The sequence below is a fragment of the Devosia sp. LC5 genome (assembly GCF_000735585.1).
In the GTDB taxonomy this organism is placed as follows: Bacteria; Pseudomonadota; Alphaproteobacteria; order Rhizobiales; family Devosiaceae; genus Devosia.
On record NZ_JNNO01000034.1, the window covers coordinates 225,385 to 276,012 of the forward strand.

Annotated in this window: 45 protein-coding genes (1 of these 45 only partly in view); 27 read left to right on the top strand and 18 right to left on the bottom strand. The window is 61.6% G+C overall.

Annotated elements, in window-relative coordinates; all coding sequences use genetic code 11:
• From FF80_RS15710 to FF80_RS15730, 5 genes are all read left to right on the top strand, one after another.
• A protein-coding gene (locus tag FF80_RS15710) for an ABC transporter substrate-binding protein (protein WP_052153642.1) crosses the window boundary here: on the top strand, positions 1-702 show its 3' portion. 165 nt of this gene lie to the left of the window's left edge; the window shows 702 of its 867 coding nt (coding positions 166-867); the start codon falls outside the window, past its left edge; its stop codon occupies positions 700-702.
• 62 nt (positions 703-764) lie between these two features.
• Positions 765-1,499, top strand: a complete 735-nt coding sequence (locus tag FF80_RS15715) for an amino acid ABC transporter permease (RefSeq protein WP_052153643.1) — start codon at positions 765-767, stop codon at positions 1,497-1,499.
• Positions 1,496-2,284 carry an amino acid ABC transporter ATP-binding protein gene (locus FF80_RS15720; RefSeq protein WP_035102256.1) on the top strand — a complete coding sequence of 263 codons (789 nt, stop codon included), beginning with the start codon at positions 1,496-1,498 and terminating at the stop codon, positions 2,282-2,284. Before FF80_RS15715 ends, FF80_RS15720 begins: the two co-directional genes overlap by 4 nt.
• 81 nt (positions 2,285-2,365) lie before the next feature.
• Positions 2,366-3,265 carry a dihydrodipicolinate synthase family protein gene (locus FF80_RS15725; RefSeq protein ID WP_035102258.1) on the top strand — a complete coding sequence of 300 codons (900 nt, stop codon included), beginning with the start codon at positions 2,366-2,368 and terminating at the stop codon, positions 3,263-3,265.
• Entirely contained in the window at positions 3,262-6,177 is a 2,916-nt protein-coding gene (locus FF80_RS15730; protein ID WP_035102260.1) for an FAD-dependent oxidoreductase, read from the top strand. Before FF80_RS15725 ends, FF80_RS15730 begins: the two co-directional genes overlap by 4 nt.
• Here FF80_RS15730 and FF80_RS15735 read toward each other — a convergent pair whose 3' ends face one another.
• The 5 genes from FF80_RS15735 to FF80_RS22425 all read right to left on the bottom strand — a co-directional run bounded on the left by FF80_RS15735 (position 6,178) and on the right by FF80_RS22425 (position 9,587).
• Positions 6,178-6,822, bottom strand: a complete 645-nt coding sequence (locus FF80_RS15735) for a GntR family transcriptional regulator (RefSeq protein WP_035102262.1) — start codon at positions 6,820-6,822, stop codon at positions 6,178-6,180.
• Positions 6,823-6,917: 95 nt separating this feature from the next.
• Positions 6,918-7,478: a hypothetical protein gene (locus FF80_RS15740; protein WP_035102264.1), complete on the bottom strand. Its 561-nt coding sequence runs from the start codon at positions 7,476-7,478 to the stop codon at positions 6,918-6,920.
• 25 nt (positions 7,479-7,503) lie between these two features.
• Positions 7,504-7,998, bottom strand: coding sequence for an EAL domain-containing protein (locus FF80_RS22415; RefSeq protein ID WP_348270333.1), 495 nt, complete (start codon positions 7,996-7,998; stop codon positions 7,504-7,506).
• Positions 7,880-8,512 (bottom strand): EAL domain-containing protein, encoded by a 633-nt coding sequence (locus FF80_RS22420; RefSeq protein WP_052153646.1) that lies wholly within the window; start codon positions 8,510-8,512, stop codon positions 7,880-7,882. The genes FF80_RS22415 and FF80_RS22420 overlap by 119 nt, the downstream gene beginning before the upstream one ends.
• Positions 8,487-9,587 (bottom strand): MHYT domain-containing protein, encoded by a 1,101-nt coding sequence (locus FF80_RS22425; RefSeq protein WP_052153647.1) that lies wholly within the window; start codon positions 9,585-9,587, stop codon positions 8,487-8,489. Before FF80_RS22425 ends, FF80_RS22420 begins: the two co-directional genes overlap by 26 nt.
• A gap of 316 nt (positions 9,588-9,903) precedes the next feature.
• On the opposite strand from FF80_RS22425, the gene FF80_RS15750 reads away from it, so the two are divergent.
• The 9 genes from FF80_RS15750 to FF80_RS15790 all read left to right on the top strand — a co-directional run bounded on the left by FF80_RS15750 (position 9,904) and on the right by FF80_RS15790 (position 23,235).
• On the top strand, positions 9,904-11,319 hold the full coding sequence (locus tag FF80_RS15750; RefSeq protein ID WP_348270332.1) for a phosphomannomutase: 1,416 nt from the start codon (positions 9,904-9,906) through the stop codon (positions 11,317-11,319).
• Positions 11,320-11,367: 48 nt separating this feature from the next.
• Positions 11,368-12,795 (top strand): mannose-1-phosphate guanylyltransferase/mannose-6-phosphate isomerase, encoded by a 1,428-nt coding sequence (locus FF80_RS15755; protein WP_035102391.1) that lies wholly within the window; start codon positions 11,368-11,370, stop codon positions 12,793-12,795.
• Positions 12,796-13,113: 318 nt separating this feature from the next.
• Positions 13,114-14,100: a GDP-mannose 4,6-dehydratase gene (gene gmd, locus FF80_RS15760; protein WP_035102267.1), complete on the top strand. Its 987-nt coding sequence runs from the start codon at positions 13,114-13,116 to the stop codon at positions 14,098-14,100.
• 16 nt (positions 14,101-14,116) lie between these two features.
• Positions 14,117-15,088 carry a GDP-mannose 4,6-dehydratase gene (locus FF80_RS15765; RefSeq protein ID WP_035102269.1) on the top strand — a complete coding sequence of 324 codons (972 nt, stop codon included), beginning with the start codon at positions 14,117-14,119 and terminating at the stop codon, positions 15,086-15,088.
• A gap of 18 nt (positions 15,089-15,106) precedes the next feature.
• On the top strand, positions 15,107-15,886 hold the full coding sequence (locus tag FF80_RS15770) for an ABC transporter permease (protein WP_244445798.1): 780 nt from the start codon (positions 15,107-15,109) through the stop codon (positions 15,884-15,886).
• Positions 15,883-17,124: an ABC transporter ATP-binding protein gene (locus tag FF80_RS15775; protein WP_035102272.1), complete on the top strand. Its 1,242-nt coding sequence runs from the start codon at positions 15,883-15,885 to the stop codon at positions 17,122-17,124. Before FF80_RS15770 ends, FF80_RS15775 begins: the two co-directional genes overlap by 4 nt.
• On the top strand, positions 17,121-18,389 hold the full coding sequence (locus tag FF80_RS15780; RefSeq protein WP_081917483.1) for an FkbM family methyltransferase: 1,269 nt from the start codon (positions 17,121-17,123) through the stop codon (positions 18,387-18,389). Before FF80_RS15775 ends, FF80_RS15780 begins: the two co-directional genes overlap by 4 nt.
• Complete coding sequence (locus FF80_RS15785) at positions 18,389-22,114, top strand: glycosyltransferase (protein WP_035102273.1); 3,726 nt, start codon at positions 18,389-18,391, stop codon at positions 22,112-22,114. The genes FF80_RS15780 and FF80_RS15785 overlap by 1 nt, the downstream gene beginning before the upstream one ends.
• Positions 22,115-22,116: 2 nt before the next feature.
• Positions 22,117-23,235, top strand: a complete 1,119-nt coding sequence (locus tag FF80_RS15790) for a glycosyltransferase family 1 protein (protein ID WP_035102274.1) — start codon at positions 22,117-22,119, stop codon at positions 23,233-23,235.
• 9 nt (positions 23,236-23,244) lie between these two features.
• Here the strand turns inward: FF80_RS15790 and FF80_RS15795 are convergent, their stop codons facing one another.
• The gene (locus tag FF80_RS15795) at positions 23,245-24,531 is read right to left on the bottom strand and encodes a sugar transferase (RefSeq protein WP_081917484.1); all 1,287 of its coding nucleotides are present in this window, start codon (positions 24,529-24,531) and stop codon (positions 23,245-23,247) included.
• A gap of 210 nt (positions 24,532-24,741) precedes the next feature.
• Here FF80_RS15795 and FF80_RS15800 point away from each other — a divergent pair, with 210 nt between their 5' ends.
• Complete coding sequence (locus tag FF80_RS15800; protein WP_035102399.1) at positions 24,742-25,866, top strand: glycosyltransferase; 1,125 nt, start codon at positions 24,742-24,744, stop codon at positions 25,864-25,866.
• Between the two features lie 370 nt (positions 25,867-26,236).
• Here the strand turns inward: FF80_RS15800 and FF80_RS15805 are convergent, their stop codons facing one another.
• The 4 genes from FF80_RS15805 to FF80_RS15820 form a co-directional block, all read right to left on the bottom strand.
• Positions 26,237-27,178 (bottom strand): sugar-binding protein, encoded by a 942-nt coding sequence (locus tag FF80_RS15805; RefSeq protein WP_035102275.1) that lies wholly within the window; start codon positions 27,176-27,178, stop codon positions 26,237-26,239.
• Between the two features lie 105 nt (positions 27,179-27,283).
• Complete coding sequence (locus FF80_RS15810) at positions 27,284-28,318, bottom strand: ABC transporter permease (protein WP_035102276.1); 1,035 nt, start codon at positions 28,316-28,318, stop codon at positions 27,284-27,286.
• Complete coding sequence (locus tag FF80_RS15815; protein ID WP_035102277.1) at positions 28,315-29,055, bottom strand: ATP-binding cassette domain-containing protein; 741 nt, start codon at positions 29,053-29,055, stop codon at positions 28,315-28,317. Before FF80_RS15815 ends, FF80_RS15810 begins: the two co-directional genes overlap by 4 nt.
• Before the next feature lie 264 nt (positions 29,056-29,319).
• Entirely contained in the window at positions 29,320-29,850 is a 531-nt protein-coding gene (locus FF80_RS15820; RefSeq protein ID WP_035102279.1) for a TetR/AcrR family transcriptional regulator, read from the bottom strand.
• Between the two features lie 106 nt (positions 29,851-29,956).
• Here FF80_RS15820 and FF80_RS15825 point away from each other — a divergent pair, with 106 nt between their 5' ends.
• Positions 29,957-30,733 carry an SDR family oxidoreductase gene (locus FF80_RS15825; protein ID WP_035102281.1) on the top strand — a complete coding sequence of 259 codons (777 nt, stop codon included), beginning with the start codon at positions 29,957-29,959 and terminating at the stop codon, positions 30,731-30,733.
• A gap of 28 nt (positions 30,734-30,761) precedes the next feature.
• On the opposite strand, the gene FF80_RS15830 is transcribed toward FF80_RS15825, so the two are convergent.
• The 6 genes from FF80_RS15830 to FF80_RS15855 all read right to left on the bottom strand — a co-directional run bounded on the left by FF80_RS15830 (position 30,762) and on the right by FF80_RS15855 (position 37,481).
• Positions 30,762-31,469: a FadR/GntR family transcriptional regulator gene (locus FF80_RS15830; RefSeq protein ID WP_152558403.1), complete on the bottom strand. Its 708-nt coding sequence runs from the start codon at positions 31,467-31,469 to the stop codon at positions 30,762-30,764.
• An 11-nt stretch (positions 31,470-31,480) separates the two neighbouring features.
• On the bottom strand, positions 31,481-32,503 hold the full coding sequence (locus FF80_RS15835; protein ID WP_035102285.1) for a four-carbon acid sugar kinase family protein: 1,023 nt from the start codon (positions 32,501-32,503) through the stop codon (positions 31,481-31,483).
• The gene (locus FF80_RS15840) at positions 32,500-34,116 is read right to left on the bottom strand and encodes an ABC transporter ATP-binding protein (RefSeq protein ID WP_035102287.1); all 1,617 of its coding nucleotides are present in this window, start codon (positions 34,114-34,116) and stop codon (positions 32,500-32,502) included. The genes FF80_RS15835 and FF80_RS15840 overlap by 4 nt, the downstream gene beginning before the upstream one ends.
• Positions 34,109-35,032, bottom strand: a complete 924-nt coding sequence (locus tag FF80_RS15845) for an ABC transporter permease (RefSeq protein ID WP_035102289.1) — start codon at positions 35,030-35,032, stop codon at positions 34,109-34,111. Before FF80_RS15845 ends, FF80_RS15840 begins: the two co-directional genes overlap by 8 nt.
• A gap of 11 nt (positions 35,033-35,043) precedes the next feature.
• On the bottom strand, positions 35,044-35,958 hold the full coding sequence (locus FF80_RS15850) for an ABC transporter permease (RefSeq protein ID WP_035102291.1): 915 nt from the start codon (positions 35,956-35,958) through the stop codon (positions 35,044-35,046).
• Positions 35,959-36,035: 77 nt separating this feature from the next.
• Complete coding sequence (locus FF80_RS15855) at positions 36,036-37,481, bottom strand: ABC transporter substrate-binding protein (protein WP_052153659.1); 1,446 nt, start codon at positions 37,479-37,481, stop codon at positions 36,036-36,038.
• Between the two features lie 357 nt (positions 37,482-37,838).
• Between FF80_RS15855 and FF80_RS15860 the strand changes: the two genes are divergently transcribed.
• The 4 genes from FF80_RS15860 to FF80_RS15875 are packed head-to-tail and all read left to right on the top strand — an operon-like array spanning position 37,839 to position 42,016.
• The gene (locus FF80_RS15860; protein WP_035102292.1) at positions 37,839-39,011 is read left to right on the top strand and encodes an exo-alpha-sialidase; all 1,173 of its coding nucleotides are present in this window, start codon (positions 37,839-37,841) and stop codon (positions 39,009-39,011) included.
• Positions 39,008-39,955, top strand: coding sequence for a 4-hydroxythreonine-4-phosphate dehydrogenase PdxA (pdxA, locus tag FF80_RS15865; RefSeq protein ID WP_035102293.1), 948 nt, complete (start codon positions 39,008-39,010; stop codon positions 39,953-39,955). Before FF80_RS15860 ends, pdxA begins: the two co-directional genes overlap by 4 nt.
• On the top strand, positions 39,952-40,884 hold the full coding sequence (locus FF80_RS15870) for a dihydrodipicolinate synthase family protein (RefSeq protein WP_035102294.1): 933 nt from the start codon (positions 39,952-39,954) through the stop codon (positions 40,882-40,884). The genes pdxA and FF80_RS15870 overlap by 4 nt, the downstream gene beginning before the upstream one ends.
• Positions 40,877-42,016: an iron-containing alcohol dehydrogenase gene (locus FF80_RS15875; RefSeq protein ID WP_035102295.1), complete on the top strand. Its 1,140-nt coding sequence runs from the start codon at positions 40,877-40,879 to the stop codon at positions 42,014-42,016. Before FF80_RS15870 ends, FF80_RS15875 begins: the two co-directional genes overlap by 8 nt.
• A 13-nt stretch (positions 42,017-42,029) precedes the next feature.
• Here FF80_RS15875 and FF80_RS15880 read toward each other — a convergent pair whose 3' ends face one another.
• Complete coding sequence (locus FF80_RS15880; RefSeq protein ID WP_035102296.1) at positions 42,030-42,380, bottom strand: hypothetical protein; 351 nt, start codon at positions 42,378-42,380, stop codon at positions 42,030-42,032.
• Positions 42,381-42,564: 184 nt separating this feature from the next.
• Between FF80_RS15880 and FF80_RS15885 the strand changes: the two genes are divergently transcribed.
• Together FF80_RS15885 and FF80_RS15890 are read left to right on the top strand one after the other, a co-directional pair.
• Complete coding sequence (locus tag FF80_RS15885; RefSeq protein WP_035102402.1) at positions 42,565-43,224, top strand: DUF6766 family protein; 660 nt, start codon at positions 42,565-42,567, stop codon at positions 43,222-43,224.
• 36 nt (positions 43,225-43,260) lie between these two features.
• Complete coding sequence (locus tag FF80_RS15890; protein WP_035102297.1) at positions 43,261-43,767, top strand: cupin domain-containing protein; 507 nt, start codon at positions 43,261-43,263, stop codon at positions 43,765-43,767.
• A gap of 6 nt (positions 43,768-43,773) precedes the next feature.
• Here the strand turns inward: FF80_RS15890 and FF80_RS15895 are convergent, their stop codons facing one another.
• Positions 43,774-45,102 carry an MFS transporter gene (locus FF80_RS15895; RefSeq protein WP_035102298.1) on the bottom strand — a complete coding sequence of 443 codons (1,329 nt, stop codon included), beginning with the start codon at positions 45,100-45,102 and terminating at the stop codon, positions 43,774-43,776.
• Positions 45,103-45,307: 205 nt separating this feature from the next.
• On the opposite strand from FF80_RS15895, the gene cyoA reads away from it, so the two are divergent.
• From cyoA to FF80_RS15920, 5 genes are all read left to right on the top strand, one after another.
• Complete coding sequence (gene cyoA / locus FF80_RS15900) at positions 45,308-46,507, top strand: ubiquinol oxidase subunit II (RefSeq protein WP_035102299.1); 1,200 nt, start codon at positions 45,308-45,310, stop codon at positions 46,505-46,507.
• Complete coding sequence (gene cyoB, locus FF80_RS15905; protein WP_035102301.1) at positions 46,504-48,501, top strand: cytochrome o ubiquinol oxidase subunit I; 1,998 nt, start codon at positions 46,504-46,506, stop codon at positions 48,499-48,501. Before cyoA ends, cyoB begins: the two co-directional genes overlap by 4 nt.
• 1 nt (position 48,502) lies before the next feature.
• A complete protein-coding gene (gene cyoC, locus FF80_RS15910) occupies positions 48,503-49,132 on the top strand; it encodes a cytochrome o ubiquinol oxidase subunit III (RefSeq protein WP_035102304.1) in 630 nt (209 codons plus the stop codon).
• Positions 49,129-49,536, top strand: coding sequence for a cytochrome o ubiquinol oxidase subunit IV (gene cyoD / locus FF80_RS15915; RefSeq protein ID WP_035102305.1), 408 nt, complete (start codon positions 49,129-49,131; stop codon positions 49,534-49,536). The genes cyoC and cyoD overlap by 4 nt, the downstream gene beginning before the upstream one ends.
• Before the next feature lie 132 nt (positions 49,537-49,668).
• Entirely contained in the window at positions 49,669-50,412 is a 744-nt protein-coding gene (locus FF80_RS15920) for an SURF1 family protein (RefSeq protein WP_035102307.1), read from the top strand.
• Positions 50,413-50,628: the final 216 nt, after the last annotated feature.

The window sequence follows — 50,628 nt, forward strand, 5'->3', positions numbered from 1 at the left end:
CCCAAGCAATATATCAATGCCGACGGTGAACTGGTCGGCCTGCACGTTGATCTGGGCAACGAGATCGCCAAACGCCTGTGCCTTGAGCCGGAATTCATGAACGTGGCGTTTGAGGTGCAAATCCCGGGCCTGCAGACCAAGCGCTGGGACATGATCAATACGGGGCTCTACTACACCGACGAGCGCGCCAAGATCATGCAGCTCATCCCTTACACCATCAACGCGCTGGCCCTCATCGTTGCCGATGGCAATCCGCTGGGCGTGGCGACGCCCGAAGATCTGGCCGGCAAGGTTGTGGGTGTCGAGATCGCCGGCTTCGAGGAAAAGAAGATCCGCGAGATCAATGACGAGCAGGTGGCCAAGGGGCTGGCTCCGATGGATATCCGCGTCTTCAACACCTATGGCGACACTTTCCTGGCCCTGGGCGCCGGCCAGATCGAAGCCGTGTTCGCCGGCGACGCGATTGGCAAATATTATCAGGAGCAGGGCAAGTTCACGATGGCGGTGACGGGCCTCTATCCTGGCAGCCCTGGCGTCTTCGCCACGATCGAGCCCGCAATCGCCGACGCCATCGTCGTTGCCCTCAATTCCATGCTCGAAGACGGCACCTATAATGCACTGATGGACCGCGACGGCGCCACCAAGATCGAGACCTGGCCGACCTGGGAAGGCCGGTTCGCGGCCTATTTCTTCCCCGAGTGATCCTTCGGGCGCCGGCTCCGGCTGGCGCCGCCCCTGTTTACCAACCACAGCCGGATGTGCACATGACCTGGAGTTGGCCCGACTTCCTTGAATATCTCGTCAGCCCCTACATGATGCGGGGCGCCTGGACCACGGTCTGGCTGTCGGTGGTTTCCATGGTCATCGGTATCAGCCTGGGCTTTGTGGCTGCGCTGATGAAAATGTCGCACAACCGGGTCGTCAGCGGCATTGCCGGTTTCTACATCTGGCTCTGGCGCGGCACGCCGCTGCTGGTGCAATTGGTTATCATCTATGCGGGCCTGCCACAGCTCGGCATCCGCCTTGGCGTCATCGAATCCGCCATTCTCGGTCTGGCCGTCAACGAAGGTGCCTATTTCGCCGAGATCATGCGATCGGGCATCACCGCAGTGGACAAGGGCCAGCACGATGCCGCCCGCGCCTTGGGAATGACCTATCGCAAGATGATGCAGATCGTCATCCTGCCGCAGGCGACACGAGTCATCGTGCCCCCGCTTGGAAACCAGTTTCTGGGTATGCTCAAAACCTCCTCGCTCGCCTCGGTCATCTCGATGGAAGAATTGCTACGCAGCGCCCAGCAATTGGCGCAGATCGAGTTTCGCGTGCTCGAAGTCTATTTCGTCGCTGCCATCTATTACCTGGCCATGACCACGGCCTGGGGCTTCGTCCAGCGCCGCATCGAAAGCCATTACGACCGGCCATTCGATGGTCGCGATAGTGCCGCTGCAGCCGCGCAGCGGACTGTGGATCCCGCCGCCACGGAGGTGATTTCTCGATGACCGGCCAGTCTTCCGCTCCCGTCCGGCCGCTGATCCGCATCCAGCGCGTCCGCAAGTCTTTTGGCGACAATCTGGTGCTGCGTGATGTGTCGCTCAATGTCGCTCCCGGCGAGGTTGTCGTCATTGCCGGGCGGTCCGGCAGCGGCAAGAGCACGCTGCTGCGCTGCATCAATAATCTCGAGACCATCGATGCCGGTTCGATCTATACCGGCGATGAACTGATCGGCTACCGCCAGCTTGGGGGCAAGCTGGTGCCGATGCGGGAGGCCGAAGTCGCCCGCCAGCGCCAGGAGCTGGGGATGGTGTTCCAGCAATTCAACCTGTTTCCGCACCTGTCGGTGCTGGATAATATCACCGCGGCGCCGATCCATGTGCGGGGCGAGGCCCGCTCGAGCGCCGAGGCCTATGGCCGGGAATTGTTGAGCCGCGTCGGCCTGCCGGAAAAAGCACATGCCTATCCAAAGCAATTGTCGGGCGGCCAGCAGCAGCGCGTCGCCATAGCACGGGCGCTCGCCATGCGGCCCAGGGCCATGCTGTTCGACGAACCCACCTCGGCGCTCGATCCCGAAATGATCAGCGAAGTGCTCGACGTGATGATCGACCTGTCGCGCCAGGGCATGACCATGATCGTGGTGACACACGAAATGGGCTTTGCCCGTGCCGCGGCAGACCGGGTGATCCTGATGCATCAGGGTGAAATCGTGGAGAATGCTCCGCCTGAAGAATTCTTTACGGCGCCCAAGAGCGAGGCGACCAAACAATTCCTGTCCAAGATATTGCCATGAACCAGCGTCTTCCCACTGTTGCGATGCGCTTGGCGCACGGCGATGTCTTTCCCGAGCCTGTCCAAACCCCGGATTATCCCTATGTCTAAGCCGTTTCGCGGCACGTTCACCGTCATGATCACCCCCTTCGATTCCCAGAGCCGGGTCGATCTTGCCGCGACCGCCGATTTCGTCGATTGGCAGATCAATGAAGGCATTCACGGTCTGGTGCCGCTGGGCTCGACTGGTGAGTTCCTGTCGATGACAGACGACGAACGCGCCAGCGTGGCCGAGACGGTTATTGGCAGGGCGGCCGGCCGGGTGCCGGTGCTGATCGGCACCGGGTCGGAACGCACCGAGGATGTGATCCGCTATTCGCGCGAGGCCCAAGCCATGGGTGCCGATGGCGTGATGATCATCCCGCCATACTATTCCACCCCGACAGAAGATGAGCTGTTCGAACACTACCGGCGCATCGGGGAGTCCCTGTCCATCCCGATCATGATCTACAATAATCCGGCCACGGCCAATGTTGATCTGACGCCTCGCATCGTCGAACGGCTCTGCCGGATCGACAACGTGCGCTATATCAAGGAATCCACCATGGATGTGACCCGTATTCGCGATATCATGGACTTCTGCGGCGAACGCATGACGGTTTTTGGTGGCATTATGGGCTTTGAGTCATTCCTGGCTGGCGCCCAGGGCTGGGTTGCGGTCGGCTCCAATCTCATGCCGCGTGAAATGGCCGACATCTTCTCCCTCTGGTCTGACAAGGGTGATTATGATGCAGCGCGCGCGCTCTATATGCGTGTCCTGCCGGTCATCCGCCTCGTCGGCGGCCATCGATACGTGGCAGGGTCCAAGGCCGCTCTTGCCTTGATGGGGCGTTATGTCGGCGAACCGCGCGCACCGCGCCTGCCCCTGCTGGGCTCTGAGCTGGCCATGGTCATACAGGCCTTGCGGCAGGCCGGCATCAAGCTCGCGGACCTGCCGGCGTGACGTCAGGCCTGCGCCTCTCGCGCACCGGGATCGAACCGGCCGGCAAGACCCTGAGCTTCATGTTCGATGGGGTGGAAGTCGCTGCCATCGATGGTGAGACAATCGCTGCAGCGCTTGCTGCGGCGGGGCAGATCGAATTGCGCCAGGCCGGCCCGCATGAGCGTCGCGGCGTGTTCTGTGGCATGGGCGTCTGCCAGGACTGCCTGGTCGAGATCGACGGCAGGGGCAGTCAGCGCGCCTGCATGACCAAGGCAAAGGCCGGACTGGACGTTCGCCGGCATGATCCGGCCCATAGCCGACTGGCCCCGCTGGCCAGGCGGCCGCAGGCGCCGCCACGCATTGAAATGTGCGAAGTGGCCATCGTTGGTGCGGGCCCGGCGGCCCTTTCTGCCGCCCGTGTCCTCGGCGGTGCCGGCGTCCGCCCCATCCTGATCGACGAGCGGGACCTGGCCGGCGGTCAATTCTTCAAGCCGCTGGCGCCATCTTACCGATTCTCGTCTCGTGCTCTTGACAGCCAGTCCGAGCAAGGTCGAATCCTTGTAAAGCAAGTGCGCGAACTGGGGGGTGATATCCGCTCCGGCCAGACCGTCTGGCACGCATCCATCACCACGGGGGGCAGGGCCGAGCTTGGTGTCGCCGCCAATACGCAGGCCTATATCCTCTCGGCCAGCGCCGTACTCCTTGCGACCGGTGCTTATGAGCGTCCCCACCACGTTCCGGGCTGGACCCTGCCCGGCGTCATGACAACAGGGGCGGCACAAACGCTGGCGCGGGCCTATCGCGTCAGCCCCGGCCGGCGTGTTGTTGTTGCCGGCAATGGCCCGCTGAACTGGCAGGTCGCGCTGGAGATCGCGCGCGGCGGCGGCACCGTCATTGCCGTGCTGGAAAGCGCCCGTCCGACGAGGCCAGGCGCCTTGGCAGCCCTTGTTAGCATGGTGTCCGCAAGCCCCAAGCTGGCCTTTGCCGGCTTGCGATTGCGCGCCGATCTGGCCATGGCCGGTATTCCCATCCACGAGGGTGTTGTCGTTTCCCAGTTGCGCGGGAACGGGAAAGTCGAGCAGGTGATTGCGCGGCGCTCCGATGGCAGTGAGCTTGCCTTTGACGCCGACGCGGTCTGTCTGGGATACGGTTTCACGCCCTCGGTCGACGTGCTCCGTATGCTCGGCGGTCCGGTTAGCGTCGATCCGGACGGCTTCCCGCTGCCGCTGCTCGATGGCGATGGCCGCAGCGCCACCGGACCGGTCTGGGTGGCAGGCGATGGTGGGGCGATTGGTGGCAGCCAGGTTGCCATGGCGCAAGGCGCGCTCGCCGCCCACGCCATCCTCGCCAGTTTGGGCAAACCAGTGCCCGACCGTTCTGGTGCGGCCGACCAGCTTGCGCGTGCGCGCCGCTTTCAGGGCAATCTCTGGAGCCTCTTCGCGCCGCAGGTGCAGCCTCCCGAGTCGCCAGCAGAGACCATCATATGCCGCTGCGAAGGTGTCTCCGCCAGCCAGATCGCCAGTGCCGGCGCTGATGGCGTTGCCGACCTGGGCAGCCTGAAGCGTCATACCCGCCTCGGCATGGGGCGCTGCCAGGGCCGCTATTGTGCGGCCAAGGCATTGCAGATGCTGCGCGGTGACCTGACAGGGGCCAGCGAGGCCGATCTGTTCGCGCCCCAGGCGCCCACGCGCCCGGTGCCCGCAATGCTCCTCGCCAATGAAAAAGGCGAATGGGCCGGGCATCGCGAGGTCGGCACCAGCGTGACCCCGCGCGGCGCCCACCGTGCCGATCCACTCCCATCCCGATGCGATCTGCTCGTCATCGGCGCCGGAATTACCGGTGCGGCCACTGCCTTGTTCGCTGCGCGCAATGGCATGGACGTCGTTGTGGTGGATCGCAGTGCGCCCAATAGCCAGGCCTCCGGCGGCAATGCGGGGAGCCTGCATGTGCAATTGCTCAGTTGGGACTTCGGCAAGAAAGCCATGGCCGGCGGTAGCCCCGCTCTGCATACCTTGCCCCTACAACGCGACTCGGTCGCACTCTGGAAGGCGCTGGAACTCGAACTGCAAGCCGACTTCGAGATCGTTACCACCGGCGGGCTGATGGTGGCCGAGAATGCCGACCAGACCCAGTTTTTGCGCGACAAGGTCGATGCCGAACAGCGCGCGGGCATCCAGACCGAAGTCATTGGCCGCTCAGAATTGGCCAGTCTTGCACCGGCATTGGCCCAAACGACGATCGTGGCTGCCTATTGTCCGGCAGAAGGCAAGATCAACCCGCTCAAGGCCACGCCCGCCATTGTCGGCGCTGCCATGGCGCATGGCGCGCGTTTTGGCGCCGGCCATGACATCACAGGCATTCAGGCCGATGGTGAAGGCTACCGTGTCACCAGTGCCGCCGGCGCCACCATAAGCTGCCGCAGGCTGGTGATCGCCGCTGGGGGCTGGTCGAGACAGCTCGGACGCATGCTCGGCGCAGAGCTGCCGATCTCCGGCGCACCGCTGCAGATGCTGGTTACCGAACCAACCCGGCCGATACTCAAGCAATTGGTTGCCCATGCCGACCGCCACCTGACCATGAAGCAGGCAAGCAATGGCAATCTGATCATCGGTGGGGCCTGGACGGCCGATACCAATAGCCAGACCGGTTATGCCCGTGTGCTGCGCGACAGCATCGAGGGCAATCTGTGGGTTGCCGAACGCACAATTCCTGCGGTTGCGGGTCTGCATCTGTTGCGCAGCTGGGCCGCCATGAACATCAATATCGACGGCGCGCCGCTGCTCGGTCCCATTGCCGGACACCCCAATGCGTTCATTGCCGCCACGGCCAATGGCTACACCCTGGGTCCAATCATGGGCCAGATAACCGCCGCCCTTGCAGCCGGCCGCGATGCTGGCCGCGGGCTTGAGGGCTTCACGCTCGCGCGCTTCTGATCAGATCGAGGCCTTGTAGAGGCTACGCAAATGGGCCTGCGCCTTGCTGCGTGCACGCTTGGCATCGCCGCTTTCCAGAGCGTCGACGATTTCGAGGTGTTCGGTAGCATCCGGCACCAGCCGGTCAGCCAGATTGAGCGTTTCGTAAAGCCGCGTTACCATGCGCAAGCTGTGAATCATGCGGCTGAGAACCGCATTGCCGCTATAGTCGCAAACCAGCGAATGCAACTCATCGTCCGACTGCCAATGCGCCTCCGGCAGGTAGACCGGCGCTGCCAGCAAGCTGTCAATATTCTTGCGAACCAGGGCAATTGCCGCCGCAGGCACCCGGCCGGCGCTGAGCGCTGCGGCTTCACCCTCCAGGATTTCCCTGACCTTGAGGGCCTGCAGATATTCGGCCAGGCCCACCGATCGAACCACGAACGAGCGGCCATTCCGGACCACGAGGCCTTCCCCCTCAAGTTTTTGCAGCGCCTCGCGCAGTGGGGTCCGGGAGACGCCCAGCATATCGGCCAGGCGCGACTCCACGATAATGTCGCCACCGTGCAATTGCTGGGATTTTATCAGGTTGGAAACGGTCCCATAGACCCTGTCCGATAGCGCATCGGCGGACAATCCCCCCGCTGATCTGGCATCCGCTTGCACTGCTCACTCCAACTTGCGACTCATACTGCCGCATATCTTATACAATATGCATGCGAAGTGCGGCCGTGAAGTTTCGTGCCGCGAGGTCGGCCTGATCAAACGTTTCTATGGAGATATCGGGCGGTGCGCCAGCGTGATGTCAGCACGAACAACGCTGCCGCGGTCGCCCCGAACATGCCGAGCCGCACCAATTGCCGTGCGACATCGATTTCGGCGGCAAACCAGAAGTTCGCCAGCAGCCAATAGGCGGCAAGCTGGTACAGAACCGCGACGCCGAAAAAGCCCAACACCGCCCGCCGGTCCAGCCAGCATGCGCATAGGCATAGTCCTGCAAAGAACCAAAAATGCATGTCCTGATAGAGCTGCAGGCCCTCGGGACGGAGCGGCAGGCTCGTTATGGTCAGCAGCGCGATCTGCGCGGCCAGCGCCATGCTGGAAACCACCGGAACGGCGCCACTTTCCCGCCGCCAGCGCCAGTAAAAGGTCGGCAAGGCAGCCACAACAAGGCCGCCTGCCAGCATGAAGAGTGGCGGCAGCGGGCCCCCCAGCCGCCAATTCAGGCCAGCCAGCAGCACAGGAATGACCCACAGCACGGCGATGAAAACACTTTCAAGCCGCCGGTGCCGCAAACCCGGTTCTGTCGTGTTCAAAGTCATGCAGATATTCCCAGGTCAGGTGCAATCAGGCCGAACGAGCGATCAGGTTCATTTCTATATTCTCGGGGCGGACGACCACGACGGCTTGTTCCGCCATGTTCTGCCCGATGAGCGTCAGCTGGCCGCTGGTGACGATCTGCTGCAGCGGTTCGGGCCGGCCCAATAGATAGCCTTGCGCCTCATCGCACCCTTCAGTCGTCAGCAATGCCAGTTGGCCATGCGTCTCGATACCTTCGGCCAGGACCGGAATTTCGAGGCTTTTGCCCAGCGCCAGCACGGCGCGAATAATGGCCTTGGCCTGGGGGCTCGATTCAACCTCGCTCATGAACGAGCGATCGAGCTTGATCTTGTCGAAGGGGAAGGCACGCAGCGTATCGAGCGAGGAATAGCCGGTGCCGAAGTCATCGAGCGCAATGCTCACGCCCAATTCCTTGATCTGGCGCAGCATATGCAGCGAGCGCTCCTTGTCGGCAAAGATCGTCGACTCGGTCAGTTCCAGCTCCAGCCGGTCTGGCGGCAGCCCGGTTTCGCGTAGCACGTCCATGACCAGCTTGGGCAGGTCGGTATGGGCAAACTGCACCGTAGGGCGGCTCCCAGGATGCGGCTTTGGCACAGGCGGTGCGCAACACCCATTCGCCCATCTGCAAGATAAGCCCGTTTTCCTCGGCCAGCGGGATGAACTCGGCCGGCGGAATATAGCCTCGTTGCGAATGCCCCCAGCGCAGCAAAGCCTCGTAGCCGCGGATTTCGCCAGTCGAAAGCGAGGTCTGCACCTGATAGTGCACGTCGAGCTGGTTAGTTTCGAGCGCCTCGCGCAATTCGTCCGCCAGATTGCGGCGGGCCCTGACCATCTCGTCCATGGACCGCTCGTAAAAGCAGGCGGCGCGGGCGATATCGGCCTTGGCGCGATACATGGCGAGATCGGCATTGTTGATCAGCGTTTCCTTGTCGCCCGCATTGTCGGGATAGATGGCTACGCCCATGCTGGCGCCGGGAATGATCTCGAAATCATCGAGACGAATGGGCTTGAACAAGAGCCGTTTCGAGCCGCGCTAGGAAATCGGCCAACCGGTCCGCCCCCTGCATGCGATAGGTCGCCGCAAATTCATCGCCGCCGAGCCGGGCCACAAATTCCCCCACGCCCAGCAGCTTGTTCATGCGCCGCGCCAGCACCTGCAGGACTTCGTCGCCGGTCGCATGGCCGCGCAGATCGTTGATCTCCTTGAACCGATCCAGATCGATGCCGATCAAGGCGAGCTTGCCGCCGGTCTCGTCCGCCAGATCGAGTTCGTGGTCCAGGTGGTCATTGAAGCTGGCCCGGTTCGGCAGGCCGGTAAGGCTATCGCTCATCGCCATGTGGCGCAGTTGTTCATAGGATTGAGCACGCATGCTGTCATCGATCAGATAGCTGGCGGCGCCCGCCCCCAGAATGACCAGCGCGACACCCGCCACGGCCAGCGCCAGCGCCTGCAGGGCGGACGGATTGGAGAATGAGCCGTCGATCAGCATTGGCGAAACCTGGAACGCCGTCATGCCGGTGAAATGCAGGCTGACAATTGCCAGCACCAGCACACCCGTTGCCAGATATTTGTCCGCCCAGAACACGCGGCGTATCGCCAGCTGCAGTGCCAGCGCGGAAAACACCACCGACAGCACGATCGAGACCACCAGATAGCCCATGTCCCACGACACCAGACCCTGCACGCGATAGGCCATCATGCCGGTATAATGCATCGCAACAATGGCCAGCCCGACAACCGCACCGCCCAGTGCCGGCGCCAGGCGCGTCAAACCGCTTGCCGCGAGGATAAAACCCAGCTGCACGCCAAACATGGCGGTCAGCAGTGACACAATGGTCATGACCGGATCAAAACCTACCGGCGCGCCTGGATCATAGGCGAGCATGGCGATGAAATGGGTGCACCAGATCGCCGAACCCGACGCCACCGCGGTCAGGAAGTGCCAACCGGCCCGCTGCAGACCGGTCGTATTGGCAGCGCGATTGAACAGGCGAATAGTGGCTGAAGAGCCGGCCAGGCAGACCAGGGCAGCGACGGCCACCAACCAGATATTGTGCTCATACAATACGCAGCCCAGCACAGTCATCATGGTCGTTTGAACTTTCGACGATCTTTCGCCGGCACAGGTTGGCGTACGTACGCCTTATTCCGAGACCATTGAAAATTGATGAAGGAAGTCATGTATTTCTGAGTTGCTGCATCGGCTATCGATGAAGACACGCGCCGCGGAAGCGGCGGCCAAACGATGGGGCGGCCGATGCCGACAGGTTCCTACTCCGCGGGCAAGCGAAGCCCAGACGTGAGAACAAAATGGGGGAGCTAGGGCTTAGTGGCTTGCACTTTGGTGAAAGCCAGTTAAGTACGCTTAAACAGAACAGAGACGACCGTACAGAGTAGCGACGACGGTGATAACCAGCCTCAAGTTTGGAACCAGCGGCCTTCGTGGTCTCGCAGTAGATCTCGTGGGCGACGCGGCGCAGCGTTACACGACGGCGTTCCTGAATTATCTGTCGCAGGACGATGCGCCCGTAAGTTCGCTCTATCTGGGGCGCGACCTGCGCGTCAGCAGCGCCGCGATAGTGGCGGATTGTGCCGCGGCTGCTGCTGCCATGGGTCTGCGCGTGGTGGATTGCGGCGAACTGCCAGCGCCGGCGCTGGCTTTCCACGCCATGGCGGCCGGTGCGCCCAGTATCATGGTCACCGGCAGCCACATCCCGGCAGACCGCAATGGTCTCAAGTTCTTCCGCGCGAGCGGCGAGATCAGCAAGGCCGACGAAGCGGGAATCTTGGCCCAACTGGGTGAAGGCGCCGAGGCTGACGATGCTGTTCAAGCAGTCGATGAAAGCGCGCTGGCCATGTCTGGCTATCTCGACCGTTATCGCGGCGTGCTGGCCGCCGATGCGCTTAAGGACTGGCGCATTGGCGTCTATGAACATTCGAGCGTCAGTCGCCAGGCACTGGCCGAGGTCTTTGCCGGTTATGGAGCGCAGATTGTTCCGCTTGGCCGCGCCCCCGGCTTTGTGGCGATCGATACCGAAGCCTTCGGCGACGCGGTGTTTGCGCCGCTCGTGGGTTGGATCAAAGAGTATGACCTCGATGCCATCATTTCCACCGATGGCGATGCCGATCGCCCCCTGCTAATGGATGAGCAAGGACAGTTTGTCCGCGGCGATGTGCTGGGACTGTTGGCGGCGCGGTTTTTTGGCGCCGACACGGTGGTCACCCCCGTCACTTCCAATACGGCCATCGAAGCGACGGGTTATTTTGCCTCGGTGGAGCGGACCCGTGTCGGATCGCCGTTCGTAATTGCGGGCATGGAGGCGGCCATTGCCAAGGGCGCGCGCTGCGTCTTCGGCTTCGAGGCTAATGGCGGCACGCTTTTGGGTACCGCGCTGAACCTGCATAATACAGACGTGCCTGCCTTGATGACCAGGGATGCGATCCTGCCGCTGATCGGAGTATTCGGTCGGGCGGCGGCGGAAGGGGGCACCATTTCGGCATTGGTGGCGGCGCTGCCGCTGCGCGTGGCGCTGAGCGATAGGCTGGAGAACTTCTCTGCCGAAAACAGTAGCACCCTACTCGACGACCTCTCGACGCCCGCAGGGGCAGCGGCCCATTTTGGTGCGCGGGGCAGCATCGTCCGCTCGGCCGCCATTGATGGCCTGCAGGTGTTCCTCGACGATGGCACGATGATCCACTATCGCGCCTCAGGGAATGCGCCCGAATTGCGCTGCTATGTTGAAGCCGATTCTGCCGCCCAGGCGGAGGATGCGTTGCGCTGGGGCCTGGCCGCGGCCAAAATGGCTGCGATTTCGGGCTAAGCGGCCACAGTTCCTTTCGATTTTTCACCCCCTATGGCCGAGGCCTTCATGACCAGTAAAATCGTTCCCGTCATTCTCGCCGGTGGTCAGGGTACCCGCCTGTGGCCGATGTCTCGAGCGGCGCGGCCCAAGCAGTTCATCGACTTGATGGGCGATCGCTCGCTCTACCAGCAGACGCTAGAACGTCTTGCCGGCTCAGACCGTTACGCGGCGCCGATTGTATTGACCAACACTGATTACCGCTTCGTGGTGGCCGAACAGGCGCAGGAGACCGGCATCGCGTTAGGCGCCATCCTGCTCGAGCCGGTGGCGCGCAATACCGCTGTGGCCATCGCCGCAGCGGCCTATCACGCACTGGACAAGGACCCTGAGGCGGTCCTGCATATCCTGGCATCCGACCATGCGATCACCGCGGACGCCGCCTATTATGGCGCGATCGACAATGCCGAGGCGGCAGCAAGGGCAGGGTGGCTGGTGACCTTTGGCATCGTGCCAACACGCCCCGATACCGGCTATGGCTACATCGCGGTAGGTGCGGCGCTGCCTGACGGCGCCAATCAGGTTGGCCGCTTTGTCGAAAAGCCCGATCTAGCGACGGCCGAGCGGCTCCTGGCAGAGGGGGGGTATGTCTGGAATTCGGGCATGTTCATGATCGCCGCCAAGACGTTCATCGCCGAATGCGAAGCGCTGGCCCCCGATACGGCTGCCGCGGCGCGCCAGGCGGTCGACCTAGCCAAGTCCGATCTCGACTTCGTGCGGCTGGACCCCGAGGCGTTCGGCGCCGCGCCGAGCACTTCAGTCGATTACGCCATCTTTGAAAAGACCGCCAAGGCCGTGGTGCTGCCAGTGACCTTCACCTGGTCCGATCTGGGGTCGTGGGATGCGGTATGGAGCGCCAACGCGCCCGACGCTAACGGCAATGTGGTGCTCGGCTCGGCGCTGCTTTCCAGCTCCAGCAATACCCTGGTGATGACCGACGGTGCCCATGTAGTGGTCGAAGGGCTGAACGACATTGCCATCATTGCTAGCCAGGACGCAATTTTTGTCGGCCGCCTGTCGGAGGCGCAGCGGGTCGGGGCGCTGGTCAAGCAGCTCAAGGCCGATCCGGCGACGCAGGTGTTGACCGAGACGCACAAGACCGCCTATCGCCCTTGGGGCGGTTATTCGTCCGTGCTGATGGCCGACCGTTTTCAGGTCAAGCGCCTCTTCGTCAAGCCAGGCAAGAAGCTGTCGCTGCAGAAGCACTTCCATCGCTCCGAGCACTGGGTGGTGGTCAAGGGTACCGCCGAGGTGACGATTGATGGGCAGATATCGGTGTTGACCGAGAATCAGTCCATCTACCTGCCGCTGGGCTGCACGCACCGCCTCGCCAATCCGGGCAAGATCGAGCTCGAACTCATCGAAGTGCAGACCGGCTCCTATCTGGGCGAGGACGATATCGTGCGCACCGAAGACGATTTCGGCCGGGCGGGGTAAGTCGGCGCTCACGGACCGGCGAGCCAGGCACGGCTTGACTCTTGCACAATGCCCGTGGCTAGCGCCTATCGTAACGAGTTTACAAGGATAAACCAGTTCCTGATCGGTCGGATTTTATGCGTGCGATCCCGTGTTGCGTCGTGGCAACGGACGTTGTAACGATCTGCCCGCTACCTGAGCAGCTGCAGCAGACCGTGAGATAACCGGTCTGGCCGATTCGCACTTTAGTCCGGTATTCTGGGTGTTTGGGAGGCGCGGTTCTTTGAGATTCTTGCGCAAAGACCTAAATCGCAACGCTGACAACCAAGGCATTTATACATGACGAAGACCGCATTGATAACCGGTGTTACGGGGCAGGACGGAGCTTACCTTTCGAAATTTCTTCTCGATAAGGGCTACGAGGTTCACGGCTTGTTGCGGCGCAGTGCGTCGGCTGACGTGATTGACTCGCGTCTTAAGTGGCTCGGTGTCAATGACAAGGTCCAGTTTCATGATGGCAATCTGACGGACTTGTCGGGCCTTATTCGAGTGCTTCAGGATGTTAAGCCTGACGAGATTTACAATCTTGCAGCGCAGTCTTTCGTTAAGTCCTCCTGGCAGCAGCCCTTGTTGACGGGCGGCGTGACCGGCATGGGCGCCGCCAATATGCTTGAGGCCACGCGTATTGCTGCTCCTGAGGCGAGATTTTACCAGGCCTCTTCTTCTGAAATGTACGGCCTAATTCAGGAGCCTGTGCAGTCAGAAACAACGCCTTTTTATCCGCGCTCGCCCTACGCGGCAGCCAAACTGTATGCCCATTGGATGACGGTCAATTACCGAGAGAGTTTCGGGCTACATGCATCTAGTGGCATCCTTTTTAATCACGAGTCACCGCTCCGTGGCATCGAGTTTGTGACCCGCAAGATTACCGATGGCGTGGCGCGCATTAAGCTTGGGCTTGCTGAGGATATTTCGTTGGGCAATCTCGATGCTACGCGAGACTGGGGCCACGCGCGCGATTACGTTCAAGCTATGTGGCTCATGCTCCAGCAAGACATCGCCGACGATTATGTCATCGCGACGGGCCGAACCACGTCGGTGCGGGACTTCTGCAAATTGGCGTTCGCCCACGTTGGATTGAACATGGAAGATTACGTGACCGTAAACGAGCGGTTCCTGCGTCCTGCCGAAGTCGATGTCTTGCTGGGAGATGCTTCTAAGGCGAAGCAAAAGCTGGGCTGGGCGGCGGAAACCACGCTTGAAATGCTGGTCAGTGAAATGGTCGAGGCCGACCTCAAGCGTCTCAGTCGTCACGAGCATCTGTAGTTGAGTGAGTAGCCTCATGCGCGTTCTCATAACCGGCGGGGCCGGGTTTGTTGGAACACATGCGGTCAGGCTACTGCAAGAGCGCTACGGCTCACAGCTGCGACTCGCTTCTACTTCCAAATCGGCCCACTCGGTGCCTTTGCCGGATGGGTGCGAGCGGCGCATTCTCGACATTACCGATGCGCAGTCGGTTCTCGATACGATCGAGAGCTGGCAGCCTACTCATATCCTGCACCTGGCCGGCATTGCGGCGCCAATAGCAGCCAGTACGCAGCCGGACGAAGCCTGGCGGGTTCATGTTTTTGGCGCGCGCAATCTGGGGCGGGCCATTCTCGAAAAGGCGCCTCATTGCACGTTGCTTCACGTCGGCTCGGGTTTGATCTATGGCGGCTCCGCGCGCTCAAGTCTGGCGCTGGATGAAAACGCCGTTCTCGATCCGCTCGATGAATACGGAGTGACCAAGGCGGCGGCCGATTTGGCGATGGGGGTGCTTGCGGCAAAGGGCCTCAAGGTCATCCGATTGCGACCGTTCAACCACACCGGGCCAGGTCAGAGCGAAGACTTCGTTGTGCCCGCATTTGCAATGCAGATCGCTCGCATAGAAGCGGGGCTTATGAAGCCCGTCCTGCGCGTGGGTAACCTCGAGGCTGAACGGGATTTTCTGGATGTGCGCGACGTTGTGGGGGCCTATCTCTGCGCCATTGATCGTTCACCTGCCATCGCGCCCGGCTCGATTTACAATATTGCTTCTGGAGAGCCCCGCCGCATTTCGGATATCTTGGAAACGATGCTGTCGCTCAGTTCAGCCGCCATCGCGGTAGAACGCGACGAGGCGCGCATGAGACCAAGCGATATCCCGAGGGTCATCGGAAATTCCAGCAAGGCTCACGCTGAATTGGGATGGTCAGCCCGCCATTCTTTCGCCCAAACACTGCAGCAAGTGCTTGACGATTGCCGGCGACAAATCGGCAACCCCTTCCCGACATGAAAGTGTAAGCAGATGCTTATGGCAGTCTGGCGATATCGAAATTTTATTCTCGCATCGATATTCGGTGAGCTCAAAGGGCGCTTCGCGCGCTCGCGCTTGGGCCTCTTTTGGTCGATTCTTCACCCACTGGCCCAGGCGGCAATCTTTGCGCTGGTGCTGGCCGAAGTTCTCGGCGCAAAACTGCCGGGCATCGAGGACAAAGCGGCCTATCCGATTTATCTGCTCGCCGGCATGGCGGCATGGGCCTTGTTCACCGAGATCCTAACGCGCTGTATAACCGTCTTTGTCGATTATGGCGCAACGCTCAAGAAAATCGCCTTCCCCAGAATATGCCTGCCCGTTATCGTCTGGGGCGGGGCTCTTCTCAACCATGTGCTCTTGCTCCTGGCGATCATGGTTGTGTTCATGTTTATGGGGCATCCGCCAGGCTTGGCCTGGTTCGCGGTGCCGGTCGGGATCGTGCTTATCTCTCTGTTCGCTTTTGGGCTCGGCTTGACGCTTGGGCTGTTCAATGTGTTCGTACGGGATATTGGCCAGGTAATGACTGTGGTTATCCAGCTGTGGTTCTGGCTCACCCCGGTCGTTTATCCACTCCAGATCGTGCCTGAGCACCTGATGTGGCTAACCCATCTCAATCCGATGGTCGCCTTGGTCGGCATCTACCAAAATGCCCTGTTGCTTGATCAATGGCCCGACTTCATGCCGCTCATCATTCCCGCCGCTTTGGCGTTGGGGTTGGCGGGCATGGCTTTCGTCGTGTTCCGGCGCGGCAGCGCCGAATTGGTGGACGCGCTATGACACAGACCATTCTTGCAGTTGAGGGCGTTGGCAAGCGCTATACGAAATATGCATCCAATCTGGGCCGCTTTGCCAATTGGTTCGGAGCCTCGATCAAGCCCGAAAGCGAGGCTTGGGTATTGCACGATATCAACTTTGCGCTCGAAAGGGGCCAGAGCCTGGCACTGATCGGGGCAAACGGTGCGGGCAAGAGCACATTGCTCAAAATCATTACCGGTACCGTGCGGCCCAGTGTGGGCCGAGTGACGTTGAATGGGCGCGTCAGCGCCATTCTGGAATTGGGGCTTGGCTTCAATCCAGAGTTTACCGGGCGTGACAACATCTACCAGGCGGGCGGCCTCATGGGCTTCTCGCACGAGCAATTGAGCCAGCTGATGCCCGAGATCGAGGCATTCTCCGAGCTTGCCGAGTATTTCGACCAGCCCCTGCGGGTTTATTCCTCCGGCATGCACGCGCGGCTGGCATTCTCGCTGGCGACCGCGGTCAGGCCCGACGTGCTGATCGTCGACGAGGTCCTGTCGGTGGGCGACAGCTACTTCCAGCACAAGAGCTTTGATAAGATTCGCCAGTTCAAGGAGCAGGGAACGGCCATCCTGTTTGTGTCTCACAGCATGGGGGATGTGCGCGCATTATGCGACCGCGTGTTGCTCATCGAAAAAGGCACAGTCCTCAAAGACGGCGAGCCCGACATAGTGATCGACTACTATAACGCCATGATAGCCGAGAGGGAAAACGCTCGGTTGACCATCGAGCAAGGCAGAACCAAAGAAGGCTGGTCCTATACACGCTCGGGCACCTACGAAATCACCAGCGAAACACTGGAACTCCTGGACGCAGACACCAGAGAGCCTGTTGCGGTGGCTCGTGTGGGCCAGGAGCTTGTTTTGCGTCTCGTAGCGAGGGCGGGGGCTGATCTGGGCCAACTCGTTCTCGGATATATGCTACGAGATCGCACCGGACACGTCGTTTGGGGAACCAATACCTGGCATACCGGGCAGGCCTTGAAAGACATTGAAAATGGGGAAACGGTCGCGTTCGAACTAAATTTTACCTGCTCGCTTGGCCCTGGATCTTACTCTTTTAGTCCGGCCCTAGTCAGTTCGGATACCCATTTAGAAAACAACTATGAATGGCAAGATAACGCTCTTGTTTTTGATGTTATCAATGCAGATGAAAAATACTTCATCGGAACGAATTTCTTGCCGTCAATATTCAACATTGACCGGAGCGGTCAGTGACTTTCACCTCATACGCCCAAAATTTTGAGGATGTGATTCTTTGGCGTGCGCTCAAGCATGTTGATGTTGGCTTCTACATCGACATAGGCGCGCAGGATCCCATCAAGGACTCAGTAAGTCGAGGGTTCTATGAGCAGGGCTGGCGCGGGGTGCATGTTGAGGCCAATCCCTTCTACTCAGAGCGGCTGCGTAAGAACAGACCTGATGAGGACGTGCTTGAAGTTGCGGTTGATCGGCAAGAAGGCGAAATTGCGTTCTTTGACATAGCAGAAACTGGCCTAAGTACCGGGGATACAGCGGTCGCCCGCGAACACGAGGCTCAGGGAAGGCATGTAACAGAGGTTGTCGTAAAGAGCTGTCCTTTGTCTGTCATTCTGAAGCGATTTCGGGATCGAGATATCCACTGGCTCAAGATCGACGTCGAAGGAATGGAGGAGGCCGTCATTGATGGTTGGTTGCCTTCGGATGTTCGGCCCTGGATCGTTGTGATTGAGAGCACGCTGCCTGGGACGCAGGAGCCGTCAAGTCAGCTCTGGGAGCCCAAGCTTCTAAGTTTGGGGTATGAGTTTGCATATTTCGATGGCCTCAACCGGTTCTTCGTTAGCCTGGAAAAACTCGAGCTAAAAACGGCGTTCGGTGCTGGACCAAATGTTTTCGACAGTTTCATTCTGGCCGACACTTCTGATTTTATCGTCCAGAATGAAGAAACCGGGCACTCCAAGATTGCTGTCTTGGAACGAGAGGCGCGTCGGGCGCTGGAGACCCGGATCGAGGAACAACGAGAGCTTCTTTCCACCGCCAGGCAGCAGTTGCAGGCAGAAAATTTCGCTCGTCTGGCAGTCGAGTCTGAGCTTTCTCATTTGGCGCGACAGCTGGATGCTCTGACGGCATCTCGTTCGTGGCGGATTACCGCGCCATTGCGAGTGGCCGTAGATGCGATGAAATGGTTCAGCGCTGGCGCTTACGCTTGGTTGACTCTCAAACCAGGAACGCGGCCGCGTCGAATGGCGCGACGCCTGGCCGTTAACATGGGTCGTCAGCTTCTAGCCAATCCGAAACTCGCGCGTCGTTCCAGGCGTCTCGCAAGCATGTTGCCTAGTTCGATCCAAGCGAAACTGCGGTCGATGATCAAGGGGGCGGCCGTTATGCCACCAATAAAAAATACGATCGCCCTTTCAGTCACGGACACATCTGAGCTTCCGGCTCGCGCCAAGGAAATATACGCGCTGTTGTTGATAGAGCAGCGTGATCGGAAGGTGGACTGATGCGGATCGTGATTGACCTGCAAGGCGCGCAATCTACCGGCAGCAGGAACCGGGGGATAGGTCGATACTCTATTGCACTTGCCAAGGCCATCATCCGCAATCGCGGCAGTCACGAGGTTTTCGTTGTACTAAGTGATTTATTTTCTGACACAATCGATCCGATTGTCCAGGATTTGCGGAGTATTCTACCCGCTGGCAATGTTCGCGTCTGGAAAGCGCTCGGCCCAACCAATATAATGAAACTGGAAAATAACTGGCGCCGGGTCGTTGCTGAGCAGACACGCGAGGCCTTCCTTGCCAGCCTCAATCCAGATGTCATTCTGGTTAGTAGCATGTTCGAGGGGCTAGGGGATGATGCCGTTACAAGCATTGGCACCATGGGGCCCGGCCCCCTGACTGCTGTCATTCTCTTCGACTTGATACCCTTGATTCACCGCAAGCCCTATCTCGACAACGCCGCGGTCGAAAGTTGGTACCTAGAGAAGATTGAACATTTGCGCCGAGCTGACCTTTGGCTTGCAATCTCGGAGTCATCCCGGCGAGAGGGGATTGAATACTTGGGTGCTACCGAGTTTCGATGCCAATCAATCTCCACAGATGCCGAATCCCAATTCCGGGAAATCGAGATATCGGACGCAGATGAGCGCGCTTTACGCGAGCGATACGCCCTCGATCGTCCCTTCGTGATGTATACGGGCGGCATCGACCATCGCAAAAATATCGAAGGGCTGATTTCAGCTTATGCGAGGCTCCCGGCGGAAATACGCGACAGCCATAGGCTTGCGATCGTCTGCTCTGTCCATCCTGCCGAAAAGGCAAGACTGGAAAATCTGGCCCGACAAGCCGGTCTGGGGCCAGGCGATTTGGTTACGACCGGTTTTGTCCCAGAGGACGATCTGGTGGCACTTTACAATTTATGTACCTTGTTCGTCTTCCCTTCCTGGCACGAAGGATTTGGTTTACCCGCGCTCGAGGCAATGCGATGCGGCGCCCGGGTCATAGGTTCAAATACATCGAGCATTCCAGAAGTCATCGGGCTGGATGAGGCGCTCTTCGATCCGCGATCGGAGGATGCGATGGTTGCCGCACTGCACCGCGGACTGGCGGATGAGGCATATCGCCAGCGTTTGCTGGACCATGGAAAGGTGCAGGCTCAAAGCTTTTCCTGGGACACGAGCGCGCAAAAGGCGATCTCCGCAATGGAGCGCTTGGTGCATGAAAAATTCGGCAAAGAAGTCGCGGGCACGGAAATGACCCCTTGGCGGCCGCGATTGGCTTATGTATCCCCTCTGCCGCCGGAAAGGAGCGGCATCGCCGACTACAGTTCTGAACTTTTGCGCGTTTTAGCGGAGCACTACCAGATCGACGTTATTGTTAACCAGAAGCAAGTTTCCGATCCGTGGATCAACAAAAACTGCGGCATTCGGACCCCAGACTGGTTACTCTCGAATTCAGGATACTATGATCGTGTCCTCTATCATTTTGGGAATTCCGCCTTTCATCAACATATGTTCGATCTGCTCGACGCTGTTCCCGGCGTTGTTGTCCTGCATGATTTTTTCTTGTCTAACATCGCTGCACATATGGAGGCTCTTCACATCGCCCCTGGCTTCTGGGTGCATGCGCTCTATGAGGCGCATGGGTATGTCGCGCTCAAGGAGCGCCTTACGGCAGTGGACACCGCTGATGTGATCTGGACCTATCCATGTAGCTTGCGCGTTGTCCGAAATAGCCTTGGAATGATCAGCCATTCGCCTCATTCACTTCGCCTGGCGAAGGAATGGTATGGCGACGATGGCGAGCAATGGGCCGTCATCCCTCTGCTGCGTAATCCTGCCGTAAGCACAGCAAAGGAAGCGGCACGCAGGAAGCTGGGCATTAAGTCTTCAGATTTCGTTGTTTGCAGTTTTGGGATGATCACCCCAGGCAAGCAAAGTCTGCGTTTGCTTGAGGCCTGGCAGAAGTCGTCCCTGGCGCGCAGTCCGGATTGCCGACTCATCTACGTGGGTGAAAATCATGTTGGCGATTATGGACAAGCACTCGTCCAACGGGCCCAAGAGGGCGATAATGCAGATAGGGTTCAAATAAGCGGGTGGGTAGGTGCGCCCACCTTCCAGGATTATCTGGCGGCCGCCGATATGGCGGTGCAGCTGCGAACGCTGTCTCGTGGAGAGACGTCCGCTGCGGTGCTCGATTGCATGGGCTATGGGCTGCCCACTATTGTGAATGCAAACGGCAGCATGGCTGACCTGCCGGACCATGCAGTTCTGAAGTTGCCGGACGATTTCGACGACGAGGAGCTGGTCGATGCCATCGAACAATTATGGCAGGATCGAGAGCGCAGGGAACGCTTGGGCCTGACGGCGCGCGATTTCATTCTTGATCAACACGACCCGACGCGTTGCGCCGTGCAATATCGTGAGGCGATTGAGGATTTTTATCGCCGGGCCACCCATAGCTGGCGGGGCCTGTCAAAGGCGATCGGCACGATGCCGGATGTTCAACACAATAAGAGCGAACTCATGGGGTTGGCACATGCGCTGGCCCAAACATTCCCGGCCGTACCGCGCCAGAGGCAAATTCTGGTAGACGTGTCCACGCTAGTCGAGCGTGATGCGGAAACCGGCATCCAGCGGGTGGTTCGCAATGTGCTCAGACAATGGCTTCACAGGCCGCCAGCCGGATATCGGGTTGAGCCGGTTTATGCGACCCCAAATTCTGGCTATCGCTATGCTCGGCGCTTCACCCTGGGTTTCTTGGGGTGCAGCGATGAGCTCCTGGAGGACGAGCCTATCGATTTTGCGCAAGGCGACATGTTCCTGGGGCTCGACCTTCAGCCTTATGGAGTCATGATCCACAGGGATTTCTATCAGGAGTTGCGGCGCTATGGTGTTTGGGTCGGCTTTGTCGTTTATGATCTATTGAGCGTACGGATGCCCCAGCATTTTGTGCCGGGCGCAGATGCGGAATTTTTCAATTGGCTCACTGTTGTTGCTGAGAACGATGGCGCCGTTTGCATCTCACGAGCAGTCGCAGCCGATTTGGACCAATGGGTCGATACGCATGTACGCGACAGGAAAGGGCAACTCCGCATCAGCTCTTTTCACATGGGCGCCGATCTTGATGATCATAACGGATCGACCGGTTTGCCGGACGATGCGACCGAGTTTTTGCACCGTCTGACCGCGTCTCCCAGTTTTTTGATGGTCGGAACGATCGAACCGCGGAAGAGCCACGCACAGGTGCTCGCCGCGTTCGAGCTGCTCCTAGAGCAAGGAGTAGAGGCTAATCTCGTCATCGTCGGCAAGCTGGGATGGAGCTCTGAGGCGGTTGTAAAAAAGCTGCGTGGTCATCCACAGCTTGGTAAGCGCATATTTTGGCTTGAGAACGTTTCTGATCAGTATCTCGACCGAATCTATGCTGCCTCAATTTGCCTGATTGCTGCGTCCGAGGGAGAGGGATTTGGCTTGCCGCTAATCGAGGCAGCGCGGCACAAGTTGCCAGTTCTTGCTCGTGACATACCCGTCTTTAGAGAAGTAGCAGGGGCCCACGCAGCGTACTTCCAGGGAGGAACGCCTGAGGATCTGGCAGCAGCTATCAGGCAATGGCTGGAACTATATCGCAAGGACGAACATCCTCGCTCCGATGACATGCCTTGGCAGACCTGGGCGCAAAGTGCCCGCCAGTTGATGCAGGCCGTTGGTCTCGATGCCGCGATCCGCTGACGATGCATATCGGAATTGATGTTCGAAATCTCACTGGCGGGAGTGTAACCGGCATTGCGCGGGTTCTGATAGAGAGTGCACGGGTGCTCGATGAGCGAGGGGCCCGGCTCTCGTTTTTCTGGCCGGGTAGGCGCCAGGCTTCGCCCCTTGATACGTTCACCACGGCCCGGCATGTCGAGAGCGTCTTTCCGCAGGCTGGCGGCGCCGTGGCCTGGCAGTTCACGGGCCTGCCCCTGGCGGCGCGCCGGGCACGGCCGGACGTGTTCTGGGGTCCAGCCCATCGGCTTCCGGCCTTTATGCCGCGCACTATCCCCCTGGTGGTCACCATCCACGACCTTGTCTGGCATCGCCAACCCCAGACCATGACGTTGCGCCGCCGCTTGGCCGATGCGGGCCTGATGCGTCTTGCCGTGCTCCGGGCCGACAAGGTGCTGGCCGACTCCGACGCCACGGCCCGCGACATCGGCGCGATACTCGGCCGCCAGGACGCAGAAACCCTTTATCCCGGTGTCACTCAAATGACAGGGACCCCCCGTGCCGACGTGCTGGCGCGCCATGGACTGGCCCGTGGCGGATACGCCCTTTTCGTCGGCACGGTGGAGCCGCGCAAGAACCTGGTTCGGCTGCTTGACGCATTCACCCGGTCGCGCGCGGCCGCTCGCGCCGATTGGACATTGGCGTTGGCAGGTGGTCAGGGCTGGAAGGATGAGGCGATCCGAGCCCGGCTTGCGCCCTTGATATCGGCAGGGCATGTCCGGGTGCTTGGCTATGTCAGTGACAGCGATTTGGCGGCCCTTTATGCCCATGCGCGGTTTCTTGCCATGCCCTCGCTGTATGAAGGCTTCGGGCTGCCGGTGATCGAGGCCCAGCAACACGGCACGCCGGTCTTGGTATCGACCGCCGGCAGCCTGCCCGAAATCGCTGGAGCAGGCGGACTCGCTGTTGACCCCTTTGACGAGCAGCAACTGGGCCTGGCGCTCGCGCGACTCTTCTCAGACGATACGCTGAGGGCAGGTCTGTCCAGCGCCGCCCACGCCAATGCCCGGCGCTTTGACTGGCAGGCCTATGGCGACCGGCTCACGGCCATTTTCGAGACACTGGCGCGCACCCACCCCAGGTAAGTGGCACTGTTAACGTGCTCCCGCCCGGGTGAGCACCGTCTTGATCGTGCGGAAGATAATGATGATGTCGAGATCGAGCGACACGTGCTTGAGGTAGTAAAGATCGTAAGCGAGCTTTTCGATTTCCTCGTCTTCGGTGCCGGCATAGCCGTGCGATACCTGGGCCCACCCAGTCAATCCCGGCAGCAAGATCTGCCGGTTTACATATAACGGGTTCTGCGCCTCGAGCGCTTCGGCAATCGGCACTGAGACGGGGCGAGGGCCAATAAAGCTCATCTCGCCACGCCAGATATTATACAGCTGGGGCAACTCATCGAGCCGCAACTGGCGCAGCAGATGGCATCCTGGCAGAATGCGTGTGTCATTATCCTGCGCCGCTTCCGGTCCGGCGTCTTTGCGCATGGTGCGGAACTTGTAGAGATTGAAGGCCGAGCCACCATAGCCTCGGCGCTGCTGCACAAAGATAGAGGGCCCGCCATCCACCGCGCGGATATAGAGCCAGATCAGGCCGCAGGCCACAGCAGCCGGTATGCCCAGAACGAGCACGCCGCACATGTCCAAGATCCGCTTAAGCCTGTAATAAGCGATCTGGGCTGGCGAATAGGAAACGTCCGACAGATCGAAGCTTTCAAGATCAACTCTGCCTAGAGCGCCCTCGAGATAGGTCGGCCAGCCCTCGATTTCCAGGCCGCGTAGATATAGGCGCGCTAGCTGGGTTGCCCATTCCGGCGTGTGATGAGCGACCGGATCGATCAGTACTTTCCTGAAGCGCATCTCAACATCGTCGGCGGACACAATAGCAATGGGCCAACCCGCTGCCGCCTGCACATTCTGCGCACCGTCAAATGCCAGCAGGGCGACGCTTCGCTTGAGCTTGCGCACCATCGAAATGTTACCGAACGTTACAAAGAACAGGCTGGAGGGCAGGGTGAGGGCAATGGCGATATAGCTGATGGGAATGCGGAATGCAGAAACCACCGCCACCACCAGACAGGCAGCGAACATGGTGACCAGAAGCGTCATGGTAAAGGGGTGGGTGAGCCGGGCGCCAACGATGAGTAGGCTCGAGGCAATCGCCGGGATGAGGGATGCCGCGACCGCCACCAAGATAATGCTGTGCCAATCGGTCCGCCCCGCGATCCACATTACCAGGATGTAGATCGCCATCGCTGCACCACTCGCCAAGGCGAACGCCGGCAGTGCTGCCTTCGCCGAGTTGGCGTAGGAATTCTGTCGCCTGGACGCCCCCTGGCGGATCAGAGCTTCAAGGCCCTGCATGTAGGGTGGCTTAGGCATGGTTTGTCACTTTGTGCTGGGGCCAGTATTGCGGCTGGTCTGGGCCAGCAGGTGGCGGTCGATGCCGATGGGCTATTCCATAGCGCAAGAGTGTGTCGGGGTGAAGCCGTATGAGGCGGCGCGCGGATTCGCGTTCCCAGATTGCAATCGACGGACAGGGCCGTTTTGTGTATGCGGCAAGTGCCCCGGGGTTTGCCAGAAAGGTATCACGTGAAGATTCTCCACGTTTACAAGACATACCTGCCGGAGGATTTTACGGGCGTGCCGCGCGTAATCCATGCCCTCGCCGAGGGCGCGGCCCGCGCCGGAGCGGAGAGTTCGGTCTTTGCGTTGACGCGGGGTGGACGTTCGAAGTCATTGCATGTGGGGCAGCATCAGGTTCATCTGGCACCGCAAAATCTGGCTGTTGCGTCCACGGGATTCTCCCTTTCAGCTTTCGCCCAGTTCAAATCCCTAGCCGCAACCGCTGATATCATTCACTATCACTATCCGTGGCCCATGGGCGATCTGCTGCATTTCTATGCGCGCCCAAGCTGTCCAGTGGTTGTTACCTACCATTCCGATATCGTGCGCCAGAAGACCTTGCTCCACCTCTATGCACCCCTGCGCGACAGATTCCTGGCGGGCATGGATAGGGTGATAGCAACCTCGTCCGCTTATGCCGAGACCAGTCTGACGCTAAAAAAATTCAGCAGCAAGGTCTGCGTCATTCCCATTGGTATGGACGACAGCCCGGCGCCAGATCCTGCAAAACGGACATATTGGCGAGACAGGGTTGGGACCGGTTTCTTTTTGTTTGTCGGCGCCTTGCGCTATTACAAGGGTATCGACTTTCTGATGCAGGCGGCAAAGCGCAACGGCCTGCCGGTCATCGTGGCAGGATCCGGTGACCCCGCGCCCTGGCAGGGCCCTGGGATCGAAAAAGTGACATTTGTTGGTGAGATTGACGACGCCGACAAGCTGGCCTTGCTCGACTTATGTCATGCCTTTGTCTTTCCCTCCCACCTTCGCTCCGAGGCGTTCGGTATTTCGCTGGTGGAAGCGGCCCGTGCGGGCAAGCCGATGATTTGCGCCGAGATCGGCACTGGCACCACCTTTATCAACATAGACGGATTAACTGGGCTGGTTGTACCACCCGGCGACGCAGCAGCGCTGTCAGCCGCCATGACACTGCTGGCCAATACGCCAGGTATGGCGCGGGCAATGGGGCAGGCGGCGCGTTACCGCTATGAAACACTTTTCCGTGCCCAGTTCATGGTCGATGCCCATGTTGATCTTTATAGTCAACTGCTAGGCGGTCATAAGCCGAGCGGTATAGCTGATCCGCATAGCTGACCGCGCACGGCAGTTTGGGCCAGTTTTGAGCTGGCGCTTTTTCCATCTGACGTAGGACCGATTTTGGCTGGGGATTCCCCCGAGGGTGGCTACCTAGCCCGGTAGACAGGCTGCTCCTATTCCTGTGAGCATGGGAGCTTATGAGTTCACAGAGGTTCACCTCCCGAACTTAAGGAAAGGTCGCCAGGCAGGTGGTTGAATGCCGCTATGGCGTTCCGGATGTTGCGGCACTGGGCGGTCTTGCTGTCCCAGCGCAAGTCGGCGCCACCGTTCCGCAGCCGGTGCAGGATCAGCTTCCGTAAGGTGCCTACTTTAAAAATGCGGGCCACCGAACTTGGTTCTGGCGGCCCGCATCCGGGGTGATGCGCCCTTACTTCAAAAAGTCAGCCACGTTTTCGGCGGTAACGACATCGACGCCGGTATAGATGATGTCTTCCACCGTTTCGCCATTGGTCAGCGCGAGCAGGGTGTCCATGGCGACCTGGCCCATTTCATAGGGGCGCTGGCCGACCAGGCCATGGGCATAACCTTCGCTCAGCAACTGGAGCTGCTGGGGCAGGGTATCGGCGACGACCAGGGCAAGGGCCTTGCTGTCGACATCGGCCTTGAAGCCATCCACGAAGTTCTTCCAGCCATCGGGGGCGAACATCGGCCAGCCGCCAACCGGCACGATGGCGCCGATATCGGGATTGGCGGTCTTCAGATCCCCCATCTGCTGCACGGCCAGGGCAATGTCGTCATTGGAGAAGGTGGGCGAGCCCGGCACTTCGGTCCAGGCCGAGCCGGCCAGGGCTTCGCGTACCCCATCCACCCGCAGGGCCAGGTTGGGCGCGGCAGCGCCGCCCGAAATCATGCCATAGGTGCCACCCTCCGGCTTGACCTGCAGCAGCAATTCGCCCAGCGCGGTGCCGAATTGCTTGTTGTCGGTGCCCACATAGGCCGAGCGCTGGCTATCGGGCGCATCGCTGTCAAAGGTGATGACCGGGATGCCGGCCTCGACGGCGCGGTTGATGACGGTGGTGGCGGCCGCAATGTCCGATACCGAGATGGCCAGGCCATCGACGCCCTGGGTGATCAGGTCTTCGATGATCTGCGCCTGGGTGGCGGCTTCGTGTTCCACCGGCCCGATATAGGTGCAGGTCACATTGCCCAGTTCCGCCGCCCGGGCTTCGCAACCATCGCGGGCCAGATCGAAGAACGGGTTGTTCATCGCCTTGGGAACCACCGCGAAAACCAGGCTGTCCTGGGCAAGGGCAGTGCCTCCCAGCAGCAGCGATGCGATCGTGCCGAGCACGAGGATAGACTTGTTCATTTCTGTTCCTCCGAAAAAACCGGATATCCGGTCACTTTCGCCGGCAGAGAATTCTGCCGGCCTCCCTACACCGCCGCGCGACCTCCTCGTCACGCGGCAGCGATTTCACCCGTTCCGCATGGAACGGAGGCGATCCACCAGCACGGCCGCCACGATGATGCAGCCCACCAATGTCTGTTGCCAATATGGGTCGACCCGGGCCAGCACCAGGCCATTGCGGATCACCTCGATCAGCACGCAGCCGATGATGGCCCCGGCCGCGCCCCCGACGCCGCCGGCCAGGTTGGCGCCCCCGATCACGGCGGCGGCGATGATGGTGAGCTCATAGGCGGTCGCCAGGTTTGCCGGCGCCGAGCCGAGCCAGCCCGAAATGATGATGCCGTTGAAGCCAGCGGCCAGCCCGCACAGCATATAGACCTGGATCTTGACGCGATCGACATTGACGCCGGTCAGCCTTCCCGCGCTTTCATTGCTGCCAATGGCGAAGACGTGCCGCCCCCAGGCGGTATGGGTGAGCGCCAGCCACATGGCGATGGCGCAGATGATGAGATAGACGAAGGCGATCGGCACCACATTGAACAGCTTGCCTGCGGTGACCAGCAGGAACAGGTCCTTGTCGGGCCCCGATGGAAACGTGCCGCGGCCATAGGTGGCCACATAGGTCAGCCCCCGCACGATCGAAAGCGTGCCCAGCGTCGTCACGAAGGCGCTCAGCTTCAGCTTGGCGATGGCAATGCCGTTCATCAGCCCGATCAGGGCGGCAACGCCCAGCCCGCCCAACAGAGCCAGGATCAGCGCGCCACCGGGAAAGAGGGCAAAGGACGCTCCCGCCAGCGCCCCCATGATCAGCGAGGTGACCGTGGCCGATAGCGCCATGGTGGAGCCGACCGAAAGATCGATGCCGCCGGTAATGATGACCAGCGTGATACCCAGCGTGGCGATGGCGATGAAGGAGAAATTGCGCGTGATATTGGAAATATTGCCCGCCGTCAGGAAGTTGGGCGACAGCATGCTCATCACCACGATGATGACGATCAGGGCTGCAAGCACATAGGCCGACTGGCTGGCCAGGAACCCTTTCTGCCAGAAGCGCGTGCGGCGCACATTGGAAAAGCCTTGTGTGTCGATATTGGCCATCATGCAATTTCCTTGGCACCGGTAATGAGCGCGGTCACTTCTTCCGGTGACGTGTGGGCGATCGGCTTGTCGGCGACCTTGGTGCCGCGCCGCATCACGATCACCCGCTCACAAACTGCGAACACATCGGGCATGCGGTGGGAAATCAGGATCACCGCGATCCCCGCGTCCTTGAGCCGATGGATCAGGTTGAGCACTTCGGCCACCTGGCGTACCGAGATGGCGGCAGTGGGTTCATCCATCAGGATGACCTTGGCATCGGCCAGTCTGGTGCGGGCAATGGCTACCGCCTGCCGCTGGCCGCCCGACATCTGGCGCACATAATCGTCGGCGCGGGTTTCCGATTTGAGCTCGGCAAACAGCTCGGCCGCCCGCTGGTTCATCGCATTGTGGCGCAGGAAGCGGAACGGGCCGACATTGTATTTGAGTTCCCGCCCCAGGAAGATGTTCTGCGCTGCAGTCAGATTGTCGGCCAGCGCCAGATCCTGATAGACCGTTTCAATCCCCAGCTTGCGGGCCTCGCCGGGGCTGCCGATATGGGCGCTCGCGCCGTCAAAGGCCAGCGAGCCCGAGGTCGGCTGGTAGATGCCGGAGATGATCTTGACCAGGGTCGATTTGCCGGCGCCATTGTCCCCCATCAGCCCGACAACCTCGCCCGGTTCGATCGAGAAACTGACATCGGACAAGGCCCGGATCGCACCGAACTCCTTGGTCACCTTGTTGATTTCCAATAACGCCACAACACTCCCCCTGTTGGCACGTAATATACCTATGCATCTGCGGCAGCGAACGGCACCCGGCCGTCACTCCGCACAATATTCCGATGCATGGAGGCTCCTCCCAGATCCTCCCCATCAGCATAACCACATTTCCCAATAGTACTACAATATGAATTTGCCGCTGCCCGCCCGAGGGCACACCAGCCCGCTCCAAATGCAGGCAAAACCAAGCCGGCCGGCAGCAAAATCAGTAGGGTTGCCGCCCTGGCCGGTGCCCAATGTGGCTCACACGCCCAGGAAGTCCCGCGTCGCCTGCAGGATTTCTTCGGACAGCGCCTCATTGTCGGCAACGCGCGCCAGGATCAGTCCCCCGATCATCGCCGCCCAGCTGCCGATGGCCTTGGTGCTCTCTTCCTTGCCGCCGCCGGCAAAGGCATCGACCTGCTTCTGGATCATTTCGCTCAGCACATGGCGCGTCTCGGCCGGCCCGCGCGATATTTCGGTGCCCAGCGTCGCATAGACGCAGCCATGGCCCGGATTGTCGCGATGCTGCTTGGTCAGATATTGGCTGGCAAAGGCCATTATGTCGCCGGCCGGCACAAAGCCGTCGCCATTGGCCAGGGCGTCGGCCAGCGCTTCGTTGAGCAATTCCTGCTTGCTGGCGAAATGGCGCGGAAACCCGCCATGGGTCAGCCCCGCGGCATCCATCACCTGCGCCACGCTCACCCCATCCACGCCCCGCTCGCGGAACAAATGCGCGGCGGCATCCACGATGGCCTTCCGGCTTTGCGCCTTCTGCTGCTGGCTGGTCCCCATGGTTCAAACTCCCGCAAAAAATAGATGATGGCCGTCATCTTGACAATCAGGATGATGGTCATCATCTATGTGGCATCGATCAACCCAGTTTACAACAGGTACTCACATGTCCACCGCACTCATCACCGGAGCTTCGGCCGGCATCGGCGCCACCTATGCCCGCCGCCTCGCCGCCCGCGGCTATGACTTGACCATCGTGGCGCGCACCACGGCCAAGCTCGAACAGCTGGCAGCCGAACTCACCAGCGCCCATGGCGTCAAAGTCGAGATTCTGACGGCAGACCTTACCGACGCCACCCAATTGGCCAGAATTGCTGATCGCCTCCGCTCCGGCGCCCCGATCGACCTGCTCGTCAACAACGCCGGCGATAGCCTGCCGGGCACTTTCACCACCACCCAGCCGGCCGATCTCGATTGGCTGATCCAGCTCAATATCACCGCGCCGACCCTGCTCGCCTCGGCCGCTGTTGCCGGCATGATCGAGCGCGGCCATGGCAGCATCGTCAATGTCGGTTCCGCCACCGCCCTGCTGCCTGAATATTTCCCCGGCATCTATCCCGCCACCAAGGCCTATATCCTGACCTTCTCGCAGGGGCTGGCCGCTGAAGTCGGCCCCAAGGGTATTTACGTGCAGGCCGTCGTGCCCGCCGCCACCCGCACCGCGATCTGGAACCGCTCGGGCGTCGATGTCGATAACCTGCCCAATGTCATGGAAGTCGATGATCTAGTCGATGCGGCCCTGGTCGGTTTCGACCGCAAGGAAGCCGTCACCGTCCCGCCGCTGGGCGATCTGTCGCTTTGGCAGGCCTATGAGGCCGCCCGCCTCAGCATGGGCCCCAATATCAGCGGCACCCCGGCCGAACGTTACCGCAAAGTCGCCTGAGCCCTGGCTGGCGTCACCCCGGCGCCAGCTATACCCGCTCCTGGCGGGGCTCGAACAGGCGATCGCGCGAGCCGGTCAGGTGGGTCTTCATCATCTGGCGGGCGCCCTCGGCATCGCCCAGCCGGATCGCCTCAAAGATCGCCCTATGCTCGATGAACACATGGTTCAGCCCATCACTGGTGCTGCGCAGCGACATGCCGTGAAACCGCATGCCGACCGCGATATGCTCTTCCAGCGCCTGCATGGCGGTGGCGAAATAGGGATTGGCCGAAGCCTTGGCGATGCCCAGATGAAACATGAAATCGGCATCGGCGCGGTGCGCCTGCCTATTGGTGGCGTCACGCAATAGATCGAGCGCCGATTTGATGTCCTGCAGCGAGCGATCGGTGCGGCGATGGGCGGCCATGGCGGCGGCTTCCGGCTCCATGGTCAGGCGGAAATCATAGCAATGCTGCAGGTCGGACAGGTTCTCCATCTGCCCGAAGCCCAGCGGTTCGCGCAGGCCATGGTCGCGCACGAAGCTGCCCGCGCCGCGCCGCGAATAGATCAGGCCCTGGTCGCGCAGCCGTTGCAGCGCGTCGCGCACCACGGGGCGGGACACCTGGAATTCGGCGGCCAGCGTATGTTCGGTGGGCAAGCGTTCATCCACGCCATAGGCGCCCGATTTGATGGCCCGCAGGATCCGGTCAAAGACCGCGTCAGAAAGGCTGCGTCTTACGTTGAGACCATCCGACATCACTGTTTGTGTCACTCCCATTCGTGCCCGCCATGGGACGCGAGGAGGCGGACAAGCGTGTCCTTGTCCCCAAAACCCCCCGATTTGGTGATTATCGTGAAACCGCCGGCCCGGGCAATAGGCAGCCCCGGCAGGGCCTCGCCGATCAGGCTAATCAGCCCGATACCCAGCGCCGCAAGGATCGCCTGCGCTGTGGCACCCCCCGACAGCACCAAAGCCGTCCCCGCTGCCGGCTCAAGCCCTTGCAGCACCCGCGCCAGATTGGCCGCAACCACCGGGGACGCCGCCGGCTCCGCACCCTCAACTGCCTGCACCAGCGTCAGCCGGCCGCTAACCAGCTCCGTGGCAATTCCGTTCGGCGCCGCGACATAGGCCAGCCCCGGATAGCGCTCGCGCAGGGCGTCGGCCTGTTCCACGGTGATCGGATCGGTCGAGCCGATCACGCAGATAACCGGCCCATCAGACGCCATCTGCGGCGCGGGCATGACCCGCTCCGACCAGTGCTCGGCCAGCGCTTCCGCCAGCCCCCGCGCCCCGACCAGCAGGTCATGCTCTTGCGCTCGCAGCGCCGCCGCAATCTGCTGCTGGCTTGCCGCATCGGGAATGCTGGCCTTAGCCGCATGCTTCCCCAGCCGCGCCGCCACATCAACCGGTTCATCCAGCCCGAACCCGCCCAATCGCCCCTCGCGAACCCAGCGCCCGAAGGCCGGAATAGCCGGGACGACGAGACTGCGATCATGCGGAATGGCGTCCAGCTCGGCAGTAATATTGCCCTTGAGCCGGGAGTCGATCTTCTTGAAAACCGGCACACCCGGCAGGCGCGACACCACATCGGCAACAGCAGCCCGCGCCGCCTCCGGCGCAATCTCCCGGCTATCGGTCGACACCCCGACAATCTCGGCGCCGCCGGCCAGCGCCTCGGGCAGGCCCTCTGCACCCAGCGCAATCACCGTCGACAATCCCCGCATGGCGAAAGGCGCGCTGGCGTCGAGCGCGCCCGTCAGATCGTCGGCAATGATGATGAGACGCGTCATGCCTGCGCCGTGGCCAGCAAGCGGCGCTGCGCCTGCACGTCCGGGTCCGGATCGAGCGCCGCCGCCAGCAGGCGCTGGGTATAGGGATGGCTCGGGGCGCTGAAAATCTGCTCGGTAGGTCCCCGCTCGACGATTTCGCCCGCCTTCATGACGATGACAGTATCGGCAAAATCCCGCACCACGCCCAGGTCATGGGCGATGAACAGGAACGAAATGCCCAGCCGCTCGCGCAAATCGTCGAGCAGCGCGATCACCTGCGCCTGGATGGATACGTCGAGCGCCGACACGGCTTCGTCGCAGATGATCAGTTCGGGTTCGAGCGCCAATGCTCGGGCAATGGCGATGCGCTGGCGCTGCCCGCCCGAGAATTGGTGCGGATAGCGGCTGGCATGTTCGGCGCTGAGCCCCACCTGTTCGAGCAGTTCGCGCACCCGCATTTGCCGCTGGTTGCGGTCCGGCATCAGCCGGTGAATGTCCCAGCCTTCTGAAATCAGCTGATACACCGACATGCGCGGATTGAGCGATTGGGTCGGGTCCTGGAACACCATCTGGATCTGCCGGCGCACCCCCAGCAGGGCCGAGGGGCTCATGGCCAGCAGGTCCTGTCCCTTCCAGAATGCGGCCCCGCTATCGGCGGTCTCGAGCCGCAGGATGGCGCGGGCCAGCGTCGATTTGCCGGAACCGCTCTCCCCCACCACGGCCAGGCTCTGCCCGCGCGCCAGGGTCAGCGACACGTCCTTGAGCGCGGTGAAGCGGCCATAGGTCTTGCACAGGGCCTTGGCTTCGAGCAGCAACGGCAGATCGGGCTCCAGCGTCTTGATCTGCCCCTTGCCCGGCGCCGACCCGATCAGCTTTTGCGTATAGGCATGCTGGGGGGCGTGATACACATCGCGCACCGAGCCCTGCTCGACGATTTGCCCCTGGCTCATCACCACCACGCGGTCGGCGATCTCGGCAACGACGCCCAGATCGTGGGTGATCAGCACCAGGCCCATGCCGGTCTCGGCCTGCAATTGCTTGAGCAAGGCCAGCACATCGGCCTGGATGGTTACGTCGAGCGCCGTGGTCGGCTCGTCCGCAATCAGGATATCGGGCTTGAGCGCCAGCGCCATGGCGATCATCAGGCGCTGCCGCTGCCCGCCGGAGAATTGGTGCGGATATTTGCCCACCGCATTATGCGGTTCGGGAATGCCCACGCGGTTCAACAGGTCGAGCGTGCGGGCGCGCGCCTCGCTCATCGGGCGGCCATGCGCCGTCATCATCTCGGCGATCTGCCAGCCCACCGGATAGACCGGGTTGAGATGGCTCAGCGGGTCCTGGAAGATCATGGCGATGCGCTTGCCATTGATGGCGCGGCGCTGCTCATTGCTCATGGCGAGCAGGTTCTGGCCTTCGAAATAGATTTCCCCGGCAATGATCTGGGCCGGCGGAATATCGAGAATATTCATCACCGCTGAAGCCGAGACCGATTTACCCGAGCCGCTTTCGCCCAGCACGGCCAGCGTCTCGCCGCGATTGATGCTCCAGGACACATCGCGCACGGCATGCACCGTGCCGCGCGCGGTGTGGAAATCGACCGATAGATTGCGCACTTCAAGCAGGGCGTTACTCATCTTTGGTGCTCCGGGCTTCCAGCCGCCAGCGCTGGGACGGGTCGAGCGCTACGCGCATCCAGTTGGACAGCAGGTTCAGCGACAGCGTGGTGATGACGATCAACAGCCCTGGCCAGAAGGCCAGCCACCAGGCAGTCGTCAGATAGGGGCGGCCCTGGGCAACCATCAGGCCCCAGGTAATGTCGGGCGGCTGGATGCCGATACCGAGGAACGATAGCGAGGATTCGGCCAGCATGACGAAGGCGAAATCCAGCGTGGCAATCGTCACCAGCGTTGGCGCCACCACCGGCAGGATATGGCGCAGGATGATGCGGCCATTGGAGGCCCCCATCACCACCGCCGCCTGCACGAACATGCGCTGGCGCACTTCGAGCACTTCGGCGCGCGTGGTGCGCAGATAGATCGGGATGCGGGTAATCGCCAGCACCAGGATCATATTGGGGATGGAGGGACCCAGCACATAGAGCACGATCACCGCGATCAGCAGCGAGGGAAACGACATGATGACGTCGGCCAGTCGCATGATCGCCTGCGACACATGCTTGCCCAGATATCCGGCCAACAGGCCCAGCACCGCGCCCACCGCCATGGCGGCGAGCACCGTGCCGGCGGCGACCAGCATGGTGCTGCGGGCAGCAACGATCAGCCGGGCCAGCATGGGCCGTCCCAGCGAATCCCCACCCAGCACAAAGGCCCAGCCTCGCGCCAGGTCAAAGGGCGGGCTATTGCGGCCGCGCAGGTTCTGGCTGGTGGCCAGATCGCTCAGCAACGCCGGTCCCAGCAATGCGAACAGCACGATGACGATAAGCACGATGGCTGACACAAAGGCCAGCTTGTCGCGCCACAACATGGCCAGCAGCGGCGCGGCGCGCCTCTTGGCGGGAGCAGGCGGGATGGCGGTGGACAGATCGGACATGGCCTTGCTCCTCAATGCCGGATGCGCGGATCGAGCAGGCCATAGGCAATGTCGATCAGGATGTTCATGAGGAAAATGGCGATGGCGGTGACCATGATGGCGGCCAGCACGACATTGAAATCGCGCTGCAGGATGGAATCGATCATCAGTTTGCCGATGCCGGGAAAGCCGAAAATCGTCTCCACGATCACCGCCCCATTGAGCATGGCGGCGGCCTGGTCGCCGATCACGGTGATCACCGGCAGCATGGCATTGCGCAGCGTATGCACGAAAATGATCGGCAGGTTGCGCACGCCCTTGGCCCGGGCCGTCTTGACGTAGGGCGCCGATAGGGCGCCCAGCATCGAGCCGCGCACCACCTGCACGATCAGCCCGAACGGGCGGATGAACAGCACCGCAATGGGCAATATCCAGTGCCAGGGCGTGCCCACCCCGGAGGTGGGCAGCCAGCTCAGATTGATCGCGAAGATGACGATGGCGACGATGGCGATCCAGAAATCGGGCGCCGAGGCGGCGACCAGCGAAACGATGGACACCAGCCGGTCGAAAAACCCGCCGACATTGAAAGCGGCCAGTGCGCCCAGCACGATGGAGGCAATCACCACCAGCGTCATGGTGATCAGTGCCAGCGGCAGCGTCCAGGCATAGGCTTCCAGCACCACCTCGATGGCGGGGCGGGCCTTGCGCAGCGATTGCCCGAAATCCAGATGCAGGAAATCCCACACATAACGGCCGAATTGTTCAAGCAGCGGCAGGTCGAGCCCGTTCAGCGCGCGAAACTGCGCCTTCATTTCCTCACTGGCGTCAATCGGCAGGAACAGGGCGGCCGGATCACCGGTGAGGCGCGACAGGAAAAAGACCAGCACCAGCAGGCCCAGGAGCGACAACAGGCTGGCAATGGCCCGCTGCGAGATCAATTTGGTCATGGCCGCTAATCCGGTTTGACAAGTGACACGATGCCGGGACCAGCCCGGCATCGCCTGATTATGAACCTGAGGCAGGCTTACTTGAAGCCGATCTCGGACAGCTGCAGCTGCTGATTGGTCGCGATGGTCGGGGTGAAGTCCAGACGCTCGCTGACGCGGCTGAGCCCAACCATGTGGAACAGCAGGACGTCGGCGACGATCTCGTCATGGACATAGGCGAACAGTTCCGACCACAGGGCCGCGCGTTCGTCCCCGGTTGCGGCCGATGCGCGGGCGATCAGGTCGTCCACCTTGGGGTCGTTGACGCCCGACTGGGTGCCCTCGCTGTTATATTTGAAGAACATCGAGAACGCCGGGTCGCCACGGCTATTGTCGTGCTGCGCCAGCACCAGGCGGGTGCCTTCGCTTTCGGGATAAGGCTTGGAATAATACTGCTCGTGTTCGGCAACTTCCACCATGCGCAGCGTGGCGTTGAAGCCAACTTCGTTGAGCATCTGCACCAGGGCCTCGGCGACCTCGGTCACATTGGGGAAGTTCTCGGTACGGGCCACGATTTCGATCGGCAGGCTGGTATCGATGCCATCGGCCTGGGCTTCAGCAAGCAGCGTCTTGGCCAATTCAGGATCAAAGGCCGGGGGTGACAGGTCGGGGTTCCAGCCCAAAGTGGTCGGCGGCACCATGGCCACGGCCAGTTCGGTCCCCTCGGGCAATACGGTGCCGATAAAGGCTTCGCGCTCGATGGCGGCATTCAGTGCCTGGCGAACCCGAAGATCGCTCGTCGGAGCATCCTGGCCATCGATCCGCAGATAGACGGTCTCCGAATTCAGATAGCTGAAATCGGTGGCCTTGTTATCGGCCACTTCGGCCGTGATCTGGGGCGCGATATCGGCTTCGCCCGCGGCAACCATGCCGGCACGAACGGCAGGCTCGGAGCGGAACAGGTAAGTGGCCTTGGTCACCGCCGGGGCGTCGCCCCAGTAATCGTCGCGGCGATCCAGCACGATCTGCTGGCCGGCGGTCCACTCGCTCATCGCATAGGGGCCGGTCCCGATCGGGTCGCGCACGAATTCCATCGGCGTTTCCGACGGCACGATGGTGACCAGGCTCATCAGCAGCGGCAGGATCGGCTGGGCCGGCTCGGCCTTGACGTCGAGCGTGGTGTCGTCGACCACGGTAAAGCTCAGCTCCGTATCGGCGAAATAGCGCGCGCTTTCGCAGGTCATCTGATCTGAGAAGACGCGGTCGAACGAATGCTTGACGTCATTGGCGTCAAACGTGGTGCCGTCCGAGAAGGTCACGCCCGGGCGCAGCTTGAACTGCCAGGTGCCATCGCCCTTGTCTTCCCAGCTTTCGGCCAGGCGGGGCATCAGGCCCTTGTCGCCGCGCACGTCCAGCTCGGTCAGCGTCTCGCTGATATTCTGCAGGATGACGCGGCCGATATTGGAGCGCGTCGCCATGCAGGGATCGACCAGGTCGAGTTCCTCGCTGAGCACCACGGTAATGTCGGTATTGGATTGGGCCATGGCCGGGGCAATGGCGCCCGAAGCCAGCAAGCCGGCGACCAGAATCTGTTTGAAAATCAATTCTACCTCCCTGTGCAGCTGAGCCGGACATGAGCGCCGCTGCGGAGCGCCCACCGTTTCCTCAGGGCGCCAGCATAGCCGTCCACCCGTGGGCCGGCACTATCTAGCGCTGACCAATAGTTGTCAAACAAAAATCAGGAAATACGAAACTGCATGCCCGCGCTGAAATCTAAATAATTGAAATACAAAGATTATATGATTTTCTGCCGCGCAAGGCCGGGTTGTTAAGCTGGAATAATAACTTGACAACATTGCGAAGGACAGCAAGTTTGCGGCAACCAGGAGGCGGGGAGAGACATGACTCCAGACGAGATCGCGGTGCGCATGACAGGGCAGATCGGGCCGGCCAGCCAAGGCCTGCAGGCGGCCTATCTGCCTTCGCCCATGGTGCAGAATCACGCCGCCTTCATCGAGCGCCTCGACGATGGCACCCTGGTCTGCCTGTGGTTCGGCGGCACGCTCGAGGGCAAGGCCGACATTTCCATTTTCGGCTGCACCCTGGCCCCCGGCAGCGATCGCTGGTCGGCGCCGATGCGGCTGAGCGATGATCCCGAGCGCAGCGAACAAAATCCGGTGCTGACGCGGGACGGGCAGGGCCATTGGCAGCTGTTCCACACCGCCCAGCCCTCCGGCAACCAGGACGAATGCCTGTTGCGGGCGCGCCAGATTACCCTGACCGATGGCGTACTCAGTGGCGGCGTGCCGCGCATCCTCGATCTGCCCCTGGGCACCTTCGTGCGCGGCCGTTTCGTGCGGCGCAATGATGGCGCCTGGATGATGCCGGTCTTCCGCTGCATTTCGCGCCCGGGCCAGCGCTGGAACGGCAGCCACGACACCGCTGGGGTCGCGGTAAGCCATGACGACGGCGCCACCTGGACGCTGAGCGAAGTGCCCGGCTCGATCGGTTCGGTGCATATGACCATCGTGCCGCTCGATGGCGAGCACATGGCCGCCTTCTATCGCCGCCGCCAGTCCGATTTCGTGCATCGCTCGGAAAGCCGCGACGGCGGAGTGACCTGGTCGGCGCCGGAGCCGACCGATGTGCCCAACAACAATTCCTCCATCAACGTCATTCGCCTCGGCGATGGGCGCCTCGCCATGCTGTGCAATCCGGTTTCGGCCGCGACCTCCAGCGACCGCCGCACCTCGCTCTATGACGAGATCGAGGAGGGCGATGACCGCCCCGACGCCAGCGGCGGCTGCGCCCCCATCTGGGGCGTGCCCCGCGCGCCGATGACCCTGTGCGTTTCCACCGATGGCGGCCGCACCTTCCCGCTGCGCCGCATCGTCGATGACAGTGCTGGCACCTGCCTCTCCAACAATTCGGTGGACGGGCGCAACAAGGAACTATCCTACCCCTATCTGCTGGAAGACGGCGATGGCGCGATCCATCTCGCCTATACCTATTTCCGGCGGGCCATCAAATATGTCCGCCTCCCCAAGGGCTGGATCGACGGAGACGCAGCATGAGCGAGCTGATTGGCATTACCATGGGTGACCCCGCCGGGGTCGGTCCCGAAATCGCGATCCGCGCCCTGGCGGAGATGTCGCCTGCCGACCGCGCCCGCACCCGCATCTATGGCAATCGCGCCACGCTGGACCTTGCCGTCGCCGCCACCGGCGCCACGATCGACCTCGATGGCCTGGTCGAGGACCTGCCGATCGAGGGCGGCCCGCTGCCCTGGGGGAAGCTCGATCCCCGCGCCGGCGACGCGGCCTTCCGCTTCATCGAAAAGGCCGTGCGCGACGCCCAGGCCGGCACGATCGGCTGTATCGTCACTGCGCCCATCAACAAGGAGGCGTTGAACCTGGCCGGCCATCACTACGATGGCCATACCGGCATGCTGGCGGCGCTGACCGGGCAGAAATCGGCCTTCATGCTGCTGGCCTCCGAGCGCCTCAAGGTCATCCACGTCTCCACCCACGTCTCCCTCAAGACCGCCATCGATCGCGCCACCCCCGAGCGCATCCTTGCCACCATCCGCGCCGGCAATGATCATCTCAAGCGCATTGGCTGCGCCAGGCCGCGCATCGCGGTGGCCGGCATCAATCCCCATTGCGGGGAAAGCGGCCTGTTCGGCACCGAGGATGATGTGCAAGTCGTGCCGGCTGTCGCCATGGCGCAGGCCGAAGGCATCGACGTCAAGGGCCCCATCTCCGCCGACACCGTCTATCACCGCGCCTATAACGGCGCCTTCGATCTGGTGATCGCGCAATATCACGATCAGGGGCACATCCCGATCAAGCTCGTGGCCTTCGATACCGCCGTCAATGTCTCGCTGGGCCTGCCCATCGACCGCACCTCGGTCGATCACGGCACCGCCTTCGACATTGCCGGCACCGGCAAGGCCAACCACACCAATATGAACGAAGCCATCGCCTATGCGCGCCGCCTGGCCGGGGGAAACAAGTGACCAATCCGACGAGCAATCTCCCCATTAGCGGCGTCTTCTGCGCCTCGGCCACCCCGATCCTGGAAGATGGCACGCCCGATCACACAGCCTTCGCCGCCCATTGCCATGCCCTGTTGCAGGATGGTTGCGACGGCGTCGCCTTGCTCGGCACCACGGGCGAGGCCAATTCCTTCAGCATCGCCCAGCGTCAGGCTCTGCTCGATCGGGTCATCGCCGCCGGTATCGATCCCCAGCGCCTGCTGCCCGGCACCTCCCAGACCAATGTCGCCGATACCGTCACCCTGATGCGCCATGCCGTCGAGGCCGGGGTGAAGGCCACGGTCGTGCTGCCCCCCTTCTATTACAAGGGCGTCAGCGACGAGGGCCTGTTCCGCTTCTATGCCGAGGCCATCGAAGGCGTCGGCCGCGACGATCTGCGCGTCGTGCTCTATCACATCCCGCCCATCGCCCAGGTCGGGCTGTCGCTGGAATTGGTCGGCCGCCTGCTCGAAGCCTTTCCCGGCATTGTGGTCGGCATCAAGGACAGCTCCGGCAAGCTCGACAGCATGCAGGCCTTCGCCTCCAGCTTCGCCAATTTCTCGGTGCTCGCGGGCGCCGATCCCTTCATGCTGCCGCTGCTGCGCTCGGGTGGCGCGGGCTGCATCACCTCCAGCTCCAATCTCATCGGCAAGCATCTGCGCGTGGTGTTCGACCATTGCCACGACCCGGCCGAGACCGCCCGCGTCGACAAGGCGCAGGAGCGCATCAACGCCTGGCGCGATCTCTCCAACGCTTATGTGCAATTGCCCACCATCAAGGCCATGCTGGCCCGCCGCCGCAATCACCCCGGCTGGACGCGTGTGCGTCCCCCGCTGGTCGAACTCGCCCCGGCCGAACTCGACAAGGTCTGGAGCCAGATGGCCGAACTCGAGGCGCAGGACAATGTCTGAACTTACCCTGTCCATGGCCCGGCCGATCACCCTGCTGCAGCCCGCCCGGCTCGAAATCGGCGCCGGCGCCGTCGCGCACCTCGCCGATTGGGCCGCCCCCTATCGCCGCGTCTTCATCGTGGCCATGGCGCCCACGGTCGGCTTTGTCGGGCGCATCGGCCTTTCCGGCACGCTCGAGACCTTTATCGACCTGCCGCCCGAACCCGACCTGCCGGCCGTTGAAGCCGCGCTGGCCGCGGCCCGCGCCTTCCGGCCCGATCTGGTCATCGGGCTGGGCGGTGGCTCGGTCATGGATGTGGCCAAGCTCGTTGCCGTGCTCTGGGACAGCGACAGGTCGGTGCCTGACGTCGTCGGCGTCGGCAAGATCGATGGCCGCCGCACCGCGCTGGCCCAGGTGCCCACCACCTCCGGCACGGGTTCGGAAGCCGGCATCCGCGCGCTGGTCACGCATCCCCAGACCCTGGCCAAGCTCGCGGTCGAAAGCCCGTTCATGCTGGCCGATATCGCCATTCTCGATCCCGAGCTGACCTATTCCGTGCCGCCCGCCGTCACCGCCGCCACCGGCGTCGATGCACTGGCCCATTGCGTCGAGGCTTTCACCAATATCAAGGCCCATCCGCTGATCGATGGCTATGCCACCCTTGGCATCGCGCTGGTCGGCCGTTATCTCGCCCGCGCCGTGGCCGATGGCGCCGATACCGAAGCCCGCGCCGGCATGATGCTCGCTTCCTATTATGGCGGCGTCTGCCTGGGGCCGGTCAATACCGCGTCCGGCCACGCCCTGGCCTATCCGCTGGGCACCCGCCTCAAGCTGCCCCATGGCCTGGCCAATGCCATCATCTTCCCACACGTGCTGGCCTTCAATGCCCCAGCCCGTCCCGACAAGACCGCCGAAATCTGCCGGCTGCTCGGTCTACCACCGGCTGACGGCACCCAGGCAATCCTCGCCGCCGCGATGGATTTCTGCCGCCAGCTGGGCATCGAAATGCAGCTGTCCCGCCATGGCGCGGCACCGGAGGCGCTGCCCGAATGGGCAGCGGAGGCCCATGCCATCCGCCGGTTGATGGACAACAATCCCCGTGCCATGGCCGTGGACGACGTCCTGCACATATACCGTGCCGCCATGAGCTGACGCCCGGCGGCGTTCAGCGTTCGCGCTGCCGCATGTCCCGCACCAGCACCAGAACGAGTTCGAGGATCACCCCGCCCGAAGCGCTGAGCCATTTGCCGATCAGCTCGATGCCGCGCACATCGCGGACCGGCACCAGCGATTGCAGCACTTCAAAGCCGATGGCCGCCGCCACTGCCACGGCGATGCCAAACCAGACCTGGCCGGGAAACGCCGCGGCGCAGACGAATCCCAACAGGAAATAGGAGGCCAGCACGAAAAACGGCGACGGGCCGGCCCATGGGTCCAGTGCGTCCCAGGCCAGCGTCACGATCAGGATCGCCGCCACGATCCTGAGGGAATAAACGGTGCCCGAATATTCGCTCATCTGGCCTCCCCAGCCGCGCTTACCCGCGGTTCAGCTTGAGCTTACCGGCCTCATAGGCCCTCCGGCAATCGGTCGCGTCATGCATGAGGCGAATCGATCGTGCCGTCCTCGGTCGCGCAGGCGGAACCGCGCCACCAGGCCGGCGTTGATCAGCTACTTGGCTGCGCCGCAAAGGATTGGAATGATGCGCTTTGTCCGCGATAACGGGCTCTCACTGGCCCTGCTCGCCGTATTCCTGCTCAGCGCTTTGGGCATGCTGATCGCTGGCTGGTTCGACCACAATGCGCAGTTGGCCCGCCATGACGTGCCCGATATCGGGCTCTTTGCCTATTTCATCAGCCCGGCCTTTCTTTCCCCGCTATTTGAAAACTGGGAGAGCGAATTCCTGCAGATGTCGGCCTATGTGCTGATGACGGTCATGCTGTTCCAGCGCGGCTCCTCCGAATCCAAGGATCCCGACAAGTCCAATCCCGAAGACGCGGACCCGGCCAGCAAACGCAGTGACCCCGAGGCACCCTGGCCCGTGCGCGCCGGCGGGGTCTGGAGCGCGCTTTACTCCCAGTCGCTCGGCCTGGCGCTGCTGGCCCTGTTCATCCTCTCCTTCCTGCTGCACTGGCTGCAAAGCACCGCTGCCGCCAATCAAGAGGCCTTGCTGCATGGCGAGGCCGCCCAAACCGCCTGGCAATATCTGGCCGATCCCCAATTATGGTTCGAATCCTTCCAGAACTGGCAGTCCGAATTCCTGTCCACTGCCGTACTGGTGCTGCTCTCGGTCTGGCTGCGCCAACGCGGCTCCCCCGAATCCAAACCCGTCGCCGCGCCGCACACCAAGACCGGGCATTAATGCGGTTGACTTGGTGGCCCCAAAGGAGTCGCGCTTATGACTGACGTCGTCGTCAACCTTGCCAAGCTGTCCCTCAAACCCGACACCATTGGCGCTCGCTTTGCTAACGAGTTCGCAGAAATTGGGACACTCCTCGGTCTCAAGGCCCTCGGCGCGAACTATCTCGTCGTTCCGCCCGGCAAGACCTCCATGCCTTTCCATCGCCACCACACCTCCGATGAGATGTTCTTCATTCTCTCAGGGGAGGGCATATACCGCTTCGGCGATGAACGCCTTCCCATATGGGAAGGCGATTGCCTGGGGGCTCCGGCTGCCGGGGCGGCCCATCAGCTCATCAATACTGGCAGCGAGCCCCTGCGCTATCTGGCGCTGTCAAACAATACCAATGCCGAAGTGATCGAATATCCAGACAGCGGCCGCGTCCGAGTTGATGTCGGTCTGTCGGGGTTCCACCGTTATGATGGCACCTTCAAGGAAGGCGGCAGGCTGACGCCGCTCGGCTATTGGGAGGGAGAGGACATCGACGACGCGGACAATTCCTGAGGCGCCCTAGTTCTGCCCCGCCAATTGCCGGTTCAGCCCCAGCGCGATCAGCGTGCAGATCGCCCCCGACAGCAGATAGGCCCCCGAGGAAATCAGTCCGAACTGGCTCGATAGCGCTAGCGCCACCAGCGGGGCAAAGCCGGCACCGAACAGCCAGGCCAGGTCCGAGGTCAGTGCCGAGCTGGTATAGCGGTAGAGCTTGGTGAAATTGGACGCGACGACGCCCGAGGATTGCCCGAAGGAGAGACCCAAGAGGATAAAGCCCACCACCATATAGATGATCTCGCCCATGTCCCCCGCGCCCAGCAGCAGCGGCGCGAAGACGCTATAGATGGCAATGCCGACCGCCGAAGCGCCCAGCAGCCAGCGCCGCCCCACCCGGTCGGCCAGGGCGCCAGACAGCACCACCGCGCCCAGTCCCACCACGGCTGAAGCGGCCTCAATGACCAGGAACCGCGCCGGCAATTCGTCGGTATAGAGAAACACCCAGGACAGCGGAAACACCGTGACCATGTGGAACAGGGCAAAGCTGGCCAATGGCGCAAAGGCGCCGATCACGATATTGCGGCCCTCGCTGCGCACCGTGTCGCGGATGCGCGTCGGCTCCAGTTCGCCGCTTTCGAACAGGCCCGTATATTCGGGCGTCACCACGATGCGCAGCCGCGCGAACAAAGCCACCACATTGATGGCGAAGGCCACGAAGAACGGATAGCGCCAGCCCCAGGCCAAGAAGTCCTCGGCCGAAATCGAGCTGACGAGGAAGGCAAACAGCGCCGAGGCGACGATCAACCCGATCGGGGCGCCCAATTGCGGCACCATGGCATACCAGCCGCGCCGATTGGGCGGCGCATTGAGCGCCAGCAGCGAAGCCAGCCCATCCCAGGTGCCGGCCAGCGCAATACCCTGCCCGAAACGGAACAGCATCAGGATGGCCACCGAAAAGGCCCCCACCTGGCTGTCGCTGGGCAGGAAGGCTACGGCCACCGTGGAGATGCCGAGCAGGAACAGCGCGATGGTGAGCTTGACCCCGCGCCCGTAATTGCGGTCCACCGCCGAAAAGATCACCGTGCCGATCGGGCGGGCGACAAAGGCCAAAGCGAACACCGCAAAGGACAGGATCGTGCCGGTCAGCGGGTCCACATAGGGAAACACCACTGCGGGAAACACCAGCACCGAAGCGATGGCATAGACGAAGAAATCGAAGAATTCGGAGGTGCGACCGATGATCACACCGACCGCGATTTCCCCAGCATGAACCGGTCGGCGATGGGCATTGGTGACGCGGGCATCGTGCTCGGCGCTCGTTTCCGGGATGGTTGAGGACGAAGCGGCCATCTGGTTCACTGCCTTGATTTGATTGGCGTTTTGTCGAACTTGCGGCCGTTTCGAGCAGGGCTCTTTGCGGCGCTATGCAATACGGTTAAGCTCTCCCTTGCCCTATTCTACTCCGGAACGGGAGTGGACAAAATGCCCGATGGCGTTTCCGCTGGGAGAGGCATAGGGCGACGAAGATTGCGAAACCTCATCGAGGAACGCCCAAGTGTCTCGTCTGATCAAACTCGCCCTCCTGTTTCCCCTCGCCGCCATGCTCGCGGGCTGCAATGCGGTGGTCCTCGCCCCCGCCGGCGATATCGCCGCCCAGCAGCGCGACCTGATCCTGATCGCCACCTTCCTGATGCTGCTGATCATCATTCCGGTGCTGGCGCTGGTGGTGATCTTTGCCCGCAAATACCGCCAGGGCAATGAGCATGCCGATTACCAGCCCGATTGGGACCACTCGACCCATCTCGAACTGGTGATCTGGGCCGCTCCGCTCGCCATCATCATCTGCCTGGGGGCCGTCACCTGGGTGGGCACCCATTTGCTTGACCCCTACCGCCAATTGGGCCGCATCGCCCCCGGCCAGCCGGTTACCGCCGACATGACCCCGCTCGAGGTGGAAGTCGTGGCGCTCGATTGGAAATGGCTGTTCATCTACCCCCAATACAATATCGCCAGCGTCAACGAACTGGTCGCCCCCGTCGATCGCCCGATCAGCTTCACGCTGACCTCCTCCACGGTGATGAATTCCTTCTATATCCCCGCTCTGGCCGGCCAGATCTACGCCATGCCCGGCATGCAGACGCGCCTCCATGCCGTGGTCAACCAGCCCGGCAGCTACAAGGGCTTTTCCGCCAATTATAGCGGCCACGGCTTTTCCGGCATGCATTTCGAATTCCGCGGCACCGACACTGCCGGGTTCGACCAATGGGTCACCGATGTGCGCGGCGCCGATGCCCAGCTCGATCGCAAGCTCTATCTCGAACTCGAAAAACCCACCGAACGCGTCCCCGTCACCCACTTCGCCGGCGTCGAGAACGGGCTCTATACCGCCATCGTCAATATGTGCGTCGAGCTCGACAAGATGTGCATGAGCGAGATGATGTCGATCGACGATCGCGGCGGCCTGGGTCTCGCCGGTGTCGACAATATCGCCCCCGCGCTCTATGGCGGCGGCACGCGCAATCGCTCCGCGCTGGGCCCGCAAAAAACCTATGTCGCCGCGCTATGCTCGGTCGATGAAGCCATCGCCATGACGGCCAAGCTGCCCGCGCTCTCCGCACCCAAGCCGGCCATGGTCACCGGCGTCGGCCTTTCTCCCCCCTCCTTGCTGCAATCGCCGGCCGCAGCGGCCGCCATGTCCTGGCTGGCCGGCCAGACCGCATCTCTTGCAACCACCAGTGCGGCGAGCACACTATGAACAATCAATTTTGGACCTTCATTTTCGGCCGCCTGACCTGGGAAGCCCTGCCGCTGCACGAACCCATCCTGGTCGTTACCTTCATCGTGGTGGCTTTGGGCGGCCTGGCCCTGGTCGCCGCGCTGACCTATTTCAAGCTCTGGAAGTATCTGTGGACCGAATGGTTCACCAGCGTCGATCACAAGAAGATCGGTATCATGTATATGGTGCTGGGCCTGGTCATGCTGCTGCGCGGCTTTTCCGACGCCATCATGATGCGCCTGCAACAGGCCATGGCCTTTGGCGGCTCCGAAGGGTATCTGAACGCCCACCATTACGATCAGGTCTTCACCGCCCATGGCGTGATCATGATCTTCTTCGTGGCCATGCCGCTGATCACCGGGTTCATGAATTATGTCGTGCCGCTCCAGATCGGGGCGCGCGATGTCAGCTTCCCCTTCCTCAACAATTTCTCCTTCTGGATGACCGCCGGCGGCGCCGTGCTGATCATGATGAGCCTGTTCGTCGGGGAATTCGCCCAGACCGGCTGGCTCGCCTATCCCCCGCTTTCGGGCATCGAATATAGCCCGGCCTCGGGGGTGGATTATTACATCTGGGGCTTGCAGGTGGCCGGCGTCGGCACGACCCTGTCCGGCGTCAATCTCATCGCCACCATCGTCAAGATGCGCGCCCCCGGCATGGGCATGATGAAAATGCCCGTCTTCACCTGGACCTCGCTCTGCACCAATGTGCTGATCGTTGCCTCCTTCCCGGTGCTGACGGCGGTGCTGACCCTATTGGCGCTCGACCGCTACGTCGGCACCAATTTCTTCACCAATGACTTCGGCGGCAATCCGATGATGTATGTGAACCTCATCTGGATCTGGGGTCACCCCGAGGTTTACATCCTCATCCTGCCCTGTTTCGGCATTTTCTCGGAAGTCGCCTCGACCTTCTCGGGCAAGCGCCTGTTTGGCTATACCTCCATGGTCTATGCCACGGTGGTCATCACCATCCTGTCTTACCTCGTCTGGCTGCACCACTTCTTCACCATGGGGTCGGGGGCGAGCGTCAATTCCTTCTTCGGCATTACCACCATGATCATCTCCATCCCCACGGGGGCGAAGATCTTCAACTGGCTCTTCACCATGTATAAGGGCCGCATCAGGTTCGAATTGCCCATGATGTGGCTCATCGCCTTCATGATCACCTTCACCATTGGCGGCATGACCGGCGTGCTGCTGGCCGTCCCCCCCGCCGATTTCGTGCTGCACAATTCCCTGTTCCTCGTCGCCCACTTCCACAATGTGATCATTGGCGGCGTGCTGTTCGGCATTTTTGCCGGCATCAATTACTGGTGGCCCAAGGCCTTTGGCTACAAGCTCAACCAGTTCTGGGGCAAGCTCAGCTTCTGGTTCTGGATCGTGGGCTTCTGGCTCGCCTTCGCCCCGCTCTATGTGCTGGGCCTGATGGGCGTCACAAGACGCCTCCGCACGTTCGACGATCCATCGCTGCAGATCTGGTTCATCATTGCCGGCATCGGCGCCGCCGTCATCGCCTTGGGCATTGCCGCCATGATCATCCAGTTCGCCGTCTCCATCCTGGGCAAAAACAAGGATTGGGATACGACGGGCGATCCCTGGGATGCGCGCACGCTCGAATGGGCGACCTCCTCGCCGCCCCCTTCCTACAATTTCGCCTTCACCCCGGTGATCCACGATAATGACGCCTGGGCCGATATGAAAAAGCGCAATGCACAGCGCCCCGTGGAAGGCTTCCGCGCCATCCACATGCCGCGCAATACCTGGGCCGGCATCGTGCTGGCGGGCCTCAGCGTGGCGCTGGGCTTCGCGCTGATCTGGTATATGTGGTGGCTGGCCGTGCTGAGCTTTGTCGCCATTCTGGCGGTCGCGATCTTCCACACCTTCAATTATGACCGCGATTTCTACATCCCGGCCGAGGATGTCGTTGCCACCGAAACCGCCCGCACACAATTGCTGGGGGCAGGGAAGTAACATGAGCACCAAGCCTCAAACCGCCGAGGGCGAAGCCATCGCCTTCTACGATCTCGATCCGCATGAACACCCCGCCCATGCCTCCACCACGCTGGGCTTCTGGCTCTATCTGATGAGCGATTGTCTGATCTTTGCCACCCTGTTCGCCATCTATGGCGTGCTGGGCGGCAATTTCGCGGCTGGTCCGTCCCCGGCCGATCTGTTCAACCTGCCATTGGTTGCGGTCAGCACCACCGCGCTCCTCCTCTCCTCCATCACCTATGGCTTTGCCATGCTGGAAATGGAGCAGGACAAGCAGGGCACCACCCAGCTCTGGCTGGCCATTACCGGCCTTTTGGGTGCGGTGTTCCTCGGGCTCACCCTCTACGAATTCTACCACATGATCCATGAAGGCGCCGTGCCACAGCGCAGCGCCTTCCTCTCTTCCTTCTTCGTTTTGGTGGGCACCCATGCGCTGCACGTCACCTTCGGCATCATCTGGTTGTTGACGCTGATGATCCAGATCGGCCAGCGGGGGCTCGTCCCGGCCAATCAGGTCCGGGTGCAGTGCCTCTCCATGTTCTGGCACTTCCTCGACGTCATCTGGATCGGCGTCTTCACTGTCGTCTATCTCATGGGGATGCTGCGATGAGCACAAATGATCACGTCACCCCGGCCCAGGCCGCTCACGCCCACCCCAATCCGGGCGTGACGGGCGACGGCCACAGCCATGGCACGCGCAAAAGCTACCTCACCGGCTTTGTCCTCTCGGTCATTCTCACCGCCATTCCGTTCTGGCTGGTCATGGGCAATGTCATCGAGGATTCCATGATCACCACCCTGGTCATCATGGCCTTCGGGGTGGCGCAGATCCTGGTGCACATGATCTATTTCCTGCACATGAACACCCGCTCGGAAGGCGGCTGGACCATGATGGCGGCGATCTTCACCATCATCGTCGTGGTCATCGCGCTCTCGGGCTCCCTCTGGGTCATGTACCACCTCAACACCAATATGATGCCCGGCCACACCATGGACCCGGCCACTTTGATGTAGGCCAAAGTGGGATTTTGGCCCCATGGCGTCCCCACCCACAATGTCATTCCCGCGCAAGCGGGAACCTCCGTTTCGGGATTTCCGCCAGGCAAACAGAGGTTCCCGCTTGCGCGGGAATGACCCGGTGATTTCATGACAACTCCGAGCCAAGTGCGCTCACCCTGGGCGCTCATGATCATCGGCACTATCGCCTTGCTGGGCGCAATCGGCTTTGCCGCCCTTGGCGTCTGGCAGCTGGAGCGGCTGGCCTGGAAAACCGCCCTGATCGCCGCCGTCGATACCCGAGTCCACGCCGCCCCCATCGACGCCGGTAGCCCCGCCTTCTGGACCAGCTTTGATCCCGGCACCGGCGAATACCGCCACGCCAGCGTCACCGGCCATTTCGACAATATAAGAGAAACCCTGGTCCAGGCCGTCACCGCCCATGGCGGCGGCTTCTGGGTGCTGACGCCATTGGTGAGCGATGCCGGAACAATATTGGTCAATCGCGGCTTCGTCCCCCCCGACCACCGCGATCCCGCCACGCGGAAAGCGCCCGAAGGGCAGGTGACGGTCACCGGCCTGCTGCGCGTCAGCGAACCGGATGGCGCATTCCTGCGCGGCAACGATCCCGCCAATGACCGCTGGTATTCCCGCGACGTAGCGGCGATTGCCGCAGCGAAAAACCTCGGCCCCACCGCCCCGTTCTTCCTCGACGCAGAGCGAGGAACGGACCCGGCGGCCTATCCCATCGGCGGCCTCACCGTACTCACCTTCTCCAACAACCACCTGATCTACGCCCTGACCTGGTTTGCCCTCAGCGCCATGCTGATTGCGGCATTTGGCTATCTGCTGTGGGATCGGAATGCGCGGCGAGACCGGAGTACCCCCACCTAACCTCCCCCTATAGGGGGAGGGATTTCTCCATTCTTGGAGCTCGATCAAGCCCCAACCACAAGGCGGTCCCGCCCCCTGTCAGGGGGAGGCTAGGAGGGGGTAACGAGAGCCCCGATCCACCGATGCCCTCCCGTGGAAGTGGCAACATGCTGCCAAATACGCGATGTCACCCTCCCCTTGATGGGGAGGGAAGGGAGGGTGGAGGGATGCCCCAAT

What these genes read in the sequence shown, in the direction of transcription:
- FF80_RS15890 (WP_035102297.1), top strand. Translation starts at nt 43,261, where the DNA reads ATGACTGACGTCGTCGTCAACCTTGCCAAGCTGTCCCTCAAACCCGAC.
- FF80_RS15855 (WP_052153659.1), bottom strand. Translation starts at nt 37,481, where the DNA reads ATGGCCCAATCCAATACCGACATTACCGTGGTGCTCAGCGAGGAACTC.
- FF80_RS15820 (WP_035102279.1), bottom strand. Translation starts at nt 29,850, where the DNA reads ATGGGGACCAGCCAGCAGCAGAAGGCGCAAAGCCGGAAGGCCATCGTG.
- FF80_RS15860 (WP_035102292.1), top strand. Translation starts at nt 37,839, where the DNA reads ATGACTCCAGACGAGATCGCGGTGCGCATGACAGGGCAGATCGGGCCG.
- cyoB (WP_035102301.1), top strand. Translation starts at nt 46,504, where the DNA reads ATGAACAATCAATTTTGGACCTTCATTTTCGGCCGCCTGACCTGGGAA.
- FF80_RS15830 (WP_152558403.1), bottom strand. Translation starts at nt 31,469, where the DNA reads ATGTCGGATGGTCTCAACGTAAGACGCAGCCTTTCTGACGCGGTCTTT.
- FF80_RS15755 (WP_035102391.1), top strand. Translation starts at nt 11,368, where the DNA reads ATGACCAGTAAAATCGTTCCCGTCATTCTCGCCGGTGGTCAGGGTACC.
- FF80_RS15790 (WP_035102274.1), top strand. Translation starts at nt 22,117, where the DNA reads ATGCATATCGGAATTGATGTTCGAAATCTCACTGGCGGGAGTGTAACC.
- FF80_RS15850 (WP_035102291.1), bottom strand. Translation starts at nt 35,958, where the DNA reads ATGACCAAATTGATCTCGCAGCGGGCCATTGCCAGCCTGTTGTCGCTC.
- cyoC (WP_035102304.1), top strand. Translation starts at nt 48,503, where the DNA reads ATGAGCACCAAGCCTCAAACCGCCGAGGGCGAAGCCATCGCCTTCTAC.
- FF80_RS15840 (WP_035102287.1), bottom strand. Translation starts at nt 34,116, where the DNA reads ATGAGTAACGCCCTGCTTGAAGTGCGCAATCTATCGGTCGATTTCCAC.
- FF80_RS15810 (WP_035102276.1), bottom strand. Translation starts at nt 28,318, where the DNA reads ATGATGGCCAATATCGACACACAAGGCTTTTCCAATGTGCGCCGCACG.
- FF80_RS15795 (WP_081917484.1), bottom strand. Translation starts at nt 24,531, where the DNA reads ATGCCTAAGCCACCCTACATGCAGGGCCTTGAAGCTCTGATCCGCCAG.
- FF80_RS15885 (WP_035102402.1), top strand. Translation starts at nt 42,565, where the DNA reads ATGCGCTTTGTCCGCGATAACGGGCTCTCACTGGCCCTGCTCGCCGTA.
- FF80_RS15740 (WP_035102264.1), bottom strand. Translation starts at nt 7,478, where the DNA reads ATGACTTTGAACACGACAGAACCGGGTTTGCGGCACCGGCGGCTTGAA.
- FF80_RS15845 (WP_035102289.1), bottom strand. Translation starts at nt 35,032, where the DNA reads ATGTCCGATCTGTCCACCGCCATCCCGCCTGCTCCCGCCAAGAGGCGC.
- FF80_RS15785 (WP_035102273.1), top strand. Translation starts at nt 18,389, where the DNA reads ATGCGGATCGTGATTGACCTGCAAGGCGCGCAATCTACCGGCAGCAGG.
- cyoD (WP_035102305.1), top strand. Translation starts at nt 49,129, where the DNA reads ATGAGCACAAATGATCACGTCACCCCGGCCCAGGCCGCTCACGCCCAC.
- FF80_RS15920 (WP_035102307.1), top strand. Translation starts at nt 49,669, where the DNA reads ATGACAACTCCGAGCCAAGTGCGCTCACCCTGGGCGCTCATGATCATC.
- FF80_RS15895 (WP_035102298.1), bottom strand. Translation starts at nt 45,102, where the DNA reads ATGGCCGCTTCGTCCTCAACCATCCCGGAAACGAGCGCCGAGCACGAT.
- FF80_RS15825 (WP_035102281.1), top strand. Translation starts at nt 29,957, where the DNA reads ATGTCCACCGCACTCATCACCGGAGCTTCGGCCGGCATCGGCGCCACC.
- gmd (WP_035102267.1), top strand. Translation starts at nt 13,114, where the DNA reads ATGACGAAGACCGCATTGATAACCGGTGTTACGGGGCAGGACGGAGCT.
- FF80_RS22425 (WP_052153647.1), bottom strand. Translation starts at nt 9,587, where the DNA reads ATGATGACTGTGCTGGGCTGCGTATTGTATGAGCACAATATCTGGTTG.
- FF80_RS15805 (WP_035102275.1), bottom strand. Translation starts at nt 27,178, where the DNA reads ATGAACAAGTCTATCCTCGTGCTCGGCACGATCGCATCGCTGCTGCTG.
- FF80_RS15875 (WP_035102295.1), top strand. Translation starts at nt 40,877, where the DNA reads ATGTCTGAACTTACCCTGTCCATGGCCCGGCCGATCACCCTGCTGCAG.
- FF80_RS15775 (WP_035102272.1), top strand. Translation starts at nt 15,883, where the DNA reads ATGACACAGACCATTCTTGCAGTTGAGGGCGTTGGCAAGCGCTATACG.
- FF80_RS15715 (WP_052153643.1), top strand. Translation starts at nt 765, where the DNA reads ATGACCTGGAGTTGGCCCGACTTCCTTGAATATCTCGTCAGCCCCTAC.
- FF80_RS15880 (WP_035102296.1), bottom strand. Translation starts at nt 42,380, where the DNA reads ATGAGCGAATATTCGGGCACCGTTTATTCCCTCAGGATCGTGGCGGCG.
- pdxA (WP_035102293.1), top strand. Translation starts at nt 39,008, where the DNA reads ATGAGCGAGCTGATTGGCATTACCATGGGTGACCCCGCCGGGGTCGGT.
- FF80_RS15765 (WP_035102269.1), top strand. Translation starts at nt 14,117, where the DNA reads ATGCGCGTTCTCATAACCGGCGGGGCCGGGTTTGTTGGAACACATGCG.
- FF80_RS15770 (WP_244445798.1), top strand. Translation starts at nt 15,107, where the DNA reads ATGGCAGTCTGGCGATATCGAAATTTTATTCTCGCATCGATATTCGGT.
- FF80_RS15720 (WP_035102256.1), top strand. Translation starts at nt 1,496, where the DNA reads ATGACCGGCCAGTCTTCCGCTCCCGTCCGGCCGCTGATCCGCATCCAG.
- FF80_RS15725 (WP_035102258.1), top strand. Translation starts at nt 2,366, where the DNA reads ATGTCTAAGCCGTTTCGCGGCACGTTCACCGTCATGATCACCCCCTTC.
- FF80_RS15835 (WP_035102285.1), bottom strand. Translation starts at nt 32,503, where the DNA reads ATGACGCGTCTCATCATCATTGCCGACGATCTGACGGGCGCGCTCGAC.